Source organism: Gordonia sp. McavH-238-E (assembly GCF_022348225.1).
Classification (GTDB): Bacteria; Actinomycetota; Actinomycetes; order Mycobacteriales; family Mycobacteriaceae; genus Gordonia; species Gordonia terrae.
The window spans coordinates 170,842-228,512 of record NZ_JAKRFE010000008.1; the positions used below are offsets into that span (position 1 = coordinate 170,842).

Annotated in this window: 51 protein-coding genes, 1 pseudogene and 1 riboswitch (2 of these 53 only partly in view); of the genes and pseudogenes, 17 read left to right on the forward strand and 35 right to left on the reverse strand. The window is 68.1% G+C overall.

Annotation, left to right across the window (positions count from 1 at the left end; genetic code table 11):
* The 4 genes from MHN80_RS14095 to MHN80_RS14110 form a co-directional block, all read right to left on the reverse strand.
* On the reverse strand, nt 1-2,031 hold the 5' portion of the coding sequence (locus tag MHN80_RS14095) for a BTAD domain-containing putative transcriptional regulator (RefSeq protein WP_239402361.1). The gene continues 1,284 nt to the left of window position 1, outside the view; only the first 2,031 of its 3,315 coding nucleotides appear in the window; the start codon lies at nt 2,029-2,031; the stop codon falls past the left edge of the window.
* Between the two features lie 62 nt (nt 2,032-2,093).
* A complete protein-coding gene (locus MHN80_RS14100; protein ID WP_239402362.1) occupies nt 2,094-2,831 on the reverse strand; it encodes a DUF998 domain-containing protein in 738 nt (245 codons plus the stop codon).
* On the reverse strand, nt 2,828-4,546 hold the full coding sequence (locus tag MHN80_RS14105; protein WP_239402363.1) for an MDR family MFS transporter: 1,719 nt from the start codon (nt 4,544-4,546) through the stop codon (nt 2,828-2,830). Before MHN80_RS14105 ends, MHN80_RS14100 begins: the two co-directional genes overlap by 4 nt.
* 19 nt (nt 4,547-4,565) lie before the next feature.
* A complete protein-coding gene (locus tag MHN80_RS14110) occupies nt 4,566-5,051 on the reverse strand; it encodes a MarR family winged helix-turn-helix transcriptional regulator (RefSeq protein WP_004020370.1) in 486 nt (161 codons plus the stop codon).
* A gap of 407 nt (nt 5,052-5,458) precedes the next feature.
* Between MHN80_RS14110 and MHN80_RS14115 the strand changes: the two genes are divergently transcribed.
* The gene (locus MHN80_RS14115; protein WP_004020371.1) at nt 5,459-6,211 is read left to right on the forward strand and encodes a metallophosphoesterase; all 753 of its coding nucleotides are present in this window, start codon (nt 5,459-5,461) and stop codon (nt 6,209-6,211) included.
* Between the two features lie 31 nt (nt 6,212-6,242).
* Here MHN80_RS14115 and MHN80_RS14120 read toward each other — a convergent pair whose 3' ends face one another.
* Nucleotides 6,243-7,067, reverse strand: coding sequence for an alpha/beta fold hydrolase (locus MHN80_RS14120; protein ID WP_239402364.1), 825 nt, complete (start codon nt 7,065-7,067; stop codon nt 6,243-6,245).
* A gap of 77 nt (nt 7,068-7,144) precedes the next feature.
* Between MHN80_RS14120 and MHN80_RS14125 the strand changes: the two genes are divergently transcribed.
* Nucleotides 7,145-7,726: a TetR/AcrR family transcriptional regulator gene (locus tag MHN80_RS14125; protein WP_004020373.1), complete on the forward strand. Its 582-nt coding sequence runs from the start codon at nt 7,145-7,147 to the stop codon at nt 7,724-7,726.
* Between the two features lie 19 nt (nt 7,727-7,745).
* Here the strand turns inward: MHN80_RS14125 and MHN80_RS14130 are convergent, their stop codons facing one another.
* The 7 genes from MHN80_RS14130 to MHN80_RS14160 form a co-directional block, all read right to left on the reverse strand.
* Nucleotides 7,746-8,789 (reverse strand): YdcF family protein, encoded by a 1,044-nt coding sequence (locus MHN80_RS14130; protein ID WP_239402477.1) that lies wholly within the window; start codon nt 8,787-8,789, stop codon nt 7,746-7,748.
* 101 nt (nt 8,790-8,890) lie between these two features.
* Nucleotides 8,891-9,349 (reverse strand): DoxX family protein, encoded by a 459-nt coding sequence (locus tag MHN80_RS14135; RefSeq protein WP_239402365.1) that lies wholly within the window; start codon nt 9,347-9,349, stop codon nt 8,891-8,893.
* A 128-nt stretch (nt 9,350-9,477) separates the two neighbouring features.
* On the reverse strand, nt 9,478-10,881 hold the full coding sequence (locus tag MHN80_RS14140) for an HNH endonuclease signature motif containing protein (protein WP_239402366.1): 1,404 nt from the start codon (nt 10,879-10,881) through the stop codon (nt 9,478-9,480).
* Between the two features lie 221 nt (nt 10,882-11,102).
* A complete protein-coding gene (locus tag MHN80_RS14145; protein WP_239402367.1) occupies nt 11,103-11,537 on the reverse strand; it encodes a nitroreductase family deazaflavin-dependent oxidoreductase in 435 nt (144 codons plus the stop codon).
* Between the two features lie 185 nt (nt 11,538-11,722).
* Nucleotides 11,723-13,249 (reverse strand): NAD(P)(+) transhydrogenase (Re/Si-specific) subunit beta, encoded by a 1,527-nt coding sequence (locus MHN80_RS14150; protein WP_239402368.1) that lies wholly within the window; start codon nt 13,247-13,249, stop codon nt 11,723-11,725.
* Between the two features lie 20 nt (nt 13,250-13,269).
* Nucleotides 13,270-13,575 carry an NAD(P) transhydrogenase subunit alpha gene (locus MHN80_RS14155; RefSeq protein WP_004020381.1) on the reverse strand — a complete coding sequence of 102 codons (306 nt, stop codon included), beginning with the start codon at nt 13,573-13,575 and terminating at the stop codon, nt 13,270-13,272.
* Entirely contained in the window at nt 13,575-14,705 is a 1,131-nt protein-coding gene (locus MHN80_RS14160) for a Re/Si-specific NAD(P)(+) transhydrogenase subunit alpha (protein WP_239402369.1), read from the reverse strand. Before MHN80_RS14160 ends, MHN80_RS14155 begins: the two co-directional genes overlap by 1 nt.
* 460 nt (nt 14,706-15,165) lie before the next feature.
* Between MHN80_RS14160 and MHN80_RS14165 the strand changes: the two are divergent.
* Nucleotides 15,166-15,402 (forward strand): annotated as a pseudogene (locus MHN80_RS14165) (VOC family protein); the annotation flags it as partial.
* 28 nt (nt 15,403-15,430) lie between these two features.
* Here MHN80_RS14165 and MHN80_RS14170 read toward each other — a convergent pair.
* Nucleotides 15,431-17,029 (reverse strand): molybdopterin-dependent oxidoreductase, encoded by a 1,599-nt coding sequence (locus tag MHN80_RS14170; protein ID WP_239402370.1) that lies wholly within the window; start codon nt 17,027-17,029, stop codon nt 15,431-15,433.
* A gap of 140 nt (nt 17,030-17,169) precedes the next feature.
* Between MHN80_RS14170 and MHN80_RS14175 the strand changes: the two genes are divergently transcribed.
* On the forward strand, nt 17,170-18,642 hold the full coding sequence (locus MHN80_RS14175; RefSeq protein ID WP_239402371.1) for an FAD-binding protein: 1,473 nt from the start codon (nt 17,170-17,172) through the stop codon (nt 18,640-18,642).
* 82 nt (nt 18,643-18,724) lie between these two features.
* On the opposite strand, the gene MHN80_RS14180 is transcribed toward MHN80_RS14175, so the two are convergent.
* The 7 genes from MHN80_RS14180 to nadB form a co-directional block, all read right to left on the reverse strand.
* A complete protein-coding gene (locus MHN80_RS14180; protein ID WP_239402372.1) occupies nt 18,725-21,019 on the reverse strand; it encodes a cation-translocating P-type ATPase in 2,295 nt (764 codons plus the stop codon).
* A complete protein-coding gene (locus tag MHN80_RS14185) occupies nt 21,016-21,201 on the reverse strand; it encodes a hypothetical protein (protein WP_101820011.1) in 186 nt (61 codons plus the stop codon). The genes MHN80_RS14180 and MHN80_RS14185 overlap by 4 nt, the downstream gene beginning before the upstream one ends.
* A gap of 2 nt (nt 21,202-21,203) precedes the next feature.
* Nucleotides 21,204-21,410 carry a heavy-metal-associated domain-containing protein gene (locus MHN80_RS14190; protein WP_004020388.1) on the reverse strand — a complete coding sequence of 69 codons (207 nt, stop codon included), beginning with the start codon at nt 21,408-21,410 and terminating at the stop codon, nt 21,204-21,206.
* 40 nt (nt 21,411-21,450) lie between these two features.
* On the reverse strand, nt 21,451-21,744 hold the full coding sequence (locus MHN80_RS14195; protein WP_004020389.1) for a metal-sensitive transcriptional regulator: 294 nt from the start codon (nt 21,742-21,744) through the stop codon (nt 21,451-21,453).
* Between the two features lie 284 nt (nt 21,745-22,028).
* The gene (locus MHN80_RS14200) at nt 22,029-22,859 is read right to left on the reverse strand and encodes a hypothetical protein (protein WP_239402373.1); all 831 of its coding nucleotides are present in this window, start codon (nt 22,857-22,859) and stop codon (nt 22,029-22,031) included.
* A gap of 178 nt (nt 22,860-23,037) precedes the next feature.
* Nucleotides 23,038-24,057: an alpha/beta hydrolase gene (locus tag MHN80_RS14205; protein ID WP_239402374.1), complete on the reverse strand. Its 1,020-nt coding sequence runs from the start codon at nt 24,055-24,057 to the stop codon at nt 23,038-23,040.
* Nucleotides 24,058-24,125: 68 nt separating this feature from the next.
* Entirely contained in the window at nt 24,126-25,775 is a 1,650-nt protein-coding gene (gene nadB / locus MHN80_RS14210) for an L-aspartate oxidase (RefSeq protein WP_239402375.1), read from the reverse strand.
* A gap of 137 nt (nt 25,776-25,912) precedes the next feature.
* On the opposite strand from nadB, the gene MHN80_RS14215 reads away from it, so the two are divergent.
* On the forward strand, nt 25,913-27,439 hold the full coding sequence (locus MHN80_RS14215) for an FAD-dependent oxidoreductase (protein ID WP_239402376.1): 1,527 nt from the start codon (nt 25,913-25,915) through the stop codon (nt 27,437-27,439).
* Nucleotides 27,440-27,455: 16 nt separating this feature from the next.
* Here MHN80_RS14215 and MHN80_RS14220 read toward each other — a convergent pair whose 3' ends face one another.
* Nucleotides 27,456-28,292: an SDR family NAD(P)-dependent oxidoreductase gene (locus MHN80_RS14220; protein WP_239402478.1), complete on the reverse strand. Its 837-nt coding sequence runs from the start codon at nt 28,290-28,292 to the stop codon at nt 27,456-27,458.
* Nucleotides 28,293-28,634: 342 nt separating this feature from the next.
* Between MHN80_RS14220 and MHN80_RS14225 the strand changes: the two genes are divergently transcribed.
* From MHN80_RS14225 to MHN80_RS14235, 3 genes are read left to right on the forward strand one after another with little or no spacing between them, the layout of a single operon-like run.
* Nucleotides 28,635-30,236, forward strand: coding sequence for an NAD(P)/FAD-dependent oxidoreductase (locus MHN80_RS14225; RefSeq protein WP_239402377.1), 1,602 nt, complete (start codon nt 28,635-28,637; stop codon nt 30,234-30,236).
* A 14-nt stretch (nt 30,237-30,250) separates the two neighbouring features.
* Nucleotides 30,251-30,685 carry an SRPBCC family protein gene (locus tag MHN80_RS14230; RefSeq protein ID WP_064570526.1) on the forward strand — a complete coding sequence of 145 codons (435 nt, stop codon included), beginning with the start codon at nt 30,251-30,253 and terminating at the stop codon, nt 30,683-30,685.
* A 38-nt stretch (nt 30,686-30,723) separates the two neighbouring features.
* Nucleotides 30,724-31,329 carry a flavodoxin family protein gene (locus tag MHN80_RS14235; protein WP_239402378.1) on the forward strand — a complete coding sequence of 202 codons (606 nt, stop codon included), beginning with the start codon at nt 30,724-30,726 and terminating at the stop codon, nt 31,327-31,329.
* Here the strand turns inward: MHN80_RS14235 and MHN80_RS14240 are convergent, their stop codons facing one another.
* The 6 genes from MHN80_RS14240 to MHN80_RS14265 all read right to left on the reverse strand — a co-directional run bounded on the left by MHN80_RS14240 (nt 31,330) and on the right by MHN80_RS14265 (nt 36,902).
* On the reverse strand, nt 31,330-32,775 hold the full coding sequence (locus MHN80_RS14240) for an aminotransferase class I/II-fold pyridoxal phosphate-dependent enzyme (RefSeq protein WP_239402379.1): 1,446 nt from the start codon (nt 32,773-32,775) through the stop codon (nt 31,330-31,332). It abuts the gene before it with no gap.
* Between the two features lie 47 nt (nt 32,776-32,822).
* Entirely contained in the window at nt 32,823-33,941 is a 1,119-nt protein-coding gene (locus MHN80_RS14245) for a hypothetical protein (protein WP_239402380.1), read from the reverse strand.
* Nucleotides 33,942-33,957: 16 nt separating this feature from the next.
* Nucleotides 33,958-34,167, reverse strand: coding sequence for a hypothetical protein (locus MHN80_RS14250; protein ID WP_308219780.1), 210 nt, complete (start codon nt 34,165-34,167; stop codon nt 33,958-33,960).
* An 87-nt stretch (nt 34,168-34,254) separates the two neighbouring features.
* A complete protein-coding gene (locus MHN80_RS14255; RefSeq protein ID WP_308219782.1) occupies nt 34,255-34,644 on the reverse strand; it encodes a DUF6766 family protein in 390 nt (129 codons plus the stop codon).
* Entirely contained in the window at nt 34,641-35,774 is a 1,134-nt protein-coding gene (locus MHN80_RS14260; protein ID WP_239402383.1) for a hypothetical protein, read from the reverse strand. Before MHN80_RS14260 ends, MHN80_RS14255 begins: the two co-directional genes overlap by 4 nt.
* An 84-nt stretch (nt 35,775-35,858) precedes the next feature.
* Complete coding sequence (locus MHN80_RS14265; protein WP_239402384.1) at nt 35,859-36,902, reverse strand: NAD(P)-dependent alcohol dehydrogenase; 1,044 nt, start codon at nt 36,900-36,902, stop codon at nt 35,859-35,861.
* 219 nt (nt 36,903-37,121) lie between these two features.
* Here MHN80_RS14265 and MHN80_RS14270 point away from each other — a divergent pair, with 219 nt between their 5' ends.
* The gene (locus tag MHN80_RS14270; protein ID WP_239402385.1) at nt 37,122-38,489 is read left to right on the forward strand and encodes an AarF/ABC1/UbiB kinase family protein; all 1,368 of its coding nucleotides are present in this window, start codon (nt 37,122-37,124) and stop codon (nt 38,487-38,489) included.
* A 99-nt stretch (nt 38,490-38,588) separates the two neighbouring features.
* Complete coding sequence (locus tag MHN80_RS14275) at nt 38,589-39,941, forward strand: DUF3068 domain-containing protein (RefSeq protein WP_004020403.1); 1,353 nt, start codon at nt 38,589-38,591, stop codon at nt 39,939-39,941.
* An 829-nt stretch (nt 39,942-40,770) separates the two neighbouring features.
* On the opposite strand, the gene MHN80_RS14280 is transcribed toward MHN80_RS14275, so the two are convergent.
* On the reverse strand, nt 40,771-41,736 hold the full coding sequence (locus MHN80_RS14280) for an alpha/beta hydrolase family protein (RefSeq protein ID WP_004020404.1): 966 nt from the start codon (nt 41,734-41,736) through the stop codon (nt 40,771-40,773).
* Nucleotides 41,737-42,172: 436 nt separating this feature from the next.
* On the opposite strand from MHN80_RS14280, the gene MHN80_RS14285 reads away from it, so the two are divergent.
* From MHN80_RS14285 to MHN80_RS14310, 6 genes are all read left to right on the forward strand, one after another.
* A complete protein-coding gene (locus tag MHN80_RS14285) occupies nt 42,173-43,651 on the forward strand; it encodes an amidase (protein ID WP_239402386.1) in 1,479 nt (492 codons plus the stop codon).
* Between the two features lie 74 nt (nt 43,652-43,725).
* The gene (locus MHN80_RS14290) at nt 43,726-45,399 is read left to right on the forward strand and encodes an FAD-binding dehydrogenase (RefSeq protein WP_239402387.1); all 1,674 of its coding nucleotides are present in this window, start codon (nt 43,726-43,728) and stop codon (nt 45,397-45,399) included.
* 106 nt (nt 45,400-45,505) lie between these two features.
* Nucleotides 45,506-46,525: a Dyp-type peroxidase gene (locus MHN80_RS14295; RefSeq protein ID WP_239402388.1), complete on the forward strand. Its 1,020-nt coding sequence runs from the start codon at nt 45,506-45,508 to the stop codon at nt 46,523-46,525.
* A 34-nt stretch (nt 46,526-46,559) separates the two neighbouring features.
* Nucleotides 46,560-47,369, forward strand: a complete 810-nt coding sequence (locus tag MHN80_RS14300) for a family 1 encapsulin nanocompartment shell protein (RefSeq protein ID WP_239402389.1) — start codon at nt 46,560-46,562, stop codon at nt 47,367-47,369.
* 132 nt (nt 47,370-47,501) lie between these two features.
* Nucleotides 47,502-49,235, forward strand: a complete 1,734-nt coding sequence (locus MHN80_RS14305; RefSeq protein ID WP_004020409.1) for an ABC transporter ATP-binding protein — start codon at nt 47,502-47,504, stop codon at nt 49,233-49,235.
* Nucleotides 49,232-51,151, forward strand: a complete 1,920-nt coding sequence (locus MHN80_RS14310; RefSeq protein ID WP_239402390.1) for an ABC transporter ATP-binding protein — start codon at nt 49,232-49,234, stop codon at nt 51,149-51,151. Before MHN80_RS14305 ends, MHN80_RS14310 begins: the two co-directional genes overlap by 4 nt.
* 153 nt (nt 51,152-51,304) lie before the next feature.
* Here MHN80_RS14310 and MHN80_RS14315 read toward each other — a convergent pair whose 3' ends face one another.
* The 5 genes from MHN80_RS14315 to MHN80_RS14335 all read right to left on the reverse strand — a co-directional run bounded on the left by MHN80_RS14315 (nt 51,305) and on the right by MHN80_RS14335 (nt 55,888).
* Entirely contained in the window at nt 51,305-51,997 is a 693-nt protein-coding gene (locus MHN80_RS14315) for a (2Fe-2S) ferredoxin domain-containing protein (protein ID WP_239402391.1), read from the reverse strand.
* A complete protein-coding gene (locus MHN80_RS14320) occupies nt 51,994-53,064 on the reverse strand; it encodes an ABC transporter substrate-binding protein (RefSeq protein ID WP_239402392.1) in 1,071 nt (356 codons plus the stop codon). The genes MHN80_RS14315 and MHN80_RS14320 overlap by 4 nt, the downstream gene beginning before the upstream one ends.
* Nucleotides 53,061-53,912 (reverse strand): ABC transporter ATP-binding protein, encoded by an 852-nt coding sequence (locus MHN80_RS14325; RefSeq protein ID WP_239402393.1) that lies wholly within the window; start codon nt 53,910-53,912, stop codon nt 53,061-53,063. The genes MHN80_RS14320 and MHN80_RS14325 overlap by 4 nt, the downstream gene beginning before the upstream one ends.
* A complete protein-coding gene (locus MHN80_RS14330; protein ID WP_239402394.1) occupies nt 53,909-54,994 on the reverse strand; it encodes an iron ABC transporter permease in 1,086 nt (361 codons plus the stop codon). The genes MHN80_RS14325 and MHN80_RS14330 overlap by 4 nt, the downstream gene beginning before the upstream one ends.
* 23 nt (nt 54,995-55,017) lie before the next feature.
* Nucleotides 55,018-55,168: riboswitch (cobalamin riboswitch) on the reverse strand.
* Nucleotides 55,169-55,315: 147 nt separating this feature from the next.
* Nucleotides 55,316-55,888: a YdeI family protein gene (locus MHN80_RS14335; RefSeq protein ID WP_239402395.1), complete on the reverse strand. Its 573-nt coding sequence runs from the start codon at nt 55,886-55,888 to the stop codon at nt 55,316-55,318.
* Between the two features lie 45 nt (nt 55,889-55,933).
* Here MHN80_RS14335 and MHN80_RS14340 point away from each other — a divergent pair, with 45 nt between their 5' ends.
* Nucleotides 55,934-56,626, forward strand: a complete 693-nt coding sequence (locus tag MHN80_RS14340) for a hypothetical protein (RefSeq protein WP_239402396.1) — start codon at nt 55,934-55,936, stop codon at nt 56,624-56,626.
* Here MHN80_RS14340 and MHN80_RS14345 read toward each other — a convergent pair whose 3' ends face one another.
* A complete protein-coding gene (locus tag MHN80_RS14345) occupies nt 56,627-57,418 on the reverse strand; it encodes an SDR family oxidoreductase (protein ID WP_004020413.1) in 792 nt (263 codons plus the stop codon). It lies immediately after the preceding gene.
* 75 nt (nt 57,419-57,493) lie between these two features.
* A protein-coding gene (locus MHN80_RS14350) for a D-isomer specific 2-hydroxyacid dehydrogenase family protein (protein ID WP_239402397.1) crosses the window boundary here: on the reverse strand, nt 57,494-57,671 show its 3' portion. It continues 734 nt past the right edge of the window; the window shows 178 of its 912 coding nt (coding positions 735-912); the start codon falls outside the window, past its right edge; its stop codon occupies nt 57,494-57,496.

Consider the following 57,671-nt stretch of genomic DNA (forward strand, 5'->3'; position numbering starts at 1 on the left):
GTCCGCCGTGAATTCGGTGGCGAACCTCGCCGAGGCCGCGACGGTCACCAACTCGAGCGCGCGCTCGATCGTGTCCGGGACGGCGCCGAGCGCCGCGTGGTGCGCCAGCTCGTCCGGGTTGACGCCCCGGGTCTGTTCGAGATACTTCACGATCTGCCAGTGCGATCGACGCTTTCGCAGCGTGGGGATGCTGTCGTACACGGCGTCTCGCACGAGAACGTGGTTGAAGTGGACCGTGTCGACGTCAGCGGTCAACAGTCCGGCGGCGACGGCCGTGTCGATCGCGTCGAGGACGAGTTCCTCGGCGGATTCGTCGGTATTCCTGTTCCACAACGTGAGTACGCCGTCGATGGGTGCGCTGCGCCCGAAGAGCGCGGCGAGACGCAAGACGGTCGCCACCTCGGCGGGAAGCCGTTCGATCCGCTGCATCAGCACGCTGGTGACGCCACGGGGGATCGCGGCGGCAGCAGCCGAGAACCCGCGAGATGCGACCAGCTTGGCGAGTTCGCGCACGAACAGCGGGTTGCCGTCGGTCCTCGTGCGCAACAGCTCGAGCAGTGGGGTGTCCACGGATTCCAGTCCCACCGACGCCGCGAGCTCGCGGATACCGTTGTCCGACAGACCCTTCAACTCGATGTGGTCGGCAGTCACCGCGGCGAGGGATGCCGTGGTCGCCAGCAGGTCGACACCGGCTTCCGACGCCCGGTACGTGACCAGCACGAGTACCGGGGACCGGGCCATCCAGGTCACCAGTTGTCGAAGTACCTGGAGCGTGGCGCCGTCGGCGCGGTGTGCGTCGTCGAGGACGAGAACGATGCCTCGCGCCCCGGCTTGTGAACCGCAGGCTTCCATCACCCGCCGGGCGATGTCGAACGAACTGTCCAGCGTCTCGACCGATGTCGGTTCCCCGCGAGTTCCGATCTGCTGCAGAATTTCTCGCCATGCCCAGGCTGTCGGGGCACCGTCGACCTCGGGGCAGTGTCCGATCGCCCCGCCCCACCCGGTGGCGCCGAGACGGGCGACGAGAGAGTCCGCACACGTGCTCTTGCCCCCGCCGGCCTCCGCGCTGAGCCACACCACTCGCAGACCGGATGCGCTCACCGCGTTCTCGGCATGACCGAGGAGGGTCGCGAGTTCGTGCTCCCGTCCGGCGGGTTCGCGACGACCCACCGCCGCGGAGACGGGCAGCACGCTCGGCGGTTTCGGCGGTTCCGGCACGGCCGGCGCCACCGGTGCCGTCAGAGTGGGCGCCTGCTGGAGGATGTCGCGTTCGAGTTGCTGGATCGGCGGTCCGGGATCCACTCCGAGTTCGTCGGCGAGATATGACCGCAGCCGACGCAGCGTCGCCAGGGCGTCCGCCTGCCGTCCCAGTCGGTACTGAGCCAGCGAGAGCAGTCGGAAGTACTCTTCGCGGGCCGGTTGGTCGTCGCACTCCGCTGCCAGCACCTGCGCGACCTCCGCCGCACGTCCGTGGTCGACCGCCAGTGATGCCCATTGCTCGACCGCCGACCGACGCACGTCCTGCAGGCGGACGACTTCGGGCTGTGCCCAGCTCTCGGCCGAACATGCGCCATAGGGATCTCCGCGCCACATCCGCAACGCGCCGTCCAGTTCGTCGAGTCTCGACGCGGGATCCTCGGCGTCGCCGACGGTGACGAGGGCCTCGAACTCCCAGACGTCGACACCCGATCGTGGGAGCCGTAGTGCGTATCCCGGCTGTTCGCTGACCAGCACGGTGGCCGGAGCGCGGGGTGGGCGGGACGGTTCGATGACGCGTCGCAGGTTGGACACCTGCACCTGGAGGCCCGCCAGGGCCTTGGGCGGTGGTTCGCCGTTCCAGAGGTCGTCGATCAACCGATCCGTGGACACCACCCGTCCGCGACCGGCCACGAGCCGGGCCAGGACGGCACGTTGTCGACGCGGGCCGAGATCGACCACTTCGGAATCGAGTTCGCAGGAGATGGGGCCCAGCACCGAGATGCGCAGCGCCGAAGCGGCATCACCGGCCGGATGCCCGTCCCGAACCGCCATACACCACCCGATTCTCTCGCCGTCGACGACAGACTATCGCCGCGACCGATATCGCGTGTCGCTCACCGGCCCCCACTTCCATCCGCTGGAACGGCTCGGTGGGCAATCGGCGTGTGGCGATCCGTCGATCGTCCCCCGTCGCGCGAGCTGAGCACCGCCCACCCCCAGAGCATCAACCACACGCTCATACCGCCGACCTGGATGCGCTGGGCGAGTCCGAGCCGGAAGTCGCCGGACAGGTTGTCGGCGACCAGCATCCACACCGTGGCGAGCGCGACGACGACGAACACCGCATTCCCGATCCGCCGGAGGACCGGCCAGACGGTGCCCCCGGAGGAGGTGGTGCGCAGCGCCGAGACGCCGGCGGCGACCATCACCGTGAAGATGGCGAACACCGCGACCGTACTGGTCAGCGCATGGATGTGGTGCAGTTGCGGGAGCAGCCCGCTCGGCTCGCGCGGGCACCCGGCGTCGACTCCCGGAATGCACTCGATCGGGAGCAGGGCGTCGGCGATGGTCGCCGCGCCGAAAACCGCCAGGGCGAGAACGGCGGTGGTCGCCGTCCGACCCCGAATGGTCCGGTGCGGGACGAGCAACAGCAGTGCCGCGACCAATGCGCAGATCCCGGTGGTGACGTCCCCGACCACGTAGATGTCCCGGTGGGGACGATTCGCGGCGTCGAGCTCGCTGAGGAAGCTGCGCATCGGGTCCAGCGAATCCGCCCACGCGAACTCCATCACCCACGACGAATAGCAGAGGCCCGCAACGACGATCGAGATGCCGGCGACCGATCTCCTCACGAGGCAGGCGTCGACTCCGGTGCACCGATCGGCCGTCCCTGGCGCAGCGGGAGCTCCTTCCAGGTGACCGTGCCGATGATTGCCAGCAACGAGATGATCGACACCGCCAGGAACACCCGGTCCATGGAATCGGCGAAGCCCTCCTTGATGGGCTGGGCGAGCTCGGTCGGCAGCTTCTCGATGATCGAGGTGTCGCTCATGACGCTGTCCGACGATCCCGTTGCGGCGCCGGGGTTCTGAGCGGCCGCGATGAGCGACTGTCCGAATGCGCTGACCTGCGGGTCGGAACTCTGCGCGGCCTCCACGACCGCCGCCCGGTACTCGGGCTGCGCGGCCGCCGACACCATCTCGTCCTTGATGTTCGGCCCCATGAACGAGAACAGCAGTGAGAAGAAGACCGCGACACCGAGCGTTCCGCCGATCTGGCGGAAGAAGGTGGCGGTGCCGGTCGAGAGCCCCATGTCCTTGGGCGGCAGGATGTTCTGCATCGCAAGAGTGATCGGCTGCATCAGATTGCCGAGGCCGAAGCCGAGCAACGCCGCCATCAGCATGACGAGATAGACCGGGGTCTCGGTACCGACCAGGTGTAGCAGGAAGGTGCCGGTGGTGATCAGCACCGCGCCGATGATCGTGAAGATCTTGTACCGACCGGTGCGGGAGATCAGCTGGCCCGACAGGATCGAACCGGTCATGAGTCCGAGCACCATGGGCAGCATCTGGAGACCGGCGATCATCGGGCTCGATCCGCGGAGGACCTGGAAGTACTGCGGCAGCATGGAGATTCCGCCGAACATGACGGCACCGATGATGACCGAGACGACGATGCCCTGACTGAAGACCACGTTCTTGAACACCCGCAACGGGATCAGCGCGTCGTCGCCCATCGTGTGCTCGATCCAGATGAACGCCGCGATACCGACGACGCCGATGCCGTAGCACAGAATCGCCAGCCCGGAGCTCCAGCCCCACTCGCGGCCCTGTTCGGCGACGATGAGCAGCGGCGCCACCGCGACGGCCAGCGCTGTCGCGCCCCAGTAGTCGGTGCGCCCACCGACGCCCTTCTGCTGGTCGTAGTTGAGCACCTTGTAGACGACGAACAGTGCGACGAGCCCGATCGGCACGTTCACGAGGAACACCCAGCGCCAGCCCGACACCCAGAGGATGGTCTCCTGACCGGCGAACAGACCGCCGAGGACCGGGCCGAGGACACTCGAGGTGCCGAACACGGCAAGAAAGTAACCCTGATACTTGGCGCGTTCGCGGGGCGGCACGATGTCGCCGATCGTGGTCAGCGCGAGGGTCATCAGACCGCCCGCACCGAGTCCCTGGAATGCGCGGAACGCGGCCAGCTCGTACATCGACGTGGCGATCGTGCACAGCAACGAACCGACGATGAAGATCGAGATCGCCAGCAGGAAGAACGGTTTGCGACCGTAGAGGTCGGACAGCTTGCCGTACAGGGGCGTCACGATCGTCGCGGTGACGAGGTAGGCCGTGGTCACCCACGCCTGCATGTCGTAACCCTGCAGGTCGTCGGCGATGGTCCGGATCGCGGTCGACACGATGGTCTGGTCGAGAGCAGCCAGGAACATGCCCATCATGAGTCCGGCCAGGATGGTCAGGATCTGGCGATGGGTCAGTCCGGCCCCGGCGACCTCTTCGTGGGCCACCGTTTCGGGGACGACCGTTTCGGGGGTCGCCGAGGAGTCTGTCATTGTCGTCCTTTCACGGGTTTCACGCGTCCGCGTCCGGCTTGCGGGCTGAGCACGCCGGGTTGAGGGCCGAGTCGGCAGCGTCGACGAACCGACCGAGAAGCCCTACCAGGGTGTGGAGTTCATCGTCGGTCCAGTCCGCCATGACGCCGGCCATCGCGGATCGCCGCATCTCGCGCATCGCCAGGACGCGGTCCCGGCCCGCATCGGTGATGACGAGGAGGGTGGCACGTCCGTCGTCGGGGTCCGCCTCTCGACGGATCAGTTCGTGGTCCACCAGTAGAGCCACATGGCGACTCACCGTCGACGGATCGGCGTTCATCGCCTCGGCGAGTTCGCGGGATCGCATCGACCGTCGGGCCAGAGGGAACAGCGCCTTGAACGCCGCCGCCTCGAACTCGCCGTCTCGTGTTCGGAAGGTGGTGTGGACCGCCCGTTCACGGATGCGTACAAACCGCAGCAAGGTCTCGAACAGGTCGTCGATCGCCTGCTGATCGAGAACCGGCATCGTCGCCACCTCCGGATTCCCTCTTTACTTTCCCTTTGCAATTAGTTGCGCTGTGCAACTAGTTGTCGTGCGCAAGTGTGCGCGCGACGAAGGAAGAATGCAACCGGCTCGGGATACCACCTGGTAGAGGCGCGGGAATCAACGGACGCGGCGCCCACCGCACCGGACTTCGTCACCTGCCGGAGAGAGTGAATCGCCGACCTGCCGGGTCGGGGGTTGGCAGGTCGGCGATCACTTTCGATGTCGTTCCCGGATCGCCGTACGTTACCCGCGTCGACGAGTGGGAGCGGGCTGAACCACAGCGACGGCACGGAAGTGCGTTGCGCCTCCCGGCCCCGAGGCGATGCGTCGTCGGACTGTGCGTGCGGTTAGCCTCGTGGGAGTCAGAACCGTGACAGGAGCTCTTCGTGTTCGTTGTCGCCCACATCAGCGACCTGCATTTCAACGGGACGCGGTTCAATCGGGCCCGCATCCAGGCGGCACTGGGCTACATCAATGCTCGTGCCGCCGGCATCGACGTCCTGCTGGTCACCGGTGACATCGCCGACGAGGGTGCGGCCAGCGAGTACCGCGAGGCCCACGGGGTACTCGAGAGTCCGCTGCCGATGCTCATCACCGCCGGCAACCACGACGTCCGCGAGCCGTTCAGCGCGGCTCTCATCGGCACCGAGACCTCCGGCCCGATCAATCACGCGCGGACGGTGCGCGGACGCGACGGCTCCGACGTGCTCTTCCTGATGTGCGACAGTTCGATACCGGGACGCAACGACGGCCGTCTCGACGACGCGACGATCGCCTGGCTGTCGGAGCGACTCGACGCCACGACCGCGGACACCCCGGTGTTCATCGCTTTTCACCATCCGCCGGTCGACCTGCTCATGCCCTTCATGGACTCCATCCGGCAGCGTGACGAGGGCCGCCTCGCCGACCTGGTCGGAGAACACCCGAACATCGTCGCGTTCCTGTGCGGACACGCGCACACCCCGGCGGTGACCACATTCGCCGACCGTCCGCTCTGCGTCGCACCGGGCGTGTCGTCGACACTGAACCTCCCGTTCGAAGGACGCGAAGTGGTGAATCGCGGTCAGCCGCCGGGTATCGCGTTCCACCTCTATGACGAGGAGCGGTTCGTCACCCACTTCCGGTCGGTGATGTTCTGACCCCCGGCGGCCGCGACGTGCCGGCGCGTCATCACCCCGCGAACCCGCGCACCAGATCGGCCATCGTCTCCGGCTGATCCTCGGGGATCAGCGTCCACGAGTCGTCGACGACGACCTTCGACGCATCGGGAAACAGGTCGACGAGCCGATCGGCATGCTCCAGCGGCATCATCCGGTCTTCCCTGGCCCAGACCACGAGTACCGGCCGGTCGAATCGTGCGAGCGTGTCCGACAATTCGAGCAGGCGGCGGCGAGAGGGGGCGCCGACCGCGAACTTCACCAGATCGCGCCGGATCGCCGCGTTCTCCACGGCCGGCCGGAACCACTCGTCGAAGAGCGAATCCGGTATGCCCGACTTCGTCAGAGCCCCGTATGCGCGCGTGCTGTGCCGGAAGAACCGCGTGCCCAGCATCCTGGTGAGAATCCATCCGCCGCCCGGTACCCGGCACAACAGCGCCGCCGGACGCGCGGGCGCAGGCGGATAGTTGTCGAAGGCGGTGCACGAGACCAGCATCAGTTTGCCGATGCGCTTGTCCCGACCTTGGGCGATCGCGAACTGTCCGCCGCCCCAATCGTTCAGCACGAGCGTCACGTCGTCGAGGCCGAGCGCGTCGAGGAAGTCGGCGAGGATGCCCGCCATTCCCGTCTCGGTGAGGTCGGCGTCATCGTTCATCGGCTGCGTGTGCGCACCCATCGGAAGCGTCGGAGTGATGCACCGGAAGCCGGCCAGGAGCGGAATCACCTTGCGCCACTGCCTGCCGTCCATCAGCAGACCATGGCCGAACACCACGACCGGTCCGTCACCCCCGGTGTCCTCGTAGGCGATGGGCCCGGACGGAACGTCGACGATCGGCACGTTCCACCTCCTAGATAGATCGTTCTACTTAGAAGGAAGATAAGCTGTCACGGCACGATGCGCAAGGAGGAGACGTCATGGCAGCAGACCCCACGACTCGCGACCGGATCCTGGAGGCCACCGCGGAGTTGTATCGCCGTCAGGGAATGCCGGCCACCGGACTCAAACAGATCTCGGCGGCGGCGCAGGCGCCTTTCGGATCGATCTACCATCACTTCCCCGGCGGCAAGGAGGCGATCAGCGTCGAGGTCATCCGGCGCGAGGGGCTCCGGTACGGCGAGTTCGTCGGCGAGCAACTGGCCGCCACCGACCCTCTCTCCGGTATCCCGTCACTGTTCGAGAACGCGGGAAAGTTGCTCGACGCCCAGGATTACGGCGAGGCGTGTTCCATCGAGACCATCGCGCTGGAAGTCGCGAGCACCAACGAGCGCCTCCGCCTCGAGGCCGCCGACGTCTTCGAGAGCTGGCTGGCCGGTCTCGCCGCCTGGTTCGGTCAGCTCGACATCACGGAGTCGGAGGCTCGTCGGCTGGCGCTGATCACTCTCACCGCCCTCGAAGGCGCCTTCGTACTGTGCCGCACGCTGCGGTCGGTCGAACCGATCACGAGCGCCGGGCACGGCGTGCAGGCCGCCGTTCACGCCGCGGTCCGTTCAGGGTGACACCCGGCGCGATCAGGCGTCAGGCCGACGAACCGGCCTTCAGGAGCTCCTGGAGGATCTTGCCGCCGATCTCCGGGATGAGGCCGGGGCCGGTCTCCGGGAGGTTCTGCGGCAGCAGCCCCGGCTCGTGGGTGGCCGGGATACGGGCGGTCCGGGTCGCCTCCAGCCTGATGCCGGTCTGCTGCGCCTTTGCCAGCGGGGTCTGGTACTTCTCGAGTTCCGTTGCGGTGGTGAGCGACCCGACGACACGCAGCCCCATGGCCCCGAAGTCCGCCGCCCCGCGCCGGATGTGGTTGGGCGACGTGATCAGCACGATGTCGCGAATGCCCTGCGCCCGCAGGATCTCGGCGGTGTTCTGTGCATTGGCCACGGTCGACCCCGACTTGTCCTCGGTGAGAATGCGGCTCGCGCTGACACCGTTGTCCACGAGCCACGTTCGCATCGCGGCCGCTTCGGTGACACCCTTCTTCGGCACCCCGCCGGTCACCACGACCGGAGCACCGGTCGTCAGCTCCGATTGCGCCTTGGCCGCCGACACCCGGTTCACGAGCTCCGGCGCCATCTTCCCGTTCGCATTCAACCCGTACCCGAGGACGACGATGGCCACGCGGCCGGACACCGGTCGGGGCGTGGTACTCGGCACGATCTGCGCCGCGGTCGCGACACCGGAGATGATGTTGCGTGCTGTCGTCGCCAGTGCCGGATTCATCATCGACAGTCGGTTGAGTGCCGACTGGACCTGGCCCGCTCGCTGCGCTCCCGGCGCCGAGCGGCCGGCCACGACATCCTCGACCTGGTCCGCCCAGACCGCCTGCAGTGCAAGCGCATCGGAGTCGGCCGGCGCCACCGCCAGTACCTGCTGGAGGAGCTCCAGGCCGCCGGTGACGTCGCCCCCGGCGAACTTCGACTGCGCGTCGTTGTACAGGCCGGCCGGGTCGATCGCGGACGCGGTCGTCACCACCGACGCATCCTGCGCCGGCAACGTCCCGACCGCCACGCCACCGAGCGCGGCGACCGCGATCGTCGCAGCAGCCGCCAGCTTCCTGCGCTTCACTCTGGTCACACCAGTCACTCGCGTAACAGTACGAGATATGCACAACGACCCCGCACCCGTCCGATCCCAGATCGGTAACGGGTGCGGAGTCTCTTGCGGCCGGGCGTAGCTCAGCGCTTCAGGCCGGCCACCTTGAGCAGCTCCGGGCGTCGCAGGACCAACCCGATCCACATGAATACGCCGAGGTAGACCGCGAACAGGATCGTGTCGAACAGCGGTGCCTCGATCCGCATGTTCGCCGTGACCGCGCCACCGAGGTAGGCCGTGATCCCCACCGCGCCGAGCACGGCGGTGCGCGGGATCGCGTAGACGACCAGGCACACGAGCAACACGACCCCCATCACGATGGCCTGGTCGGCGGGAAAGCCGAGCTCCCGCGTTCCGTCGATCACCGCCTGCGGACGGGCCAGCTTGCCTGCGACGTCGAACGCGAGGAATGCGCCGACCAGAACGCTGATCACGATTCCCGTTGTGCGGCGCCAGTTCCGGCGGGCCGGCGGCGCCTCGTCGGATGCGGGGTTCGCGGTCGTCGGGGCGGCGGTGTCCTCGGTGATGCTGTTCCTGTTCATGATGTTCTCCTGGCGGCTCGTGCGAGTGTGTTGTGCAGGGATAGACACGCCTGCTCGCCGGAACTCATCGCCGAACCGGCCTGCACATCCTCGAGGGCGCATTCTCGTGAGTGTCCGACGATCGACGCCTACGCCGCCGATCTGTCGAGATCGACGCGAGAAGAGTTGCGTTCCTTCCATTCCCACACGGCGTAGAGCACCTCGGTGGTGTACCCCAAGTCCATCCGCCCGCCACCGACCGGCACCGTCGCCGTTGCACTGATGCGGGAATCGGGCACCCAGCCCACCGGCTTCGAGGTCGGCGAGGCTGCCACGATCTCGACACCGTCCGGACCGTGAAAACTGAACCGTTGCGAACCGTGCGCGGTGATGGAGAACTCACCTCGATGCAACGACCGATGACACGACCCACACAACAAGATCAGATTGTCCGGATCCGTCCGCCCACCCGCCGACCAGAACCGCACATGATGGGCATGCAGATGACGCGTACGCCCACACCCCGGCATCTGACAACACCGATCCCGCACGAACAACGCCCGCACCAACGCCTTGTTCGGCGCCCGCTTCCGACGACCCACACCCAACAACGCCAACTTCCCCGGCTGCCCGGGCACCCCGCGGCTCACCACATCCCGCGTCGACGCACCACACCGGGCTTCGGCCACTTCGACCTCCGACAACGCCGGACCGTCGTCGAGATGAGCGGATTCCACCTCCGCACCGGCATGAATGAGGATCTCCGCACCCGGCGCAAGATCAGGCATCGCGATCCCGTCATGCACCATGTCCGCCATCGCCACCACCGCCGGCGCCACATTCGACGGCACCTGCCGCCACAAATCCCGACGCCGCGACGGAACCACCTCCGACTCCACCACCGAATCCTCGACAACCGAACCCGATTCAGTGTTCCGCGGAACACTCTGCACGGTCGGTAGATCCGGGTCATCGCAGGTGCGGGTGCGTTCATACTCCGCCCGCACCGTCCCAGCCAGGAACCGCGCCCCATCCAACGGACTCAACCGCAACGACACCGACAACGACCCGTCACTGTTCCACTTCCACCGACCCGTCGACTCCACCGGCGGCCGGCTTTCGTCTTCGACGCCACGGTCACGGTCGATCTGGCCCATCGCCCGTACCGCCCGATCCAACTGACTCGCCGTGCACGACAACGCCAGATTCACCAACTCCTGCTCACGTTCAGGCGTGGCCACCCGCGTCAGGGCGCGGACCTTCGAATACGAGAGCCGACCTTCGCCAAAAGCGTTGCCGATCAACGGCAATCCTCGGATCGCCTTCGCGACCCTCACATGCTCATGCGCCGTTCGCGGAGCAATCCCGGCCTTCCACGACAACCAGTGCGCCAGCGAATGAATCCCCGGCCCCCGCCACGACTCCCGCCCATCCAACTCCGCCACCAGTTCAAGGAAATCCGCTGTTAACGCCGTGATCTGCGCCGCATACCCCAGCACCCTACCCTCGAGCACCTCATCAGACAGCGACTCCGGATGCGCTCCGTCGAACATCGATGCAACATCCCCACCCGAACGAAAAGCACTGGCCCCCACCGCAACCCCCTGAAACAAACGAGAAGTACAGCAACAAGATATCGCCCGGCACCGACAATCCCGCGGGCCTCAACCCGAGGTCAAGAGTGTTCCGCGGAACACGAAGTGGCGGGGCACGCTACTCACCCGCGTCATCATTCTCGATGCTCCGGGCGGCCTCGATCTAGGCCCGAAGATCACTACTGGGAGGCAACCAGCCTCACAAGCGGATACTCGCGCGTTGCCTTCTTCTGATACTTGGCGTATCGCGGCTGCGCCTCGACCACCCGATCCCACGCTGCTGCGCGCTCGGCGGCGTCGAGTACGACCGGCCGCACGGCCACCGGCTCCTCCCCGTGGCGCTCGACCGACACGCCATCGGGATGGGCCGTCAGGTTGGCGAACCAGTCCGGGTTCCGGTCGCCACCACCCGATGCGACGACCAGCCAGCCGTCACCGTCGGCGAACCAGCTCAGCGGTGTCTCACGCACGAGACCAGAGCGCCTGCCGGTCGTGCGCAGGATGAGCATCTCCATCCCCCACATCGATCCGGACTTCTTCCGGATGCGGGCGACGGTGCGCTCGTTGGTCTTTCGCTGGTACCAGAGCGAGAGGGACCGCAGGGACAAGGACATGACTTCCTCCGATGAGATCAGGTGATGCGCTGACAGTACGGCGCCGGCCGGCCCCACGGCTTCTCGATTCCTGCTCGATCACGACCGGACACCGCGACCACTGGTCCCCCGAGGCGCGAGGAGCGCAAACGACGAGGCCCCGGCAACCAGGACGGTTGCCGGGGCCTCGGGAGGACGCGAAGACGCTAGAGGGCCTTGAGTTCCTCGATCACGCTGTCGACGCTCTTCTTGGCGTCGCCGAAGAGCATGCTGGTGCCGTCGGCGAAGAACAGCGGGTTCTCGATGCCGGCGTAACCCGAACTCATCGACCGCTTGAGCACGATGGTCGATCGCGCCTCGTCGACGTTGAGGATCGGCATGCCGTGGATCGGCGAGCTCGGATCATTGCGGGCCGCGGGGTTGGTGACGTCGTTGGCCCCGATGACGATGGCGACGTCGGTCCGGCTGAATTCGCCGTTGATGTCGTCCATCTCCTTCATCGAGTCGTATTCGACGTCGGCCTCCGCGAGCAGCACGTTCATGTGACCGGGCATGCGACCGGCGACCGGGTGGATGGCGTACTTGACCTCGACGCCCTTGGCCTCCAGCAGCTTTGCCATCTCCTTGACCGCATGCTGGGCCTGCGCCACGGCCAGACCGTACCCGGGGACGACGATGACCTGGTTGGCATACGCCATCTGGATCGCGGCGTCGGCGGCCGAGGTCGCCTTGACCGTGCCGCCTTCGGCACCGGGGCCGCCCACGGCAGCGGCATCGCCGCCGCCGAACGAGCCGAACACGATGGCCGGGATCGACCGGTTCATGGCCTTGGCCATCAGGTTGGTCAGGATCGAACCCGAGGCGCCGACGATCATGCCGGCGACGATCAGCGCGGTGTTGTCCAGCGCGATACCCGCGGCCGCAGCCGACAGACCCGTCATCGCGTTGAGCAGCGAGATGACCACCGGCATGTCCGCGCCACCGATGGGGAACACCACGAACAGACCCATCACACCGGCGGCCACCAGCACGGCGACCATCCACCAGACACTCGCGCCGCCGCCGTTGGAAGCATCGATGCCGAGGTAGATCGCCAATCCCAGTGCGACGATGAGCAACACGATGTTGGCGGCCTGGAACAGCTTGGCATTGGAGACGAAGGTCTTCTCCAACCCCTTCGGCATGATCTCCTGCAGCTTCGCGAACGCCACCAGCGATCCCCAGAACGAGACCGAACCGATGATCGCGGCGATCAGCGAGCCGATCACCAGCGGCGAGGCCGGTTCGACGTTGTGGAAGGTCGAGAACCCGGAGGTCTCGATGAACTCGGCCCAGGCGATGAGCGCCACGGTGCCACCACCGACGCCGTTGAACAGCGCGACCAGCTGCGGCATGGCCGTCATCTTGGTCTTCAGGGCAGGCGGGATACCCAGAGCCACACCGAGAACCAGACCGACGACGATGAGCACCCAGTTGATCGTGGGCACGCCCTCGGTCGAGTGCCCATCGGAACCGACAGCCCCTTCGTTCCAGACGTAGAGCAGCGTCGCGGCGACGGCCAGACCCATACCCACCGCGGCGATCCAGTTGCCGCGCACCGCGGTCTTGGGTCCGGTCAGACCCATCAGGCCGTAGATGAACAGGGAGAACGAGACGATGTAGAGCGCGGTCACCAGGTAGGCGACGCCCTCGCTCGGGGTGTGCGCACCCGCCGCGAGTACCAGCTGTGACATAGATGTTTCTGGGGAGCCGTTCATTTGGCCGCCTCCTTCTTACCCTTGAACATGCCCAGCATGCGGTCGGTGACCGCGAAGCCACCGATCACGTTGAGCGTGCCGAACACCAGCGCGACGAAGGCGATGATGCGCACACCCCACCCGGCGTCGGCGGGCAACTTGCCCAGGACCACCAGCGCGCCGAGCACGACGATGCCGTGAATGGCGTTGGTGCCCGACATCAACGGGGTGTGCAGGGTGTTGGGGACCTTGGAGATGACGGCGAAGCCGACGAACCCGGCGAGCACCAGGATCGCGAGGTTCGCGAGAAGTCCGGCATACATCAGGCCTTCACCTCCTGCTGGCCGTCTTTCGGCCCGCTCACTTCGTTCCCGGCGCCGGGCTTGTCACGGGTGACGCACGCGGCCGCAATGACCTCGTCGTCGAAATCCGGTGTGATGGAACCGTTGTCGTCGAGCATCAGCTCGATGAGCGCCAGCAGGTTCTTCGAGTACAGCTCGCTGGCGTGCTCGGGCATCGTCGCCGGCAGATTCAGCGGGGCGGCGATCGTCACGTCGTGCTTGACGACGGTCTGACCCGGCTCGGTCAACTCGCAGTTGCCGCCGGTCTCCCCGGCGAGGTCGATGACCACGCTGCCCGGCTTCATGCCCTCGACCGCAGCGGCGGTCACGAGCCGCGGCGCCGGACGCCCCGGCACGAGCGCGGTGGTGATCACCACGTCGAAACCCTTGATCGCGTCTTCGAGCGCCTGTTGCTGCTGCGCGCGCTCGGACTCGGTCAGCTCACGGGCGTACCCGCCCTCACCGGCCGCGTCGATACCCAGGTCGAGCCATTGGGCGCCGACCGATCGGACCTGCTCGGCGACCTCGGGACGCACGTCGTAGCCGGTGGTCCGCGCACCGAGCCGCTTGGCCGTGGCCAACGCCTGCAGTCCCGCGACACCCACACCCAGGACCAGCACCGTGGCCGGCTTCACCGTTCCGGCGGCGGTCGTCAGCATCGGGAAGAAGCGCGTCGAGACATCCGCCGCCACCACGACCGACTTGTAGCCCGCGACGTTGGCCTGCGAGCTCAACGCATCCATCACCTGGGCGCGGGAGATACGCGGGATGGCCTCCACCGCGTAAGCCTCCACGCCGGCATCGCGCAGGGTGCCGATCTGATTGTCGGCATTGCGCGGCGCGAGGAAGCCGATCAGCTTCTGTCCGCTCCGCAGCTTGCCGATCTCCGAATCCGACGGCGGCGACACCCGCAGAACCACATCCGATCCGTACGGATCGCCGATCGTGGCACCGGCTTCGGTGTACGCCTCGTCGGGGATCAGGGCGCCGAGACCGGCCCCCGACTCCACCACGACGGGCACACCCTTGCCCACCAGCGCGGCGACGACCTTCGGGACCAGCGCCACCCGGCGCTCCCCCTCGGCCGTCTCGCGCACGACACCCACTGTCATCTATCTCACCCTGTCTGGTCGGCGCCGCTCGTCGCAGCACCGTTGGTTGGCGCCTGTGCTCGGCGCGTCTTGTCAACGAGGTGACCTGCTTCCAGATCGTGCAGCTCCGCCATGTGTGTCGGCGGAACGGACGACCTGACGCAGGTCACGAGGTGCACGGGTTCGACAAGGGATGACTGTCTCCCGGCTCACATAAAGGTGCGTTGAACATAACATGCGTTCTCAGCGGCAGCTCAGGTGAGTCGGATACCTCACTCAACCCTTGACGCTGCGCTTTTGGTCGTTTCTGGACAGTTGTCTGTACAGGTGTCGTCCTCGCGGGGGTGCGGCACGAACACTGTCTCGGGGCGTCACCAGACACTGTCGCCCGTTCCGGCGAGAAGCGCGTTCGTCAACCTCGGAGTTCGGCAGTCTTCCGTCCGCTCACGGCGCATCATGACTTACAGAGCCGAGCGTGATGCTGTTCGGTCTTCACGCCCACACCGGAAACGCCGCCGATCAGCGGTTCGACGAGCGGGCCGTCGGACTCGATCACGTGGGGTTCTCCTGTACCCAGGACGAACTCCGGACCTGGCAGGATCGGCTCGACGCCGCGGGTATCCCGCACAGCGGAATCCGGCACGCGCACTACGGTTCCGGGTTGTCGTTCCGCGACCCCGACAACATCGCGCTCGAGTTCTTCGCACCGCCCGCGTGACGCGGTCGCGCGGCCTCGGCGCGTTGCCTCAGACGATGGTGTAGGTGCGGTCGTCCAATCCGCTGGCGCCATCCGGTGCCGGCGCCTGATAACGCTCGATCTGGGGCATCCCCTTCTGATCGATCGCCCGGCATTCGAGGGTGTGATTGCCCTTCGTCGCCTGCCAGACGAACTTCCACTGTCGCCAGGTGTCGATGCTGTACTCCGTGGTCAGCTCGGCGGGTTGCCACGGCCCCTGATCGACACGGACCTCCACGCGTTCGATGCCCGTGTGCTGGGCCCATGCGGTGCCGGCGACCACGACCTCGCCGGCCGGATGCTCGGTGCCGTCGGCCGGACGGTCGAACCGCGACGCCATCTTGATCGGGCCGAGGGCCGACCATCCGCGCGTCGTCCAGTACGCCTTGGCCTCCGAGAAGCGCGTGATCTCCCAGTCGACAACCCATTTCGTTGCCGAGACGTACCCGTACAACCCCGGCACCACCTGGCGGACCGGGTAGCCGTGTTCGAGGGGAAGCGGCGAACCGTTCATCCCGACGGCGAGGAGCGCGTCACGCCCGTCGGTGAGCGCCGAGATCGGAGTGCCACAGGTCCATCCGTCGACGCTGGTGGACAGCAGCATGTCCGAGCCCGGCCGGACGCCGGCGAGGTCGAGGACCTCACGCATCGGCACCCCCAGCCATGTCGCATTGCCGACGAGGTCGCCACCGACCTCGTTCGACACGCACGCGAGCGTCACGATCCGTTCGGTCATCGGCATGGCGAGCAGGTCGTCCCAGGACAGCGTCACCTCGCGATCCACGTCGCCGTGGATCCGCAGTCGCCATTCACCGGTGGTGAGGGTAGGGACCTGCAGCGCCGTGTCGATTCGATAGAAGTCGGCGTTGCTGGTCATGAAAGGTGTTGCGCCCGAGACCTCGAGCTCGGCACCGGCCGGGATCGGCGGCGCCTGGCTTGCGGCACGCGGCAGCAGCACCCGGGCGCGGTCGGCGACGACGCCCGCGGTGTCGGCGAGCACCCGCCGGGCCACGACCCCGACAACGACCGCGGCAGCCGCGATGCCGCCGGCGGTGAGCACGAAGCGGCGCGTGAAGTCGGACCGCGCAGCCGCTTTCGGCTCGTCGTCGGCCGAGTGTCCGTCCACCTCATCGGTATCGACCGACGCGGGACCCAACTGGGTGATCAGCACGCGGAGCACGACGACGCCGACGACCCCCGCGACGATCGACGGCAGCGCGTTCGTCCAGTCGGCATCCGGGCGGTTCAACGCCGCCAGCACGCCGACCAACCCGAAGGCTCCGATGATCACCGAGCCGAGCGGGGGTCGTCGTCGTTCGAGGTATCCGCACGCTGCGGCGAGTACCGCGATGAGGATGCCCATGCCGATGAACAGGGCGAGCTTGTCGGCGACACCGAACGTCTCGATGGCCCACTTGCGGACCGCCTCGGGTGAATGGTCGACGACCGACGAGCCCACGGCGAAATACGGCGACGCGTCCGGCGAGACCGGAACCGCGGCCAGCTCGCCCGCAGCCAGCGCCGCCCCTACCGCGACCACACCCGCCAGCGCGGGAGCCGGCGAGGAGGCGCGGTGCAAGGGGCTACGGCGCACGGTGGTGGAGGTCATATTTCTTGATAGCGGATGAACCTGTGAAAACGCCGTGGGCCGCCCGTTCCGAGACCCGCCGGTGACCCGGCGATCTGTCCGCACCATCAATCGTTACCAAGACTAGAACAGGTTCTAGTTTGTCGGCTAATCTGAGCGGCATGGCTACCAGCACCGAGATCCCGGAGACCGTCGCACTCGATTCGGTGAGCGAGTTCTCCGACGAGGTCGACGTCGTCGTGATCGGGTTCGGCATCGCCGGCGGATGCGCCGCGGCGGAGGCCGCCGCGAACGGGGCGCGGGTGCTCCTGCTCGAGCGCGCCGCGGCTCCGGGCGGCACCACATCGCTGTCCGGCGGGTTCTTCTACCTCGGCGGCGGCACCGCAGTACAGAAGGCCACCGGCCAAGAGGACTCCGTCGAAGAGATGGAGAAGTACCTCACCGCGGTGTCGATCGATCCCGAAGCCGACAAGATCCACGCCTACTGCGTCGACAGCGTCGACCACTTCAACTGGCTCGAAGGACTCGGCTTCACCTTCGAGCGCAGCTTCTATCCGGAGAAGGCCGTGATCCAGCCGGGCACCGAGGGATTGATGTTCACCGGCAACGAGAAGGTCTGGCCGTTCAAGGACCAGGCCGTTCCGGCACCGCGCGGGCACAAGGTACCGGTACCCGGGGAGACCGGAGGCGCGAAGCTGGTCATCGATCTGCTCGTCACCCGCCTCGACGAGTTGGGTGCCGAGGTCCGGTATGAGACCGGTGCCCGCCAGCTGGTCGTCGACGAGCAGGGTGCGGTCGTCGGCGTGACGTGGAAGACGCCCGACGCCGAAGGTGTCATCCGCGCGGACTCGGTGATCATCGCCGCCGGCGGCTTCGTGATGAATCCCGACATGGTGGCCGAACACACCCCTCATCTCGCCGAGAAGCCGTTCGTGCTCGGCAACACCTACGACGACGGCCACGGCCTGCGCATGGGCCGATCCGTGGGCGCCGCACTGAAGTACATGGACAAGGCGTTCATCACCGCGCCCATCTACCCACCCGCGAGCATGGTCATGGGCGTCATCGTCAACAAGTACGGCGAGCGGTTCGTGACCGAGGACTCCTACCACGCGCGGACATCGGGATTCGTTCTCGAGCAACCCGATTCGGTGGCCTACCTCATCGTGAACGAGTCGCACATGAACGAGAAGCAGAACTATCTGGTGCCGCTCATCGACGGCTGGGAGACCATCGAGGAGATGGAGCGAGACCTCGGCATCCCCGAGGGCAAGCTGCAGGCGACCATGGCCCGCTACAACGAGAACGCCGCAAAGAAGGAAGACCCCGACTTCCACAAGGCCGCCGAATTCCTCGAGCCACAGGACACCGGGCCGTGGGCCGCCTACGATCTGTCCCTCGGCAAGGCGATGTACGCCGGCTTCACCATGGGCGGCATGGCGACGTCGTTGGACGGCGAGGTACTCGACGAATCGGGCACCGTCATCACCGGCCTCTACGCGGCCGGCGCGAGTGCGACCAACATCGCCCAGGACTGCAAGGGCTATTGCAGTGGAACGCAATTAGGCGAGGGGTCGTATTTCGGCCGACGCGCCGGGCGCCATGCGGCGGCACGGGTGACCACGAGCGCGTGACGTAACGGGCCGACAACCGCCCTCCGGCAACCCACGGACGACGGAGGGAGTCGTCGGTGGCGCCGAGGAGGGCGGATTCCGCTCAGCGTTTCGGTGTGAACCCGCGCAGACGCAGGCTGTTGCCGACGACGAAGACCGACGAGAGCGCCATCGCCGCGCCGGCGATCATCGGGTTCAGCAGCCCGGCGGCGGCCAGCGGAATGGCCGCGACGTTGTACCCGAACGCCCAGAACAGGTTTCCCTTGATGGTGCCGAGGGTTCGACGCGCCAGGGCGATGGCGTCGGCCACCGCGCGCAGGTCGCCGCTCACGACCGTCAGGTCACTGGCGGCCATCGCGACATCGGTGCCGGTGCCCATCGCGAGGCCCAGATCGGCCTGCGCGAGTGCCGCGGCGTCGTTGATCCCGTCGCCGACCATCGCCACCACGTGTCCCTGCTCCTGCAGTTCGGCGATCACCTCCAGCTTGCGGCGCGGGCTGACGCCGGCGGTGACGTCGTCGATCCCGACGATCGACGCCACGGCGCGGGCGGCGCCCTCGTTGTCGCCGGTGAGCAGCTTCGGCGTCAGCCCCAGCCGCCGGAACTCGGCGATCGCCGCGGCCGACGACGGTTTGACCCGATCGGCCACCACGAGAACTCCCACGGGAACCGGTTGTCCGGCAGCATCTTCGGCGTCGGACTCGGCGACCAGCACGACGACCGCGGTCGCGCCGTCGGATTCGGCGGCTGCGACCGCGTCGTCGAGTGCAGTTGGCAACGCCACGCCCACCTTGCTCGGCGACACGACGGTCACCAGTCGGTCACCGACGATCCCGGCGACGCCCGCGCCCTGCGTGGAGACGAAATCGCGGACCCGCGAGTCGATGTGGTCACGCCCGGCATCGACGATGGCCGCCGCGATCGGGTGTTCCGATCCCGACTCCACCGATGCCGCCCAGCCCAGGACCTGCTCGGTCTCGTAACCGTCGACGACGGTGATTGCGGCGAACGTCATCTCGCCGGTGGTGACGGTGCCCGTCTTGTCCAGCACGATGGTGTCGACACGTCGCGTCGACTCCAGCACTTCGGGTCCCTTCAGCAGAATCCCGAGTTGCGCACCGCGCCCGGTGCCGACCATCAGAGCAGTCGGTGTGGCGAGCCCCAGCGCACACGGGCACGCGATGATGAGGACGGCAACGGCGGCGGTGAACGCGAAGGTCACATCGCCACCGGCGAAGTCGGTCGTCGACGCCACGCCGAGCCAGAAGCCGAGGGTGGCAAGCGATATCGCGATCACGATCGGTACGAACACCGACGAGATCCGGTCGGCCAGTCGCTGGACGTCGGCCTTGCCCTCCTGCGCCGCGGTGACCATGCGCGCCATCTGGGCGAGCGCAGTGTCGGAACCGACGGCGGTCGCCCGGACGACGAGGAGTCCGCTGGTGTTGACCGTCGCGCCGACCACCGCGTCGCCGGTGGTGACCTCGACGGGCACCGACTCGCCCGACACCATCGACGCGTCGACCGCCGACGCGCCCTCGACGACCACGCCGTCGGTGGCGATCTTCTCGCCGGGCCGGACGACGAACTCGTCCCCGACTGTCAACTGTCCGATGGGTATCCGGGACTCGGCACCATCGGGACGTCGAACCACGACGTCCTTGGCACCGAGATCCATCAGGGCGGCGAGCGCGTCCCCCGCACGGCGCTTGGCGCGCTTCTCGAAGTAGCGGCCCGCGAGCAAGAAGGTCGTCACGCCGGCCGCGGCCTCGAGGTAGATGTGCGATGAGCCGTCGGTCCGCTGCGGCAGCAGGTCGAAGCCGTGGGTGAGGCCGGGAGTGCCCGCAGTCCCCAGGAACAGCGCGTAGAGCGACCATCCGAACGCCGCCAGGGTCCCGACGGAGACCAGGGTGTCCATCGTCGTCGCACCATGACGCAGGTTGATCCAGGCCGCCCGGTGGAACGGGTACGCACCCCACACGACGACCGGAGCGGCGAGCGTCAGGGACAGCCACTGCCAGTAGGTGAACTGGAGTGCCGGGACCATCGCGAGAGCGATCACCGGCACCGAGAGGATCGCGGACACGATCAACCGCCGGCGCAAGCCCTCCAGTTCGGGGTCGCGGGAGTCGGCGTCCGCCGTGTCCGTGTCGGCGGTGGACGCAGGCGCGTCCGCCACGATCGGCGACGCGTCGTAACCCGCGGCGCGGACCACCTCGACCAGGTCGCCTGCCGTCAGACCCGCAGGCACCTCGACGTGGGCGCGTTCGGTCGCGTAGTTCACCGACGCGGTCACACCGTCGAGCTTGTTGAGCTTGCGCTCGATGCGGTTGGCGCAGGATGCGCACGTCATTCCGGAGATGTCCAGGTCGACCAGTTGCCCGGTGCTCGCGGTCATGGGTGATCACCTCCGTGTGGGTTCGATGACGGTTCGTCGGTGACCACGACGCCATGCGAGGGGGCATCGTGCGTCACCGGCTCGACGTCGGGACCCCATGCGCGGCCGACGCCGAACGCGAGAGCGAAGACCGCGATCAGCGCGACGACGTAGGCCAGGGGCCCGGTGGCGGCGGATCTCATGGTCAGACCAGCACGTAGCCGGCTTCGGTGACGGCCGTCGCGACCTCGTCTCGGCCGAGTTCACGATCGGCCGACACGCGCACCGAGCCGTCGTCGACGGTCACCTCGACGCTCGTCACGCCGGGCAGGGCCTCGATCTCCTCACGGACCGACGCTGCGCAGTGGCCGCAGGTCATGCCGGTGACGGTGTAAGTGCTGGTGGTGCTCATGCGCGTGCTCCTCGGATCGTCGAAGTGTGTGAGTGGTGGGTCAGGACTTGACCAGGCGCGTGATCGCGGCCATGGCCTCGTCGACCTTGGCCTTGCCGGCCTCGTCGCTCTCCTGCGCGGCATGCACCACGCAGTGGGCCATGTGCTCCTCCAGCAGACCGAGGCTCACCGCCTGCAGCGCCTTGGTCATCGCCGACACCTGCGTGAGGATGTCGATGCAGTAGGTGTCTTCCTCGACCATGCGCTGCAGTCCGCGTGCCTGACCTTCGATGCGCTTGAGTCGGCGGAGGTAGTCGTCCTTCCGGCCGATGTAACCGTGCTGGTGCTCGTCCATGATTCTCCCGTCCGGATACCCCTCAAGGGTATGCTCGACCAGGTATACCACCGTGGCGCCGATAACGGTACCCCCCTACCGTATCGGCGAGCTCAGCGAGCCTTGTGCTCCCTGAGGTGCGAGCTTTGTGCTCCCTGAGGTGCGAGCGCAGCGATCCTTGTGCTCCCTGAGGTGCGAGCGCAGCGATCCTCGTGCTCCCTGAGGTGCGAGCGCAGCGATCCTCGTGCTCCCTGAGGTGCGAGCGCAGCGAGCCACGAAGGGCTCAGCGAACCGGAGGGAGCAAACTACGTCCGCAGCGCGGCAGCCAACTTGGCCAGCGCGCCGGCCACCTCGTCGAGTGCGGCTCCGATGGCCGCCACTCGTGCGGCGTCGAAACCCGGTGCACCGTGGTCGGGCCCGGACACGGCCGGGAGGTTCCCCGGTGTGACGGCGGCCGGCCGGGATCCCGGACCGCCGACAACCGGGCCGCCGCGGCCGGGTCCGTCGACAGGGTCCACCGGGTCCGGTGAGTAAGCGACGTCATACCCGTCGGCCCGGTGACGACGACCCTGATAGTCGTCGACCACCTGCGGCTCGACGTTGGTCGAGCGCCGTCCACCGCGATACGACGTGTTCGGTTCCGGGTCGTCGGACGCCGAGGGCTGCGCGGCGAGCGACGCGGCCGGGTGAGAGTCGGGCAGGCGGTGCGACCCCATCCGTGACGAACCCGCTTGCGGCGGGGACTGACGCAGCGGGTCGACGCCGCGATCAGGCGCAACGGTCCGGGGATCGGGTGCGCCCGCGCCGCTCATCACCGACGGAGCGTGCCCGTTGCTGCGCGCATAGAAGTGCGGGCCGCCGTGCCCGGCGAAGAACACGCAGCCCGCGCCCTCCGGGGACGGCACCGGGCACGGGTTGCGTTCGATGAGGGACTGCGCGCGGTCGTCGAAGTCGTTCCATTCGAGCCACAGCCGCCGGTCATGCCGCGGATGCGTGCTCGCATCGGTGGCGTGATTACCTCGGTGACCGATCGCCAGCCGGCACTGCAGCAACCAATCGGAGTCACCCGACAGTCCCAGCGCCGCGCGTTCGGCCGGCCGGCACACCACCGTCGACCAACAGCCCTCGCCGTTCATACGGACTCCCCTTCATGCCTTGCATCGCCGCGAGATCTTCGCACGACCACACCACTGTGGCGCGCACGGTCGTCTTCTCGTGCCCGTCGGCTTCGTGCCGCCCGGTAGCAAGCCCCCCGGCATGCATTTCCGCGGTGGCCGGCCCCCCGTGGCCACTCTGTGGTGAAGATCCCGCGGGTCAGTCTACGAAGCGGGCCGGTCCGGTGCCACCCTCTTGGCCCCGCGCGTCTGAACTGACGAACGCCAGGATCCTCCCGTGCACCTCATCCGGCCGGTCGAGGTGCAGAAAATGGCCCGCTCCGGCGACTACCGCGGCCGCGCTGCCGGGCGGCAGCACCTCTCGGACGTGGTCGGTGAGGCGCGACTGCATACAACCATCGTCGGCTCCGTGCAGATACAGCGTGGGACAACGCGGTTCGCCCAGCCAGTCGTCCCGCATCGCAGCGTAGCGAGGATGAGTCCGCGGCCTGCGGAGCGCGCGGTAGTACCCGAGCGCCGCCGTCCGGTGAGCACGAGTGGGCAGCGCCGCCAGAGCGAGGTCGACGTCGAGTCGGTGGTCGGGCCGCGCGCCGGCGCCCGAGTTCAGTCGCCAGCGGCGCCACAGCAGCGGGATCAGCCGGTGGAGCACCCGTTCGGGTAACCACGGCACCTGGTTGAAGGCGATGTACCAGCTCATCAACGCCTGACGGGCGAGGGTCTTGGCTCCGTCGATCCCTCCGGCGAGCGAGCGTCGCACCGCCGGGACCGGCGGCACCGACATCGAGACCACCGCCACGAACGGATTGTCGGCGCGATGTGCCACGGCGTTCGCCGTCATCGCGCCCCAGTCGTGCCCGATCAACACCGCGTCGGCACCCGCACCCGCGGCGCGATGAACCGCGACCGCGTCGTAGGCGAGCGCGGCCACGTGAAAGTCGTTGTCCGACGGTATTTCCGACGGAGCGTAGCCACGGGTGAAGGGAGCGATCACCCGATGTCCGGCGGCGGCGAGTTCGGGACCGAGATGCCGCCACGTCCATGCCGAGTCGGGGAACCCGTGCAGACAGACGACGACCGGCCCGGCCGCGGGGCCCCAGGCCAGCGCATGCAGCGTGACGTGTCCGAGGCCCAGGGTGATCCGTTCGGGCGTCGCGATGGCCGGGTCGTCGTGATCGGGGCTGCCATCGCACCCCGAACCGTCTGCTGAGATCTGGGTCATCGTCGCCAATCTAACGCCGACGGCACCCCGCCCGCATCGACTTCACCGGTCACGACGAACCGGTCGCGTCAACCGGTCGCAACCGCGGGGCGGGCCTCGCGCAGTTCGCCGTCGACGACGCGGAACGCCCGCGACTCCGCCACGTCGGCGGTCAGCGGGTGATCCGTGCGGACGTGCGCGCCTCGCGACTCGGTGCGCGCGGCCGCCGCGGCGACGACTGCCGCCGCGGTGAGCGTGAGCGCCGCGTCCTCGACATCGCGTACCGACTGCGCCGGCCGACGGGGCGCGGCGGCGATCGCGTCGGCGGCCGCGTCGAGCCCCGAGGCGGACCGTCGCAGTGCCACCTCCCGCGTCATCACGTCCTGCAGCACGTCCCGATCCAGGATGGGGACAGGCTGCTCGGCCCGCCGGCGACCGGCCTGCGGAAGCGGGAGCCCACGCCGGGTGACCGCCACCGCGGCTGCGCGTCGGCCCATCACCAGGCCCTCGAGGAGGCTGTTCGACGCCAGGCGGTTGGCGCCGTGCAACCCGGTGCGCGCGACCTCGCCGGCCGCGAGCAGTCCGTCCACCGCGGTGCGGGCCGACTCGTCGGTGACGACGCCCCCGCACAGATAGTGGGCTCCCGGCACGACCGGGATACGGCCGGATGCGGGATCCAGCCCGGCCGCACGCACTCCGGCGGTCACCGTCGGGAAGCGGTCCTCGAAGTCGACGACGCCGCTCGTGTCGAGATAGACGCACGGGTGCCCGGTGAGTTCGATCGCGGTCTGCACGGCGTCGGCCACCACGTCGCGGGGCGCGAGATCGCCCATCGGGTGGACACCCTCGGTGACCGACCGGCCCTCGACGTCGACGAGTCGGCCGCCCTCTCCGCGCACTGCCTCGCTGATGAGCGTCCGGCGACCCCGCGCGCCGTCGGTGTAGAGCATCGTCGGGTGGAACTGGATGAACTCGAGGTCGGCCACCTCTGCCCCGGCGCGCAACGCCAGGGCGATGCCGTCACCCGTCGAACCTGCCGGATTCGTGGTGGCGGCGTAGAGGTGCCCGGTTCCCCCGGTCGCGAGCAACACGGTCGGGGCCAGCACGGACGCGGCACGCCCCGACCGCAGACACGCGACGCCGACGGCACGCCCGTCGTCGACGTGGACCGCGGTGGCGATCGTGTCGTCGAGGAAGCGGATCGGCGAGACGCCCCCGCCGATGCGGCCGGAGTGCCGGACGGCCTCGTGCAGGGCCCGCTGGATCGCGGCACCGGTTGCATCGCCCCCGGCGTGGATGATGCGCCGTCGGGTGTGACCGCCTTCGCGGGTCCGCAGCAGTGAACCGTCCAAGTCCCGGTCGAATTCGGCACCCCAGCCGATCAGCGCCGACACCGACTCCCACCCGTCGGCGAGGATGGGTCCCGACGCCGTCGGGTCGGTGAGTCCGCCGCCGGCGGCGACCGTGTCGGCGAGATGGCGGTCCACCGAGTCGGCGGCCTCCGGGCCCGCCGCCCCGGGGATCACCACTGCGACACCGCCCTGGGCGTAGAACGTGGAGGTCGGCTGCTCCCGGCTCGCGGCGTCCCATCGCGGCCCCTTGTTGAGCACGACGACCCGCAGGCCGTCCTGCGCAGCCCACAGCGCGGCGGTGAGACCTGCGATACCGGCACCCACCACCACCAGGTCGGCGTGGACCGTCTGATCGGTCCCGACCGGCTCCCGTGTGAACCCGCTCATGTCAACCGCCTCTCGCCGCGGCGTCCGACACCGCGCGTCTCCGGGGCAACACCGCGCAGACGTTTTCGATTCCCAGTCGAAAACCTTACCCCGGCCGCGATGTTTCATCACCTCCTCCCGAGGCAAACCCGGACACCATGAAAACCCTCTGGTTCGACCCCGCCGGCGAGGCAGCCCCCGACTACCTGCCCGATGTCCGTCCGGAGACGATGCCGATCGACGTCGTCGACACCTTCGACCAGATCGTCGTCGGCGGCGGGATCACGGGCCTGACCACCGGTCTCCTCCTGGCCCGCGCCGGTCAGTCGGTCGCGGTCCTCGAGGCACGGCACATGGGTGCCGCGGCGACCGGCCACACCACCGGCAAACTGTCCCTGCTGCAGGGCACCCGGTTGTCGTCGATCGCGAGCCGCCACGGTCATGCGGCCGTTCAGGACTACGTCGAGGCCAATCGCGAAGCCCAGGCGTGGTTGCGGCACTACCTGGAGCACCGCGGGCTTCCCGTCGACGAGCGGGCCGCGCTGACGTTCGCGGCCACCGCGTCCGGCGCGAAGTCGGTCGAGAAGGAGTACGAGGCGTGCCGCGCCCACGATCTGCCGGTCGAGCATGTGGACTGCCCCGAGCTGCCCTTCGACGTCCGGAGCGCGATCCGCCTCGACGGCCAGGCGCAGATCGACCCGATGGTCGTCCTGCGCGCCCTCGCCGACGACCTCCGCGCGCACGGCGGCCACTTCTACGAGGGCGTTCGCGCGCAAGGACTCCGCCACGGCTCACCGAACGTGCTGACGACCGACGCAGGTGACGTGCGTGCCCACTCGGTGATCATCGCGACCGGGCAACCCTTCCTCGACCGCGGCGGCTTCTTCGCGCGGGTCCACCCGCAACGCTCCTACGCCGCCGCGTTCACCGTCGACGGGGAGATCCCCCGGGAGATGTACCTGGGCTCGGACAACCCGTCGGTCTCCCTGCGGACGGTCCGGCGACCCGGTCACGACGGGGAGCTCCTGATGGTCGGCGGATTCGGGCACGAGGTGGGCCGGACGAAGTCCGAACGACAGCACGTCCTGGACATGCTGAGCTGGACCCAGAAGCATTTCCCCAGCGCCCAGATGGTCGCGCGGTGGTCGGCCCAGGACTACACGACCATCGACGAGATGCCCTATGTCGGACCGATTCTCCCGGGCGTCGACTCGGCGCAGGTGGCGACCGGTTTCGCCAAGTGGGGTCTCACCAACGGGGTCGCCGCGGCACTCGCCATGACCGGACGGATCCTCGGAACCGAGCCCCCGTGGTCGGCGACACTGCGTCCGTGGCGAACGACCGAGATCAGCCGGCCGGGATCATTGATCTCGGCGGCGTCGGCGAACGCACAGGTTGCGGGCTATCTGGCAGGCGGCTATCTCTCGCTGCTGAAGCCGACCGGCGCGGCGCCGAAGGAAGGTGACGGGACCGTCGGACGCTCCGGCATCACACCCGAGGGACGGTGCACGGTGGAGGGTCAGACGCGGTCGGTGGCGCCGCTGTGCACGCATCTGTACGGGGTGCTGCGGTGGAACGACGCGGAGCAGTCCTGGGACTGCCCGCTGCATGGTTCGCGGTTCAGTCACACCGGCGAGGTCCTCGAAGGTCCGGCGACGCGAAACCTGGCTTCGCACAACGACTGACGTCGCCACGCCGAGTTCATCGCGAACGCGACGCCCCGTCGACGGCGCCGGGCCGGATCTCTCGGAGAGCGGCGTCCCCCAGGATCCGCCGAAAGACCGGCCGGGTGAGCGTCGCCACCGGCCGCTGTACCGCGCCGGCCAGCAGGCGCACTCCCAGATCGATTGCGCGCGCGTCGAATCCGACGGGGATGCGGTCGCGACCCGCCAGTACGCCGTGCAGGATCGCCGCGGCCGCCGCCTCCGGCCTGGTCCCGGGCAGGCGGTGGTTGAATCCGCGCGTGACGAAGTCCCGCACCCCTGGTGTCACATAGCGTGCGCGGGTGGCGATCTCGGTGTGGACGGCACCGGGGTGCACCACATGCAGCCGAACCCCGGAGCCGTCGGCCCGCAGCTGCTGCTGAACGGTCTCGGAGTATCCTCGAGCGGCGAACTTCGACGCCGAGTACGCCGATTGCGCAGGCGAGCCGAGGAACCCGAACGCACTCGAGGTGTTCACGATGGAGCCGCTGCCGGCCGCCTCGAGGTGCGGGAGGAAGGCCACCGTGCCGTTCACGACACCGCCCAGGTTGACGGACATGATCCGCCGCGCGTAGTCGTCATCCTCCTCGAGAACCCCGGCCACCATCGTGATCCCGGCGTTGTTGAACACCATCGCGGGTGCCCCGGACCTGCCGACGACGGCGTCGGCATGGGCGGCCACCGCGTCGGCGTCGGAGACATCGACCTCGTCGACCTGCACCCGAACCCCGGAGTCGCACAGACCCGCCGTCTCCAGCGCAGCGGGTACGTCGACGTCGACCAGGTACAGCTCGACGCCCGCGCGGGCCAGGCGTCGCGCCAGCGCCCGGCCCATGCCCGCCCCGGCGCCGGTGACGACCACCGGCCGGCCGGCGCATCGTCGGCGCAACCGATGGTCGGAGACCTGCGGATGCCACAGTTGTTCGGGCGGGAACGGCAGGTCCGAGAGGCGTGACCGGAGGCCAGACGAGTTCGTCACCCCGGCGGACTACCCCCGTGCCGGGGCACTACACATCGCCCATGATCGCCACGCGAGGCGCCGACGGGCCGCACGGGTTCACCGTCCTCGTGTGCCGTTCGCGTTTACCCTCTGGGGCGGCGGGTATCCCGCGCACCGGACGGAAGAGCACGGCGAACGGACCCGGACCAGGGTGACACCGACGAGAGGAGCCGACCGGTGAGCGTGTCGGACGCAGTTGTCATCGGAGCCGGCCACAACGGCCTCATCGCCGCGATACGCCTGGCCGATGCGGGCTGGGATGTCACGCTCCTCGAAGCACAGCCCGAAGTCGGCGGCGCGATTCGCAGTGCGGAACTCACCCCCGGTTACGTGACGGATCTGTTCAGCGCCTTCTACCCACTCGCGGTCGCGTCCCCGGTCTTCGCGGACCTCGACCTCGCCGATCACGGACTGGAGTGGAGCCGCGCCCCGCTCGCCTTCGGCCACCCCGCCGGGCCCGACGACGTCGACGCGCCGGTCGTCTTCCCCGACGCCGCGGACACCGCAGCGCACCTGGCCACCTTCGACGAGCGTGACCGGCGCGCCTGGCTCGACCTGGTCGAGCAGTGGGAACAACTCCGGCCGGCGATCCTCGACATCCTGTTCGGTCCGTTCCCCCCGGTCCGCGCGTTGTTGTCGCTCCTACGCTCGCTCGGCACGGCCGACGCCCTGCGCCTGGCCCGGTTCCTCATCCTGCCGGCCGATCAGATGGTGCGGGAACTCTTCCACAGCGAGAAATCCGGTCTGCTCATCATCGGCAACTCCCTGCACGCCGACATCCCGCTCCACGCACCCGGCAGCGGAATGATGGGGTATCTGCTGACCATGCTCGGCCAGGACACCGGATATCCCGTACCCGTGGGCGGGGCGAGCGCGCTGCCCGCGGCCCTTCGACGCCGCGCCGAGAGCGCCGGGGTGACCGTCGTCTACGACACGCGAGTCACACACATCGACGTCCAGGGCGGGCGGGCCACCGGGGTCGTGGACAGCACCGGCCGCCGATGGCCGGCGAAGCGCGCCGTCCTCGCCGACGTGGCAGCGCCCACGCTCTACACCGAGTTGCTCTCGGCCGACGACGTGCCCGCGCGCGTCCTCGACGACCTGCGGACCTTCACCTGGGACACCCCGGTGGTCAAGGTGAACTATGCGCTGAGTGAGAAGATTCCGTGGCGCAGTACCAATCTCAGCGGAGCCGGCACGATCCACCTCGGCGCCGACGCGCGCAACATCGCCTACGGGACCGCCGACATCGAAACCGGTCGCGTCCCGGAGCATCCGTTTCTGCTCTTCGGACAAATGACCACCGCCGACCCGGGTCGGTCCCCCGCCGGCACGGAAAGCGCATGGTCGTACAGCCATCTACCACGCGGGGTGACCGACGACGAGGCGGCCCAGCTGTTGGCCCGCAGGATGGACGCCGTGCTCGAAGCCCACGCGCCCGGTGTCTCCGACCTCATCGTGGGACGGCATGTCCAGACCCCGCACGACCTGCAGGCCGCCGACGCCAGTCTCGTCCACGGGACGGTCAACGGTGGTACGGCACAACTGTTCCAGCAGTTGATCTTCCGCCCGACGCCGAACCTCGGCGGTGCGTCGACGCCGGTGGATCGGCTCTACCTGGCCGGCTCGGGGGCCCATCCGGGCGGCGGAGTGCATGGTGCTTGCGGCAACAACGCCGCACGCGCCGCCCTCGGCTCGGACGGTCTTCGCGGATTGCCGCGACGAGTGTTCGACCGCAACGTCATCCGTCGACTGACGAAGACCGACAACAACCACTGAACGGAGACCCGAGCATGAACCGAGTCGAACGCCACACGAGCGCAACACCGGCGCAGGTCTGGTCGGTGCTCTCCAACGGTTGGCTCTACGCATCGTGGGTGGTGGGTGCCTCCCGGATCCGCGATGTCGATCAGTCATGGCCGCAGGCGGGATCGAAGATCCACCACTCGGTGGGGGTGTGGCCGGCTCTGCTGAACGACGAGACGACATCCGTCGAGTCGAAGGCCGGGCTCCTCGAATTGTCGGCGGCGGGCTGGCCTTTCGGACGCGCACGCATTCGCATGACCGTGGAGAAGGACGGAAACGGTTCCCTGATCGGCATGGAGGAGTTCGTGGAGACCGTGCCGCTCAGGTGGATTCCGCCGACGATCCAGGAGACCGTCATGTCCCCGCGTCTGAACGAGTGCCTGCAACGCTTGGCGATGCTCGCGGAGAACCACGCGAGCTGACGAGGGTTGTGTCCACGTCGGTTCGGGTATTCGCCGGCATGACCACTGCACTCGCGATCACCTGCACCCTCAAACCGTCACCTGCCGAATCCAGCAGCGACCTCATCGCCCGGCACATCCTCGACGCCCTCGCCGAGCAGGGCGTGACCGGCGACATCATCCGCGCCGTGGATCACGACATCCGGCCCGGAGTCGAACGGGACATGGGCGACGGTGACGCCTGGCCGGCGATCTTCGAGCGCGTCGCCGCTGCGGACATCCTGGTGATCACCACCCCGACGTGGCTGGGTCACATGTCGAGCGTGGCACAGCGTGTGCTCGAGCGCCTCGATGCGGAGATCTCCGAGACCGACGACGCCGGCCGCCCGAACATGCTCGGAAAGGTCGCGATGTGCGGCGTGGTCGGCAACGAGGACGGCGCGCACAAGATCATCGCCGACATCTTCGGCGCACTCAACGACATCGGGTTCACGATTCCCGGGCAGGGCAACACCTATTGGAACGACGAGGCGATGGGCGGCCGCGACTACAAGGACCTCGGCGCGGTCCCGGATCCGGTCGACTCGGCGACCCATGCCGCCGCCCGTAACGCGGCACACCTCGCGCAGCTGCTGTCACAGAACGCTTTTCCGGCGTACGAGTGATCACCGGACGACACTGATCGTCTCCAGCTCGTCGTCGGCGGCGTCGGGCAGATTCATGCCCGCGTTCTTGCCGGTGCGCAGGTAGTCCACGACCGCCTGATCGAGGACCTCACCCGGCACGACCACGGGAATCCCGGGCGGGTAGGGCGTGATCTGCTCGGCGGCGATCCGGCCGGGGGCCTGGTCCAGGGACACCGCCTCGGTGTCGCCGAAGAAGGCGTCCCGGGGCAGCATCCGATTCTCCAGTTGCAACTCGTCGGGGGACGGCTGCCGGATCGACGGTGGGGTCTCGAAGCCGTCTGCGGCACGCGATAATTCGCGCAGTGCGTCGAGAAGTCGGCCCGTGGTGTGCTCGTCGTCCGCGTGCGACAGGGTGGCCAGGATTCGACGGTGGTCGCTCAATCCGACGTCGACGCGACAGTTCTCCCGCAACCAGTCGGCACACTGATAGCCACTGACGCCGAGCTCGTCGACATCGATGAGCACCTGCATCTCGTCGAGATCATGACTCGCCTCCTCGTGGAGGAGCTCGTCGTGCATGACCTTCAGACCGGGAATCTCGTCCACGCTGCGGCGGACAGATCGAGCCAGTTCGAGTGCGCTACCCAGCATCTCGCGGCCCGACTCCACCATGAAGCGACGCCAGCCGTCCAGGGCCGAGTAGATCAGGACGTTCGGGCTGGTGGTCATCAACAGGTCCGCACACTGTGACAGCCGGGTCCGGTCCACCAGGTCGCCCTGCACGTGGAACACCGACCCCTGTTCGAAGCCCGCCCCCATCTTGTGGACGCTGACCACGCAGACGTCGGCCCCGGCGTCCATGGCCCAGGTCGGCAACTCGTCGTGAAACGGCAGGTGTGCACCCCACGCCTCGTCGACGATCAGCGGCTTGCCGAACTCGTGGCAGACATCGGCGATGGCGCGGATGTCGGCACAGGTGCCGTACGGAGTCGGACTGACGAGCAGCAGCCCGGAGGCCTGCGGATCGGTCTCCCACGCCTTGCGGACCTCCTCCGGCGACGGCGGGTGAGTGAGGTGGAGGGTCTCGTCCCAGCGCGGGCGCAGGCCCGAGAAGATCAATCCCGCGACGATCGACTTGTGCGCGTCTCTGGTCAGGAGCAACTCGCCGTTTCCGCCACCCGCGACGGCCATCATCGCCGCTTTCACCGACAGGGAGCTGCCGCAGGTCGAGAAGAACGCCATCTCGGCACCGACCGCCTCGGCCATGAGATCCTCCGCGTCGGAGAGGTAACTGCCCGTCATCCGCCGGTCGTCGAGGCCGCCCGAGGCCAGCACGTCGGAGGCGAAGGCGTCCGCGCCGATCGCCGACCGGGTCCGTTCGTCCACCCCGCGCCCCTGACGGTGGCCGGGCGGCGTGAACCCGTAGCGTTCGTCGCGGCGGTACGCCTCGAGGGCTTCCAGGAGCGGTGCACGGGATTGGTCCATGGTGTGGACTCCTCACTGTTGCGGTCGGTCGTCGAACCCGCTGTCGGTCAGCGCATCTCGGTGTCGGTTCGGTGACCCGCGGCCTCGGATGCCTGGCGCCGCAGCCGCTCTCGATAACCGTAGGTGGCACGCAGGACATCGTCGTAACTGTCGGCACTCGAACCCAGGGCGCCGGCGAAGATCCCCATCGACGTCGCCAGCCACGCCAGGTACAGGTAATTCCGTAGGCCCACCGGATATCCCAGCTGTGCGGCGAGGAAGTTCTCCTCGATGACGATGAGCGCCGCGGCAAGAGTCGCGACGAACAGTCCGGCATAGAGCACCACCGCACTGAACACGACGGTGCACGCCGTGGCCATGTTGTAGAGACGGGCGCGCGGCTTGGCGGTGACCGCCGCGCGTTCCCACAACCGGTTGTTGACGATGAGCCAGACCGAGGCGAGCACCAACGACAGCAGGGTGATCGCGGCCAGACGCCACGCGCTCAACGCATTGGCCATCGACCAGATGGTCGAGAAGAAGATGCCGAACGACGCCGCGGCGGCGGCCGCCGCCGTCATGCCCGTGAGAGTCGGGATCAGCCGCCACGGCCGGTTTCCCCGGACCATTCCGGCCATCAGCTTGAGTCGGCGCGAATAGCCCTGGGCGCAGACGTATTCGGTGTTGTCCTCACGGACGACGACGATGCCGCGCTGCCGCTCGAACCCGCGCACCGAGTCATCACCGGTCATCGCCCCGGCGATGGTCGCGATCACGCTCCGCAGCGCTCGCCGCGGTGCGGGGCCGAGCGCGGGGAGCGAGACGACGGCGGCGTTGCGCTCGCGGTCCAGTTCGGCCAGCACCACGAGATTTCGGGGATTCCGGTCGTCGTCGCCGTCCCGCGGCCGGTAGAGCCGCGGCATCTCGGTGACGAACACGATCACCTCGTCGGCCGTGTCCTCCGTGCCCCATACCGTCTCCAGATCACCACGCGGCGTCATCTGCAGCGTGGTGTCCTTCGTGACCGTGTGGCCCCGGTACTCCAGCGACAGTTCGTCGGCGATCTGCTCGAACCGTTCCTCGCCGCGCTCGATCAGGGTGGCGGGCAGCCCGTGTTCGGCGACGATGCGCAGCGCACCGGCCCGTCCGTGGTCACGCTTCTGGCTGGTCATGTGCCCTGCCGTCATGATCGAAGTGGTGCTCTCAGTCCGGCGGTTCGGACTCCCCCGCCGCCGGCGAGTTCGGGTCGTCCTCGTCATCGCGTGCGGTGGCGGCGGAGGGGTCCACCTGCTCGTCCGTGTCGGGTTCGTCGACAGTCCGCTCCTCGAGTTCATCCACCTTGCGTCGCGCATCATCCGGCGTCGCCTCGGGCGTGCCGGTTTCGGCTGGTTCCATGGGCAATTCCTCAGTCATCAGATTCGTCGATCCTTCGGTCGGTGTCTCGCGATGGAGCCTCTGTCGGATGTCCGTTTTCCCGGTGGCGGCAAGAGGTAAACGCGATCATGCCCCGGTCGCCAGATGCGGATCGGCCACCGGCTTGGACTCAGCCGAACTGCGTTGACGCAGAACAACCGACAAGACGACGATCGCCGCCACCGCGATGAACTCGCTCTGCCAGTTCTGCATCGACTCGAACCAGAACTGCGAGGTGGCCAGGTACTGCCACACCGAGACCGCACTCTCGCCGTGCTGTTGCTGCTCGTCGCTGTAGGCGCGCGCACCGCCCACGGCGTGCAGCGCGAACGACGCGAAGAAGAGTGCGAAAAACGCGATGGTGAGCGAGTTCTGGTAGACGAACAGCACCGGCCCGCAGTTCTCGAAGGTCGCCTCGACGCACGGCCTCGCCGGCGACCGCCCTCCCGTGCGGCCACCGTCCCACCCCCGTATCAGTCGCCGGCGGACGTCCTCGGCGCATAGCGCAGCACCGCGCCGACGCCGTCGCGCGGTGAGATGCGTTCGTCGATCCGGATCAGATCGGCACCGGTCAGGACCGCCGCCATCGGCAGCGCCTCGTCGGCACGCAACGTGCGCTCCGGCGGTACGCCCAGCTCGGACAGATTCTCCGCGGTCGGTGCCACAGTGGTGAGGCCGCCCGCGGCGTCTCCGCCGTCGAACACCGTCGTGTCGTCGAGATCACCGATGATGAGTGTCTCCACCTCGCCGTTACGCAGTGCTCCACACACCGCGGTCAATCCCTCGACGGCTAGCGCCGGGTCGTGTCCGAGCCCCGCCTGCAGACTCTCCGCCGCGTCGGCCATCGTGCGGTTCTGACGGAGCCCGAACTCGGACGACACCGCCGCGCGGATGTCGGCATCAGCGATACCGCTGTCCCGCGCTCCGAGTTGGAGATCGATTAGACGCTCGGCGAGCCGCTCGGGGGCCGCCGCCCGCAGGTCCGACATCGACGAGAGCTCGCCGATCACGAACACGATCTCGGGCTTGTCCGAGTCGACGATCTCGGTGAGGCGGTCGGCGACCTGCCGGATGTTCTTGCGGTTCTGTTCGTCGCTGCGCTGCTGCGGGTCCCCGTATCCCGGCGACTCGGCACCAGCCGCGTGATGGATCGGATAACCTTCTCCCTCAACGGTTTCCTTCGACAACAACGAGCCGCCTGCCTCGACCAACTCGATGTCGGCGCCGGCATGATCGACAGCGGCGATCACGTGCCGTGGGGCACTGGTGCCGTGTTCGACCAGCGGGACCAGGTACGGCACCGGCGAATACCGCGCCACCGGCGTGACCGGTGGGCGGATGAGGTGTTCGTCGAGCAATACACCGTCGGGGCCCGCGATCACCGCACGCCCGCTCGGCCCGACCGCAGGCGTCCCGTCCAGCAGAGTGGTACCGATCGTCTCCACCACCGCCGCATCCGCCCCCGCCGACTCGAGTTCCTCGCGCAGAGCCCGCCAGCGGAGTTCCACCGCGTGTGCGGCGTCCTCGGTGTTGTGGGAGTCGTCGATATAAATGGTGGCGAACGGTCCGGTCGCGGTCGCCAGTTCGCGGAATCGGGTCGAGTTCATGCGCGGCCTCCTTGCCTGCGTCGGGGCACGTCGACTCTTGTCGGGTGCCCACCGGCTTCAGGAGGCAAACATGTCGCGGCTTGCTTACAGCGTCGCGGTGTCGATCACGAAGCGGTAGCGCACATCCGAGGCCACGACGCGGTCGTAGGCCTCGTTGATCCGGTCCGCGGAGATCACCTCGATCTCGGCACCGATGCCGTGTTCGGCGCAGAAGTCGAGCATCTCCTGGGTCTGTGCGATGCCGCCGATCATCGAGCCGGCGAAGCTGCGCCGCTTCCCGATCAGCGCACCCGCGGGCACGTCGATCGGATGTTCGGGCAGCCCGAGTTCCACGAGCGTGCCGTCGAGAGCGAGCATGCCGAGGTATTTTCCGATCGGCAGGTTGGCCGACACGGTGTTCAAGATGAGGTCGAACGAACTGCGCAGTTCACGGAAGGTCTGCGGATCGCCCGTCGCGTGGTAGTGGTCGGCTCCGAGGCGCAGACCGTCCTCCATCTTCTTCAACGACTGCGACAGCACCGTCACCTCGGCGCCGAGCGCGTGGGCGATCTTCACCCCGACGTGACCGAGCCCGCCGAGGCCGACGATCGCCACCTTCTTTCCCGGGCCGGCACCCCAGTGCCGCAGCGGTGAGTAGAGCGTGATCCCGGCACACAGCAGCGGGGCTGCCTCGTCGAGTGCGATGCCGTCGGGAATCCGGAGGACGTAGTTCTCGTCGACGACGATCGACGTGCTGTATCCGCCGTGCGTGGGTGTCCCATCGCGGCCGACAGCGTTGTAGGTGCCCACGTTGCCGCGCTCGCAGTACTGCTCCTCGCCGAGCCGGCACGGTTCGCACTCGCGGCACGAGTCGACGAAACAGCCCACGCCGACCCGATCACCGACGGCGTACCGGGTGACGTCGTCGCCGACGGCCGCGACCGTCCCGGCGATCTCGTGGCCGGGCACCACCGGGAACTTCGTCCCGCCCCACTCGTCGCGGGCGGTGTGGATGTCGGAATGACAGATCCCGGCGAACGCGATGTCGATCGACACGTCGTTCGGGCCCAGGTCGCGTCGTTCGATGGTGGTGGGTTCGAGCGGACGATCGGCGGCCGGGGCGATGTAGGCGTTGACCGTGGTGGGCATGCGGACTCCTCGGTACACATTCGATGGGTGGCAGATGGGCGATGCGCAACGCACCGACGACACACGAACAGATGCGGGCTGATGCATGTGTTCGACGCCCGCCAGTCTGCCCCCCGCGCGTTCTCCTTGCCATAACGGCACGTCGCGGCGTCGCGGGCGCTGTCCATCGGGGCGTGAGGGCACTGGATCCGTCGGCGATGATCGTTACAATGACCGACGGTGACGATCAACAGCTCAGTCGACGACGGTCAGCGCACGCAGTTGCACCCGGTGTCCCCCATCGCCGAGCTCACGCGATTCGGGACGACCACCGCTCACGCGGCCGCGGGCGTCGGACGCCTCGTCCTCCACACCGCAGGCGACGCCGTGCGCGGTCGCGCACCCGGCGCCGCCCGCGTCGCACACGAGATCCGGACCACCTTCGAACACCTGGGGCCGACGTATGTGAAGCTCGGGCAGCTCATCGCCTCGAGTCCCGGCGTGTTCTCCGAGTCCCTGTCCGCCGAGTTCGAATCGCTGCTGGACCGGGTGAAGCCGGCCGACCCGGCACTCATGCGCGAACAGTTCATCGCCGAACTCGGCCGTGGACCCGAAGAGGTCTTCGCCTCGTTCGACCCGGTGCCGATCGCCTCCGCGTCGATCGCCCAGGTGCACACCGCGACCCTGCACGGCGGCGAGGAGGTGGTGGTCAAGATCCAGCGCCCGGGCATCGCCGACCGCCTGGCCCCGGACGTCGCGATCCTCGAGCGCCTGGCCGGCCTTGCCGAGATCTCCGAGTACGGACGCATGCTCAGCGCTCGGCACGTGGTCGAGGACTTCGCGTCCGGTCTCGACGCCGAGCTGGACTTCCGTATCGAGGCCGACACCATGCGCGAGTGGTTCGCGTGCCTGCAGCCGGGACCGTACGGCGACCGTGTGCGCGTCCCCCGCGTCTACGACGACTTCACGACACAGCGCGTGCTGACCATGGAACGAATCCACGCGACCCGCATCGACGACGCCGCGGCCGTGCGCGCCGCCGGGCACGACGGTGTCGCGCTGTGCCGCAATCTCCTTCTGTCCCTGCTGGACTCGGCGTTCCACGGCGGCCTGTTCCACGGCGACCTGCACGCCGGAAACGTCCTCGTCGACGATGCCGGCAAGCTGGTCCTTCTCGACTTCGGCATCGTCGGCCGGTTCACCCCCCGCACACGACGCATCCTGCGCCAGCTCGTAGTCGACCTCGTGGTGCGCGGCGACCACGAGTCCGCGGGCCGTGCCATCTTCCTCCTCGGCGCCGTGCACAAACCGGGCTCGACGTCCCAGGGCGCCGAGGACATCAAGAAGGTGACGACTCCGTTGTCGACCGCCGAGCTCGGTTCGATGTCCTACACCGACCTCGGACGGCAACTCGCCGCCGTCGCCAAGGCCCATGACGCCCGCCTACCCCGCGAGCTCGTCCTCGTCGGAAAGCAGCTGCTGTACGTGGAGAAGTACACGAAGCTGCTGGCCCCCCGGTGGAAGGCGATGTCCGACAAGGAGATCTACGGCTACATGGCCGGCATCCTGAAGGAGGCCGAGCGCGATCGGCGAGCCGACCGGGGCTGACCGCACGCTGCACATTCCGGCATGTCGGACCCACTGTGCCCATCTGTGGCAAACGCGACAGTTAGGGTGGGAGCGATCAGCTGATTCCAGGAGTCACACATGAGACGTTTTGTGCCGGCAGTGCTGGCCTTCTTCGGCGCTGCGTGCATCGCGGCGGCCATCGCCATACCGCTTTATCTCGTGCCGCAGTTGAAGGTGGTTCCGCTCGATCTGGACATCACTTCCGACGCCACCACGGTTGCCGCGGACGGTTCGACCGGGGAGCGCTTCCCAGCGGTGATCTTCGATCGCTGTTCGGTGTCCGAGCCCCGGGCCCGCACACTCGATGCATCGCTCACCCAGCAGCGACGCTCGATCATCACCGAGCCGTCGGACAGCCGCCAGGCGAGCCTGCAGTCGGCGCAGACCGTCCTCATCGAACGTCTGCGTGACGCCGAGGGAACCGAGACCGAACCGACGGTCGCCGCCGCGGGTGAAACGCGCACGTGCGAGGACGGCCTGCTGACCGCGACCATCGACCGCGTGTCGGTGAATCGCAAGACCTCGGCACCCAACGGCGCCGTCAGCTCGCTACAGCTCGAGGCGGTTCCCGAGGGCGGCAACGTCAACGACGTGTCGGTAGCCATCGACAACCGCACCGGCTACCAGTACAAGTTCGGCTTCGACGTGCAGCAGCGTGACTACCCCTACTACGACCTCAACACCCGCCAGGACTGCGCGGCGAAGTTCGAGGGCGAAGAGACCATCGACGGGGTGAACACCTACCACTTCGTGTGCGACGTCCCGGAGACCGACCTCTCCAACCTCCCGAACGCGCAGGGCGAGGCGGCATTGGGCACGATGCTGACGATGCCCGCCCGCTGGTGGGGCATCACCGGACGCGGCGTGCGGGCGAACGACCCGATCACGATGCACCGGTACGCCGCCGCGACCCGCCATGTGTGGGTGGAGCCGGAGACCGGAACCATCGTCGACGGTCGCGAGGACCAGCACCAGTACTTCAAGTCCCCCGATCAGAGCGACGCCACCCCGGAAGCGGTGCGCGAGTTCCGTATGGACGCCTTGAAGGGCACCTTCAAGTGGACCGACGAGACCGTCTCCAATCAGACGAAGAAGGCCAGCGGCTACGTCGACCAGCTGAAGGTCGGCGGGGTGTGGGTTCCGATCATCCTGGGCATCGTCGGCGTGATCCTGCTGATCGCCGCCGCGCTGCTGTTCTTCCGCGGACGCCGTGACGACACCCGGGTGGACGACACCCCGCCGCCGACGACCCCGCCCGCCGACGAGCGCGACACCACGCTGATCAAGCGCGACGCACCGCCGGCCGGAGCAGCGCCCGCAGGCGGGAATCCGTGGGAGCGACCGACCGAGCAGATCCCCAAGGTCGGTGACACCCCGCCGGCCGACGACTCGGCCACGCGCACCTTCCGCAAACAGCCGCCGCCCGAGTAGGCAGAGGCAAGAGCGACCACCGCGGGCGCATCCGGTATCCACCGGGTGTGCCCGCGGTGTTGTGTCTGGATCCCCTGCGGGTTGTGCCGGCCCCGAGCGAAGCGAGGCGCCGAGTCGAAGCCCCTCCGCAACCAGCCCTCACCAAAGTGACCTCGACAGACGCGCGGGCACGCTACGCGTGCACGAGCTGCTCGGCCAGCAGGGGCTGCGCCACACCCCCTGCGGGTTGAGCCGGCCCCGAGCGGAGCGAGGCGCCGAGTCGAAGCCCCCTGCCGCAACTAGTCCTCACCAAGGTGACCTCGACAGACGCGCGGGCACGCTACGCGTGCACGAGCTGCTCGGCCAGCAGGGGCTGCGCCACACCCCCTGCGGGTTGAGCCGGCCCCGAGCGGAGCGAGGCGCCGAGTCGAAGCCCCTCCGCAACCGAACCCACCAAGGTGACCTCGACGGACGCGCGGGCACGCTACGCGTGCACGAGCTGCTCGGCCAGCAGGGGCGCGCGCGGGCACGCTACGCGCGCACGAGCTGCTCGGCCAGCAGGGGCGCGCACGGGCACGCTACGCGTGCACGAGCTGCTCGGCCAGCAGTGGTTGCGCCACACCCCCTGCGGGTTGAGCCGGCCCCGAGCGAAGCGAGGCGCCGAGTCGAAGCCCCTCCGCAACCGAACCCACCAAGGTGACCTCGACAGACGCGCGGGCACGCTACGCGCGCACGAGCTGCTCGGCCAGCAGGGGGCGCGCGCGGGCACGCTACGCGTGCACGAGCTGCTCAGCAGATACAACAAGGGCCGGTGACCCGAAGGTCACCGGCCCTTGTCAGAGGGTCTGACTCAGAAGAAGGCGGGGCGGAAGGTCTTGGCCCACGACTCCTTGAAGGTGCTCTGCCAGTAGTCCCACCAGTGCGCACCGTCCGGGGTGATCCGGGTGGTGAGCTTGACGCCCGGGACGAGCGCGAGGCGGCCGATGTAGATCTGGCTGCTGGTCGACGCGGCGACCTCGAGCGGGATCATCTGCGCGAACTTGACCGGGTCGAAGTTGGCGCTGGCCGGGTTGACCGAGGAGTCGTACTTGCTGCCGACACCGCTACCGGACGAGACGTAGACGTTCTTGCCCGCCAGGTTGCCCGCGCTCAGGAACGGATCGTTCTGGAACCAGGTGCCCGCAGGGTAGAAGCCCCACATGTTGAACGGGTTGCCGCCGACCTCGGCGACCGAGGCCATGATGCCCTGGGTGAAGCCCGGCAGGGTGACCGTCGGGTAGCCGCTGTAGGAGGCGACCGCCTTGTAGAAGTTGGGGTGGCGCGACGCGAGGTTCAGCGCCGAGGTGCCCGACATCGAGAGTCCGGCGATGCCGTTGCGGCGGTTGTCACTGTTGTGACGCGCCTTCATGTAGCCCGGCAACTCGCGGGTCAGGAAGGTCTCCCACTTGTTGACACCCAGCCGGGGATCGGCGGTCTGCCAGTCGGTGTAGAAGCTGCCTGCGCCGCCGAACGGGATGGCGACGTTGGTGCCCTTGCCTGCCATGTAGCGGGCGACATCGGTGTTGATCAGCCAGCCGCTGTTGTTGGCGGGGGCGCGGAGTCCGTCGAGCAGGTACAGCGTCGGCTTGGGTCCGCCACCGCCGGCCGAGACGATGCACACGGGCACGGTCCGGTTCATGGCGTTCGAGCGGACGTACTCGACATTGCAACCGTTGGCCGCAGAGGCCTCCGGCGGAGCTGCGACCAGCGTCGCACCCGACACGGCCACGAGAGCCACGAGTCCGGCGACGAGGCGCTTACGGGCGCGTGTCAGCATTCGTCAGTTTTCCTTTGGATCACCACGGCCGGAGCCGGCCGCTTGCGGGTCTTGCCTACCGGGTACTGCTGCGGGCTTGTGTACGAAGACGTACGAGGAGGGATTGTATTGGTCCCCCCGGGCAGCGGTACCCGTCCTGGTGAAGTGTAACGGCACGATAACGCCACGGCAAAGGCGAGAGCGGGTCCCGTGACCCCATTACGGAGTGGTACACGTCACACTTCTCGACGCTGAACAGCTCATTCGGGACATAGGCGACGCGGCCGCCACGTGCTGCCCCTTTTCGTTCACGGTCTCGCGATCCGGCCGTTACCGGTTTGCGTGGGCAACGGTGACCGTGGGTCCCGGGTCGCCGAGAGGCCCGCCCGGCCCGCCGGCGGATCGCCGACAAGTCCGCTCGACCGGCTCCCGGAACCACTAGGGTCAGGACGTGCACATGGGTGAGTATCTGTCCGCCGACGCGACCACCCTGGCAGGTCTCGTCGCCTCCGGCGAGGTGACGGCCGCCGAACTCCTCGACCTCGCGCGAGCCCGCGCGGACGCGGTGAATCCGTCACTCAACGCCATCGTGATCCGGATGGACGCCGAAGCCGATGCCCGCGTCCGGGGCGATCTCACCGGGCCGTTCGCCGGTGTCCCGTTCCTCATCAAGGATCTCGCGCAGGACTACCGCGGCTATCCGACGACGCGCGGCTCTCGCGCCCTCGCGACCCATATCGCCCGCGAGCACTCCGTCGGCGTGCAGCGGTTTCTCGACGCCGGCCTGGTGATCTTCGGCAAGACGAACACCCCGGAGTTCGGCGCGAAGGGCATCACCGAACCCACGTTCTGGGGGCCCACGCGTAACCCGTGGGACATCGAGGTGACCCCGGGCGGGTCGTCGGGCGGCAGCGCCGCGGCGGTGGCCGCCGGTATCGTCCCGGCGGCCGGGGCCAGCGACGGCGGCGGTTCCATCCGCATCCCCGCCGCGTGCACCGGGCTGTTCGGACTCAAGAGTTCGCGTGGCCTGATGCCGTTCGGTCCGCAGACCGGCGAACCGCTCTTCGGGATGGGCGTCGAAGGCGTGGTGACCCGAACCGTCCGCGACGCCGCAGCCCTCTACGACGCACTCATCGGGCCGACGCCGTCGTCGACGTACCCGACGCCGCTGCACACCGAGAGCTACACCGCCCGGATCGCGACCCCACCGCGGTTGCTGCGGATCGGCTACACCACGACGTCGGCGATCAACGCGAATCCGCACCCGGAGGCCGTCGCCGCGGTCGAACACGCCGCGTCGGTGCTGACCGATCTCGGCCACCAGGTCGAGGAGGTCGCCCCACCGCACGACGACGCCGCACTCGCGCGCGATTTCCTCGACATCTGGTTCGCGAAATGCGCCGCGCAGGTCGACGAGGTGCGACGCCTCACCGGTGCTCCCGACTCCCACTTCGAGGCCGACACCCTGACCCTCGCGGAGCTGGGCCGGGCGGCCGGCGTCGTTCCCCTGTTCACCGCACTCGACCGGATCAACGACCACGTCCTGGCTCTCGACCGCTTTCATCAGACCCACGACCTGCTGCTGACGCCCACGCTCGCGGTGCCGCCGCCCCGGGTCGGTTCGATGACCACGCCGCCGGTCCTGCAGCGGGCGGCGCGACTCGCTTCGAGAGCACGGTCCGGCCGGGCCATCGCGCGCCTGGGGATCATCGACAAGCTGATCTACGAGAGCCTCGGCTGGGTGCCGTACACGCAGCTCGCGAACCTCACCGGCCGCCCGGCCATGAGCGTGCCGCTGCACTGGACCGACGCGGGCCTCCCGCTCGGCGTGCAGTTCGTCGGCCGGCTCGGTGCCGACGGTGATCTCCTCGCGCTCGCGGCCGGACTCGAGGCGGCCGCGCCGTGGTTCCACCGGTACGCCGACATCTCGCTGTAGTACCGGGCTAACCTCGTCTGCGAATGCACATGCCCGGAGCAGCCCGGGGATGGCGGCGGGCGTGAGGAGTTGCGGTGGCGGAGCACGGGGCCGACGCGGTGGTCGTCGGCGCGGGACTGGCGGGGCTCGTCGCGACATACGAGCTCACCAAGGCCGGGCGCCGCGTCGTGGTGGTCGATCAAGAGAATCGCAACAACCTTGGCGCTCAGGCGTTCTGGTCCCTGGGCGGGTTGTTCATGGTGGACACCCCCGAGCAGCGCCGGCTGGGCATCCGCGACTCTGCCGACCTCGCTCTCCAGGACTGGATGGGGTCGGCGGGATTCGATCGTGACGACGAGGACTACTGGCCACGCCAGTGGGCCCGCGCCTACGTGGACTTCGCCGCCACCGAGAAGCGGCAATACCTGCATGACCTCGGCCTGCGTATCACCCCGATCGTCGGGTGGGCCGAACGCGGCGGCGGGTTCGCCGACGGCCACGGCAACTCCGTGCCCCGGTTCCACCTCACGTGGGGTACCGGACCGGAGGTGGTCCGGGTCTTCGCCGAGCCGGTCCTGGAGGCGGAGAAGCGCGGGCTCGTGGAGTTCCGATTCCGGCATCGCGTCGACGAGCTGATCGTCGAGGACGGCACGGCGGTGGGCATCCGAGGAGCCACCCTCGCTCCCACCGACGCCGATCGCGGTCAGGCCTCCAACCGGGATGTCGTGGGCGACTTCGAGATCCGCGCCGGAGCGGTCATCGTCACGTCGGGCGGCATCGGACACAATCACGATCTGATCCGTAAGAACTGGCCGGTCGAGCGCCTCGGCCCCGCTCCGGAGACGATGATCTCCGGCGTCCCGGCTCATGTCGACGGCCGCATGCTGGAGATCAGCGAGACCGCCGGCGCCAACATCGTCAACCGAGACCGGATGTGGCACTACACCGAGGGCATCCACAACTGGGATCCGATCTGGCCCGATCACGCGATCCGGATCATCCCCGGGCCGTCCTCACTCTGGCTCGACGCCAACGGCAATCGCCTGGCCCCACCGAACTTCCCCGGCTTCGACACCAATTCGACGATGAAGGCGATCCTGTCGGCCGGCCACGACTACTCGTGGTTCATCCTCACGCAGACGATCGTGGAGAAGGAGTTCATGCTGTCGGGGTCGGAGCAGAATCCCGACATCACCGAGAAGGATCTCACACTCACCGCGAAGAGTCGGCTGGCGAAGGGCGCATCGGGTCCGGTGGACGCCTTCGTGCGCAACGGCGTCGACTTCGTGGTCGCCGACAACCTGCCCGAGCTGGTGGCCGGGATGAACAAGATCGCCCGCGGCCCCGAGCTCGATCTCGCACACATCGAACGCATCATCTCCGCGCGTGACGCGGAGATCGGCAACAAGTTCTCCAAGGACGCGCAGCTGATGGCGATCACCAACGCGCGACAATTCCTCGGCGACAGGATCGTTCGCGTCGCCAAACCGCACCGGCTGCTCGATCCGGAGCACGGCCCGCTGATCGCCGTCCGGCTCAACGTCCTCACCCGCAAGACCCTGGGCGGGCTCGAGACCAACCTCGACTCCCAGGTGCTGCGACCCGACGGCAGCGCGTTCGACGGTCTGTTCGCCGCCGGTGAGGTCGCGGGCTTCGGCGGTGGGGGCGTACACGGGTACAACGCCCTGGAGGGGACGTTCCTCGGCGGATGCATCTTCTCCGGCCGCGCCGCCGGTCGGGCAGTGGCCCGGGCCACACCGCGCGGCTGATCCACGGTACGACCGCACGTCGTCGGCGAAAAGGGTTGCCTGCCCTATACATTCGCGGCACGATCTGCTGCCCCATGCCGGTACGCGATCGGCTAGGGTGTTCAGCGTGCCGGTCCCCCAGACGATCCTGACCCGGAAGACGAAATCGGCGATCTTCCTCGTCTTCACCATCGACGACGGCGGTGAGGACGCGGTTCGCGATGCGCTGGAAGAGATCCCCGGACTGAACAACGCGGTGTCCTCGCGAGCGCCCGAGGCGGCGCTGGCCGGCATCGTGTCGATCGGGTCCGCAGCGTGGGACCGCCTGTTCGACGGCCCGCGGCCACGCTCGTTGCGGCCGTTCGTCCCGTACGAGGGCGAGGTCCACACCGCCCCGGCGACGCCCGCCGACCTCCTCGTGCACATCAAGTCCGACGACATGGGCCTGTGCTACGAACTCGGCGCCAAGATCACCGAGGCACTCGGAGACGCGGTCACCGTGGTCGACGAGGTGCACGGGTTCCGCTACTTCGACCTCCGCGACCTCATCGGGTTCGTCGACGGCACCGAGAACCCGACCGGGCAGGCCGCGATCGACGCGATCACGATCGGCGACGAGGACCCCGACTTCGAGGGCGGCAGCTACGTCGCCATCCAGCGCTACGTCCACGACCTGTCGTCGTGGAACGACCTGAGCACCGAGGATCAGGAAGCCGCGATCGGACGCACCAAGCTCGACAACGTCGAGATGTCCGACGAGGTGAAGCCCCCGAACTCGCACATCGCCCTGAACGTCGTCGAGGACGAGAACGGGGAGGAGATCGACGTGGTCCGTGACAACATGCCGTACGGCGACGTCTCCGGCAGCACGGTGAACGGCAAGGGCGTCAACGGCACCTTCTACATCGCCTACTCGGCGGCCCCGGATGTCACCGAGGAGATGCTGCGCAAGATGTTCATCGGCGACCCGCCCGGCACCTACGACCGCCTCCTCGACTTCACCACGGCGGTCACCGGAGCACAGTTCTTCACCCCGACACTCGACTTCCTCGAAGACCTGCCGCCCGCACCCGACACGGCACCCGCCACGCCCCCGACCCCGACGACCCGCTCCGACGGCTCGCTGGGCATCGGGTCACTGCACTGACGTCACCTTCCGACCACCGCACCAGGAGGACACCATGAACAACCTGCATCGCGAACTCGCGCCGATCTCCGACGCGGCGTGGGCGGAGATCGAGGAAGAGGCGACCCGCTCGTTCAAGCGCAACATCGCGGGCCGGCGCCTCGTCGACGTGACCGGGCCGCTCGGTTCCGACACCGCGTCGGTGACCCTGGGACATCGCACCAAGATCGACTCACCCGCCCAGGGCATCACCGCCTTCCAGCGCCGCACCCAGTCGCTGGTCGAACTCAAGGTCCCGTTCACGGTGTCCCGGGAGGCCATCGACGACGTCGACCGCGGCGCCAAGGACTCCGACTGGGACCCGGTCGTGGAGGCCGCACGCGAACTGGCACTCGCCGAGGACCGGGCCATCTTCGAGGGATACGCCGCGGCGTCGATCAGCGGTATCCGTGCCGAGGCCGCCGCCACCCCCATCCCGCTGCCCGCCGACGTCCGCGACTACCCGGAGGCGGTCAGCCAGGCGTTGAGCACCCTTCGGTTGGCGTCCGTCGACGGCCCGTACGCGGTGGCCCTGTCGGCGGAGGTCTACACCCAGGTCAACGAGACGTCGAACCACGGTTACCCGATCCTCGAGCACATCCAGCGCCTGTTCACCGGCGACATCGTGTGGGCGCCGGCGATCAGCGGCGCGTTCGTCATGAGCACCCGCGGCGGCGACTTCGAGCTGACCATCGGCCAGGACGTGTCGATCGGATACGACTCGCACGACGCCGACGTGGTGAATCTGTACTTCCAGGAGTCGTTCACCTTCCTCACCCACACCGCGGAGGCGGCTGTCGCACTCACCGAACCGCCGACCGTCTGAGCTGCTGTCCGCCGTCCCCGCCGGCCCCGGGTCCTGCCTGGCCGCCACACTGCGGCGTCCGTTGCGAGCGGCAACTAGTCTGGCGCAGGTGATCGCGAAGAAATCCGGCCCGCCTGTGCTCCCGGCGGTCAGATGCTGACCCGGCTCATCCGCACGTACCTCGTGCGGTACCGCGTCAACGTCGTGCTCGTCATCGTCCTGCAGCTGCTCGCCACCACCGCGATGCTGTACCTGCCGAGCCTGAACGCCGACATCATCGACAACGGCGTCACCCGCGGGGACACCGGCTACATCCTGCGGATCGGCGGATGGATGCTGCTGGTGAGCGTCGCGCAGATCATCGTCACGGTCACCGCCCAGTTCTTCGGCTCCCGCGCCGCGCTGGGGGTCGGACGTGACATCCGCGGCGATCTGCTGCACCGGGTGAACTCCTTCTCCGCGCGCGAGGTCGGCACCTTCGGTGCGCCGTCGCTGATCACCCGCACCACCAACGATGTCCAGCAGGTGCAGATGCTCATCGTCATGAGCAGCGCCATCCTGGTGATGGCCCCGATCATGTGCATCGGCGGCATCATCATGGGTGTCCGCGAGGCACCCGCGCTGTCGTGGGTCATCGCCATCGCGGTGCCTGTCCTCGGAGTCTCGATGGGGGCCATCATCGCGAAGATGATCCCCGGTTTCCGGGCCATGCAGGAACGCATCGACAACGTCAACCGCGTTCTGCGCGAGCAGATCACCGGCATCCGGGTCGTGCGGGCGTTCGTGCGGGAGGACTACGAACGCAAGCGGTTCGCGGTTGCCAACGACGATCTCGCCGATGCGACCCTGCACGTCGGCCGGCTGATGGCCCTGATGTTCCCGGTTGTCATGGTGATCACCAACGTCACCATCGTCGCCGTCATCTGGTTCGGCGGTCACGCGGTCTCCGACGGCTCGCTCGAGATCGGCGCGCTCACCGCGGTGATGAGCTACGTCATGCAGATCCTGATGTCGGTGATGATGGCGTCGTTCCTGGCGATGATGGCGCCGCGCGCCGCGGTCTGCGCCGAGCGCATCTCCGAGGTCCTGGCCACCGACACCTCGGTCCACCCGCCGAGTGAGCCGATCGGCTTCGCCACCCATCCCGGCACCGTGGAGTTCGACGCCGCCGAGTTCCGGTACCCGGGCGCCGACGACCCGGTGTTGAGCGACATCGATTTTCGCGTCGAACCGGGCACGACGACCGCGATCGTCGGGTCGACCGGCTCGGGCAAGACGACGCTCATCGGGCTGGTCCCGCGACTCATCGACACCACGGCCGGCGCGGTCCGGGTCGGCGGCACCGACGTGAAGCGGCTCGACCCCGACGAACTGCGATCGGTCGTCGGCCTGGTCCCCCAGCGGCCGTACCTGTTCTCCGGAACCGTCCGCTCGAACCTGCTGCACGGCAAGGCCGACGCCACCGACGACGAGATCTGGGAGGCGCTGCGCATCGCGCAGGCCGAGGATTTCGTGTCGGCGATGCCCGACGGTCTCGACACCAAGGTGTCCCAGGGCGGCACGACCGTCTCCGGCGGGCAGCGCCAGCGCCTGGCCATCGCGCGGGCCCTCATCCGGCGGCCGGCCATCTATCTCTTCGACGACTCGTTCTCCGCCCTCGACCTCACCACGGATGCGCGCCTGCGCGCCGCCTTGCGTCCCGCCACCCGCGACGCGGCGGTGATCGTGGTGGCCCAACGCATCTCGACCATCGTCGACGCCGAACAGATCGTCGTCCTCGACCGCGGCCGGATCGTCGGTCTCGGCACACACGACGAACTGCGTCAGTCGTGCCCGACCTATGCCGAGATCGTCGAATCGCAGATGGCGATGGAGGAGCGCGCATGACCCGACCCGGTGGTCCGCCGATGGCGGCCGGACCCGAATCCAAACCCCGGTCGTTCTGGCCCTCGATCAAACGCGTTGTCGCACAACTGGCCTCCTATCGCCTGTTGATGACGATCACGCTCGTGTCGCTGGTGGGTTCGGTCGTGCTCATCGCGATCGCGCCCCGCGTGCTGGGGTATGCCACCGACCTCGTCTTCGACGGCGTCATCGGCCGCACCCTGCCCGACGGTCTCACCAAGGAACAAGCCGTCGCCGGTCTCCGGGAGAGCGGCGACGACACCTTCGCCGACATGGTGTCGTCCATGAACGTGACACCCGGCGTCGGAGTGGATTTCGGCGCTGTCGGGCGCGTGCTGCTCATCACCCTGGCGCTCTACGTCGTCTCGTCACTGCTCGCGTGGCTGGCCGCCTACCTGCTGAACATCGTCGTCGTCGGCACCATCCGCCGACTCCGCGACGACGTCGAGGCCAAGGTGCATCGCCTACCGCTGCGCTACTACGACACGATGCCGCGCGGCGAGCTGTTGAGCCGGGTCACCAACGATCTCGACAACCTGTCGCAGAGCATGCAGCAGACCATCTCCCAGTTCGCGAACTCGGTCCTGACGGTGATCGCGCTGCTGGTCATGATGATCTGGATCTCGCCGCTGCTGGCGCTCATCGCGGTGGCCACGGTGCCGCTGGCGATCATCGCGACCGGGATCATCGCCAAACGGTCGAAACCGCATTTCTCGGCGCAGTGGTCCTCGACCGGTGCTCTCAACGCTCAGGTCGAGGAGTCCTTCACCGGTCACGAGCTGGTCACCGCCTTCGGCCGGCAGCGCGAGATCGAGGCGACCTTCGACGAACGCAACCAGAAGCTGTACGAGTCGAGTTGGCGTGCGCAATTCATCTCCGGCGTCATCATGCCGACGATCATGTTCCTGGGAAACCTGAACTACGTCGCGGTCGCGGTCGTCGGCGGACTGCGCGTGGCGTCGGGATCGCTGAGCCTCGGTGAGGTGCAGGCGTTCATCCAGTACTCACGCCAGTTCACCCAACCGCTGACGCAGATCGGTTCGATGATCAACCTCATGCAGAGCGGTGTCGCCTCTGCCGAGCGGATCTTCGACATCCTCGATGCCGACGAGCAATCGCCCGACGCCGCGAAGCCGAAGACGCCCGCCGACGACAAGGGGCTCATCGAGTTCGACGACGTCTCCTTCCGGTACGTCGAGGACAAGCCACTCATCGAGAACCTCAGCCTGGTGGCCCGGCCGGGCCACATGGTCGCGATCGTCGGTCCGACCGGTGCGGGCAAGACCACCCTGGTCAACCTGATCATGCGGTTCTACGACGTCGACTCCGGGGTCATCCGGGTCGACGGTGTCGACTCGACCGAGATGACACGGGACGACCTGCGCGAACGCACCGGCATGGTGTTGCAGGACTCGTGGCTCTTCGGCGGCACGATCTACGACAACATCGCCTACGGCGACCCCACCGCCTCTCGCGACGAAGTGATGGACGCGGCCCGGATGAGTCACGTGCACCACTTCGTGCGGACCCTTCCCGATGGTTACGACACGGTTCTCGACGACGAGGGCGGCGGGGTGAGCGCCGGTGAGCGGCAGCTCATCACGATCGCACGGGCGTTCCTCGCCCGCCCCACGATCCTGATCCTCGACGAGGCGACGAGCTCGGTGGACACCCGCACCGAACTGCTCATCCAGAAGGCGATGGCGAACCTGCGGTCGGACCGCACGAGTTTCGTCATCGCCCACCGGTTGTCGACGGTGCGCGACGCCGACGTCATCGTCGTCATGGAGGACGGGCACATCGTCGAGCAGGGCAGCCACGACGAACTGCTCGCCGCCCGCGGCGCGTACTGCCGGCTCTACGAGAGCCAGTTCACCGGCGCGATCGAGGCGAGCTGACCCTTCGTGACGCTCGCAAGCTCGCTCCTCAGGGAGCAGGATGACGCGCTCGCAAGCTCGCACCTCAGGGAGCAGTAAAGGCGGCCCACCCCCGCTCCCTGAGGAGCGCCCGGAGCTTGCGGAGGGCGCGTCACGAAGGGTCTGGCGACCCACTCAGCGTGGCAGTCGGTTCGCATTCGGCCCGGCCCCGGCGACCAGGTCCACGGCGTGGGCAGGTTCGAGACGGCCGTACCACTCCCCGGCCGGGTTGACGATCGCGAGCGGGCCCAGGTTGCAGGGACTCAGGCAGCCTGTGCCGGTGACCTTGGTCGGGGTCCCCTTGGAGGTCGCGGTGAGTTGGCGGTGAAGTGGTCCGGCACCATAGGCCATGCAGCGCGGGCCTTTACAGACGAGCACGTGTCGGTCGTGATCCTCGATCACCGACCAGGCCGGACTGTGATAGGACGCCGGTGATACTCGGATGTCCTCGGCAGGAACCCGCTCGATGGCGTCGGCGAGGTCGGCGACCACCGCTCCGGCGATGTCCGGTTCGATGATCGAGATGTCGAGACCGACACCGGACCGACTCTCCCGCCAGTTCGCCACCGCCCGCTTGGTCCAGGTCACCAGGTACTTGTCGCGCGGGATCGCCACCGGGACGAGGTTGACGGCCGAAAGCCCGTCACCGGCCGCGCGGTCGAGCTCGTCATGGACGGTGGGTGTCGAGATGTCCAGGTAGGCGAGCCCGACATCACGGGCACTGCGCGCCCGCAGTCGGTCGACCATCGCCACCGCCGACGCCTCGTCCAGTCCGCTCACCGTCGGGCGGAGCACGACGACGATCCGGCAGTCCGTCGAGGTGGTCATCCGCCGAGCGTCTCCGCGAAGTCGATCCCGCTGCCGGGGACCAATCCGTACTCCTCGAGGGACTTCCGCAGCTCTTCGGCGCCATAGATGTTCGGGTAGCCGGAGGTGAACATCGCCAGCGGCAGGACCACGAACCGGTTGTCCCGGACAGCCGCGGTGTCACGGAGTCCTGCCCGGGCCTTGATGGCGTTGATCTTGCCCTGGACTTCGTCCGGACTCTTCTTGTAGTCCATGATCACGATGACATCCGGGTCTGCCGAGGCAACGGTTTCCCAACTCGCCCGGAACCAGGTGTTGTCGACGTCGGCGAAGACATTCGCCCCGCCCGCGACATCGATGATCCCGTTCGGCGCTCCGTTGCCACCGCTGGTGTACAGGTCCTCCTCACCGCTGTCATAGATCAGGACCCGCGGGGCTGCCGCCGGTCGCGGCGCGCTCTGCAACCGGCGTAGCCGGTCGTCCAGTTCTGTCCCGGCAGCGGTGGCTGTCTCCTCGGTCCCGAAGAGAATTCCGTAGTTCTTCACATCGGCGCGTAACGCATCCCAAGGATCCATGGTGCCGAGCTTGTCCGGGGCGTCACCGCCCTGACGGCAGCTGTCGGAGATGACGTACGACGCAATGCCGTTGGCCTGCAACGACTCGGGGGTCACACCAGATGCGCCCTTGAACAGTCCGCTGTAGGAACCGACCACCAGATCGGCGTCCGCGCCGAGTACCGTCTCCATGGTGATGGTGCTGCCCTCGAGGTGGGGAACGCCGGCGATCCCCGGGCCGAACATCGACTCCATCACCGCATCATTGTTCTTGTTCAGGGACACCGCGGCCAGCTTGTCGAGTCCCCCGACCTTGAGAATCGTTCCGACGTTGGCCCCGTTGCTCGTTGCGACCACGCGCTCGACCGGCACCTCGTAGGCCACCTCGGCGCCACAGTTGATCAGCGTCTCCGACTCTCGTTCTGCCGCTTCGTCGGTCGGCGGCGTGGCGTTGCAAGCGGCCAGCACGAGGGCCGTGGCGAGCGTGGCTGTCGCGAACGGCACACGGGATCGCCAGGTGGTGGTGCTCGTCATCGTGTCTCCATCTTCGGTGTCGAATCGGTTGGTGAATGGTCGGTGTGGACCGGTTCCAGCGGCGAGCCCGGCGTCGGTTCGAACACCAGATGTGTTCGGCCGGTCGCGCTGTTGAGAATCCGGTGGGCGGCGACGCCGAAGACCTCGGCGACGATTGCGGGATCGAGCGCGGCGGCGGCGTCGCCATGCGCCCGTATTCGTCCGTCCTCGAGCACGTACACCGAATCACAGTGGCGAGCAGCCAGATCGAGGTCGTGAAGCGACACGAGGACCGTGGTTCCCAACGTTCGCACGAGCGCCAGAAGGTCCAGCTGGTGCCGGATGTCGAGGTGATTGGTCGGTTCGTCGAGAACCAGAACGCCGCAGTCCTGGGCGAGTCCTCGTGCGAGGGCGACGCGGCGTCGTTCACCACCGGAGAGGTGGTCGACAGCGGAATACGCGTGGTCCGCCATGCCGACCGATCGCAGTGCGCGTCCCACCGCGGCCCGGTCACCGGAGCGGCCCATGCTCCACGGCGACGAATAGGGAAGCCGCCCCAACGCGACGTATTCGTGTACGAGCATGTCGGCGGGTAGGTCGACTTCTTGGGGCACGAACGCGATCTGCCTCGCTCGCTCGCGGACGCTCATCGACTCTGTCGCCCGGCCGTCGACGGTGATCGTCCCTCGCCGGGGTCGGAGCAAGCCGACGACCGACCTGAGCAGGGTCGACTTGCCGGAGCCGTTCGGTCCGACGAGACCGACGATGCCACCGGCCGGCGCATCGAGCGAGATGTCCTGCAGCACAGCATGACCGTCGATCCACACCTCGATCCCGGATACGACGATCCCGACCGGTGGGCGGCTCATGCTGAGGAACCGAACTGGTAGCGGCGCCGCCCGAGGATGAACAGGAACAGCGGCGCACCTATGACCCCGGTGACCACGCTGAGCGGGATCTCGACTGGCCGCAATGCGATTCGCGCGATCACATCCACGAGAACCAGAAAGACCGCGCCGATCAGGGCGGCGGTGGGCAGGACCCAGCGGTGTCGGGAACCGACGAGGATGCGTGCGATGTGCGGGATCACCAGGCCCACGAAGGCGATGGCCCCGGACACCGCGACCATCGTGCCGACCATCACCGCGAGCAGGCCGAACAGCAGGTTTCGCAGCAGCGGGACCCTCACCCCGACCGCCACGGCGACATCGGGCCCGGCGGACAGGGCGTCGAGCCACCCGTGGAGTGCGAAAGCGACGGCGGTACAGATCAGGACGACCGAAACCGGCAGCAGCAGCTTGCTCCATGATGCGCCGGCGAGGCTGCCGAGCAACCAGAACAGGACCGATTGAGCCGCCTGCGAATCGTTGGTGCGCAGCACGAGGAAGCTGGCGATGGCGGACAGCGCTGATGCGGCAACGGTTCCGGTCAGCACCAACCGGAGCGGAGTGATACCACCCTGGCTCATGGTGATCGCGAAGACGAGCAGCGCGGCTCCCAATGCGCCTGCCATCGCTCCGAGACTCAGCGACCACAACCCGAAGCCGGCGAGGAACCCGGTGGTGATCACCGATGTCGCCCCGACTGCCGCACCAGACGAGACGCCGAGAAGGTGCGGGTCGGCCAGCGCATTGCGGACCAGCGTCTGGACCAGCACCCCCGCGACGGCGAGGCCCGCGCCGACCACCAGACCGAGCAGAATTCGCGGCATCCGGATGTCCCAGACGATCGCAAGCTGGGTGCGCGTGACGGCAGGCCCACCGAACCGTGAGGCGATCACGTCGACGACCGTGGACACGGGCAACACTTCGGCGCCCGAACACAGGGCGAGAAACCCAGCGGCCAGGGCCAACCCGAGCACGACGAGAACCACGACCACGGGACGGCGTCGTCTCGTGCGTCTGTGCGTGCGCGGCAGTACCGGCGCCCTGCGGGCACCATCGATCGTCATGTGTCGTCGGTCCATCCTCGTGGCGTGACAAGCAGCATCGAGGCTGGTATCTGGCTGAGTCAGTGCGTCGAGGTCATCGACGCGCCGAGTTCACAGTGGCGGGACCGCGCCGGAGTCGAACCGGCTTCCCAGGGATCTCGATGCGACGAGAGTACGACATACCCGACAGTCTCCGACACCGCGCCCCGACGACGCTGGCGACAACGCCCGGAGCCTGCGGAGGACGCGTCACCTCCGCTGCCTGATCCGAAAGAACCACACACCCACCGCTCCCTGCGTCGGAGGAGCGCCCGGAGCCTGCGGAGGGCGTGTCACGAAGGGTCAGGCCGGCCGCTCGTTGCGCGCCGCCCGCTCGACGAGGCCGGCGATGCGTTTCGTCTTGGTCTCCGGTCGCTTCGCCATGGCCAGCTGCGACAACCCGAATTTGCGGGCGCTCGGCGGGAACGTATCCCAGTTGGCGCGCGCGACGGGGTCGGCGTCGAGCGCGGCGGCGAGTTCGGGGGACTCGATCAGCGCCTCGGCGTCGTCGAACATGGTCCAGAGGCCGCGGGCCTGGGCGTCGTCGATCACGGCCTGGCCGGCGGGCTGAATCCGACCGGCGGCCGCGAGGTCGGCGACACGCGCCTTGTTCGACGCCGACCATCCGCTGTTGCGTCCGCGCCGGGTGAACCACATGCCGCGGCGGCGGTCGTCGATGACGCGGGTGTGGCCGTCGATCCAGCCCCAGCACAGCGCCTCGCGAACGCACTCGTCGTAGTCGATCGGTTCCCGGCCCGATCCCTTGCGCCAGAACACCAGCCACACGCCGCCGGATGAGTCGTGGTTGTCCCGCAACCACTCTCGCCATGCCTCGATCGTGTCCACGGCGAGCTTCGGCGCATCGGGGTCGGCCATGCGTTCACCCTAATCAGCCGGGCCTCGTCTCGGTACAGTTGAGCCGTGAACGAGATCGTCAGCTTCGCGACGGACAACTGGTGGCTGATCTTCCCCATCGGCGCTGTCGTCGGCGGGTGGGCGGGGTCGATCGGGAAGTACAACGAGAAGCGGCGCAAGGACAAGATCGAGCTCGCCCGGATCAAGGCGAACGCGCAGACCGAGCAGCTCAAACTCACGACGACGTCGGCCGACCAGGTGCGCCGGACCCTCCGCCAGCACGACTCGCTGAACGAGAAGTGGTTCGGTTACGAGCTCGATCTCGCGACGCTCATCGAGTACCCGATGATGACCGACATGCGAGAACCGCTGACCCTCGCGTTCCACCGCGCCCGGGTCCGCGCCGACGATCTGCGACCCGAGCCGGGCGCCAAGGCGCCGCTGCCTGATTCGATGTCCCCGGCAGACTTCGCCGAGTACCGCGACGCTGTGGGCGAATACGCCGCGGCATTCGACGCAGCCGAACGAGAGTCCCGGCGGCGCAGGCAAACCGACTTCTCACCCGTCGAACGCGAAGCCCTGGACCGGGCACGCAAGCTGATCGGCGTGGCCGCCGACTCCGCGGCCACACCCGCAGAGCGGCAGGCGGCCTACAAGAAGGCCCGGGCCGAACTCGAGGGCATCATCGACGTTCCGCAGGTGGCCGCGGCGCAGCTCGAACGGCAGATCGCCGGCGCCCTCGAGCGCGGCTCGGAGTGATCAGAGGTCCGGGATGGGCAGGTCCAGGTTCGGCGAGATGATCCCGCCGTCGACCTCGAGGATCTTGCCGGTGACGTACGCGCCGGCCGGGGACGCCAGGTAGAGGGCGGCCGCGGCGATGTCCTCCGGGTCGCCGAGTCGGTGCAGCGGAGTCGATGTCTCGACTGCGGTACGCATTCCGTCGTCGCCCGCGACGATCTCCAGCGCCGATGTCAGGATGGCGCCCGGTGCGATGCCGTTGACCCGGATCTTCGGATTCAGATCCATCGCCGCGATGCGCGTGTAATGCGCGAGAGCAGCTTTCGCGGTGCCGTAGGCGGCGTAGGCACGTCCCGGCAGGCGGCCCACCGCCGACGTGATGTTGATGATCGAACCCCGGCCGCTGGTCGCGAGGATCTGCTTGGAACCGGCGACGACCAATGCGTGCGCGTTACCGACATTGAAGTCGAAGGCATCTCGCAGGTGCTTGGGGCTGGTGTCGAACAGAGGCCGGGGCATCGCCCCGCCGACGTTGTTCACCACGGTGTCGAGCCGCCCGAACTCGTCGACCGCGGTCTGCGCGAGCGCCGCCGCGGCATCGGGGTCGCCGAGGTCCACGGCCACGGTGCGCGCGCGTCGGCCCGCCGCGCGGACCCGTTCGGCGACCTGCTCGAGGTCGGATTCACTGCGAGCCGCGATCACCACGTCGCCGCCGGCCTCGGCGAAGGCGACCGCGATCGCCGCCCCGAGCCCCCGGCTCGCGCCGGTCACGATGGCCACCTGGTCGTCTATCCGGAATCTGTCGAGAATCACCCGTCGACCATGCCACGCCGGGACCGAAAACGAGAACGTGTTCTAGAAATCAGCCGGAATCAGCAGGTCGTGACTTCAGTAGTCGCGGCCGGCGGTCACCACGGAGAGCAGTTCCTCACCCGCGGCGAACCTGCGGAGGTTCTCGGCGACCCACGGTGCGAGCTCGCGCGTCAGTCCCGACGCCGGGTTGGCGACATGCGGGGTGATGATCACGTTCGGCAGGGACCAGAGCGGATGGTCGTCGGCGGGCGGT

Coding starts and splice junctions, on each gene's coding strand:
- MHN80_RS14105 (WP_239402363.1), bottom strand. CDS start 4,546: ATGACAGACTCCTCGGCGACCCCCGAAACGGTCGTCCCCGAAACGGTG.
- MHN80_RS14110 (WP_004020370.1), bottom strand. CDS start 5,051: ATGCCGGTTCTCGATCAGCAGGCGATCGACGACCTGTTCGAGACCTTG.
- MHN80_RS14125 (WP_004020373.1), top strand. CDS start 7,145: ATGGCAGCAGACCCCACGACTCGCGACCGGATCCTGGAGGCCACCGCG.
- MHN80_RS14135 (WP_239402365.1), bottom strand. CDS start 9,349: ATGAACAGGAACAGCATCACCGAGGACACCGCCGCCCCGACGACCGCG.
- MHN80_RS14140 (WP_239402366.1), bottom strand. CDS start 10,881: ATGTTCGACGGAGCGCATCCGGAGTCGCTGTCTGATGAGGTGCTCGAG.
- MHN80_RS14145 (WP_239402367.1), bottom strand. CDS start 11,537: ATGTCCTTGTCCCTGCGGTCCCTCTCGCTCTGGTACCAGCGAAAGACC.
- MHN80_RS14150 (WP_239402368.1), bottom strand. CDS start 13,249: ATGTCACAGCTGGTACTCGCGGCGGGTGCGCACACCCCGAGCGAGGGC.
- MHN80_RS14155 (WP_004020381.1), bottom strand. CDS start 13,575: ATGTATGCCGGACTTCTCGCGAACCTCGCGATCCTGGTGCTCGCCGGG.
- MHN80_RS14160 (WP_239402369.1), bottom strand. CDS start 14,705: ATGACAGTGGGTGTCGTGCGCGAGACGGCCGAGGGGGAGCGCCGGGTG.
- MHN80_RS14170 (WP_239402370.1), bottom strand. CDS start 17,029: ATGACCTCCACCACCGTGCGCCGTAGCCCCTTGCACCGCGCCTCCTCG.
- MHN80_RS14175 (WP_239402371.1), top strand. CDS start 17,170: ATGGCTACCAGCACCGAGATCCCGGAGACCGTCGCACTCGATTCGGTG.
- MHN80_RS14180 (WP_239402372.1), bottom strand. CDS start 21,019: ATGACCGCGAGCACCGGGCAACTGGTCGACCTGGACATCTCCGGAATG.
- MHN80_RS14185 (WP_101820011.1), bottom strand. CDS start 21,201: ATGAGATCCGCCGCCACCGGGCCCCTGGCCTACGTCGTCGCGCTGATC.
- MHN80_RS14190 (WP_004020388.1), bottom strand. CDS start 21,410: ATGAGCACCACCAGCACTTACACCGTCACCGGCATGACCTGCGGCCAC.
- MHN80_RS14195 (WP_004020389.1), bottom strand. CDS start 21,744: ATGGACGAGCACCAGCACGGTTACATCGGCCGGAAGGACGACTACCTC.
- MHN80_RS14200 (WP_239402373.1), bottom strand. CDS start 22,859: ATGAACGGCGAGGGCTGTTGGTCGACGGTGGTGTGCCGGCCGGCCGAA.
- MHN80_RS14205 (WP_239402374.1), bottom strand. CDS start 24,057: ATGACCCAGATCTCAGCAGACGGTTCGGGGTGCGATGGCAGCCCCGAT.
- nadB (WP_239402375.1), bottom strand. CDS start 25,775: ATGAGCGGGTTCACACGGGAGCCGGTCGGGACCGATCAGACGGTCCAC.
- MHN80_RS14215 (WP_239402376.1), top strand. CDS start 25,913: ATGAAAACCCTCTGGTTCGACCCCGCCGGCGAGGCAGCCCCCGACTAC.
- MHN80_RS14220 (WP_239402478.1), bottom strand. CDS start 28,292: ATGGGCCGGGCGCTGGCGCGACGCCTGGCCCGCGCGGGCGTCGAGCTG.
- MHN80_RS14230 (WP_064570526.1), top strand. CDS start 30,251: ATGAACCGAGTCGAACGCCACACGAGCGCAACACCGGCGCAGGTCTGG.
- MHN80_RS14235 (WP_239402378.1), top strand. CDS start 30,724: ATGACCACTGCACTCGCGATCACCTGCACCCTCAAACCGTCACCTGCC.
- MHN80_RS14240 (WP_239402379.1), bottom strand. CDS start 32,775: ATGGACCAATCCCGTGCACCGCTCCTGGAAGCCCTCGAGGCGTACCGC.
- MHN80_RS14245 (WP_239402380.1), bottom strand. CDS start 33,941: ATGACGGCAGGGCACATGACCAGCCAGAAGCGTGACCACGGACGGGCC.
- MHN80_RS14250 (WP_308219780.1), bottom strand. CDS start 34,167: ATGACTGAGGAATTGCCCATGGAACCAGCCGAAACCGGCACGCCCGAG.
- MHN80_RS14260 (WP_239402383.1), bottom strand. CDS start 35,774: ATGAACTCGACCCGATTCCGCGAACTGGCGACCGCGACCGGACCGTTC.
- MHN80_RS14265 (WP_239402384.1), bottom strand. CDS start 36,902: ATGCCCACCACGGTCAACGCCTACATCGCCCCGGCCGCCGATCGTCCG.
- MHN80_RS14275 (WP_004020403.1), top strand. CDS start 38,589: ATGAGACGTTTTGTGCCGGCAGTGCTGGCCTTCTTCGGCGCTGCGTGC.
- MHN80_RS14280 (WP_004020404.1), bottom strand. CDS start 41,736: ATGCTGACACGCGCCCGTAAGCGCCTCGTCGCCGGACTCGTGGCTCTC.
- MHN80_RS14285 (WP_239402386.1), top strand. CDS start 42,173: ATGGGTGAGTATCTGTCCGCCGACGCGACCACCCTGGCAGGTCTCGTC.
- MHN80_RS14300 (WP_239402389.1), top strand. CDS start 46,560: ATGAACAACCTGCATCGCGAACTCGCGCCGATCTCCGACGCGGCGTGG.
- MHN80_RS14305 (WP_004020409.1), top strand. CDS start 47,502: ATGCTGACCCGGCTCATCCGCACGTACCTCGTGCGGTACCGCGTCAAC.
- MHN80_RS14310 (WP_239402390.1), top strand. CDS start 49,232: ATGACCCGACCCGGTGGTCCGCCGATGGCGGCCGGACCCGAATCCAAA.
- MHN80_RS14315 (WP_239402391.1), bottom strand. CDS start 51,997: ATGACCACCTCGACGGACTGCCGGATCGTCGTCGTGCTCCGCCCGACG.
- MHN80_RS14320 (WP_239402392.1), bottom strand. CDS start 53,064: ATGACGAGCACCACCACCTGGCGATCCCGTGTGCCGTTCGCGACAGCC.
- MHN80_RS14325 (WP_239402393.1), bottom strand. CDS start 53,912: ATGAGCCGCCCACCGGTCGGGATCGTCGTATCCGGGATCGAGGTGTGG.
- MHN80_RS14330 (WP_239402394.1), bottom strand. CDS start 54,994: ATGACGATCGATGGTGCCCGCAGGGCGCCGGTACTGCCGCGCACGCAC.
- MHN80_RS14335 (WP_239402395.1), bottom strand. CDS start 55,888: ATGGCCGACCCCGATGCGCCGAAGCTCGCCGTGGACACGATCGAGGCA.